This is a genomic window from Micromonospora sp. DT41, from assembly GCF_049841715.1.
Classification (GTDB): Bacteria; Actinomycetota; Actinomycetes; order Mycobacteriales; family Micromonosporaceae; genus Micromonospora; species Micromonospora profundi.
The window spans coordinates 395,585-452,238 of sequence record NZ_JBNCKU010000003.1; the positions used below are offsets into that span (position 1 = coordinate 395,585).

The window sequence follows — 56,654 nt, forward strand, 5'->3', positions numbered from 1 at the left end:
GTACGTCGGCGAGCCGGAGCGTCGGCGGCTCGGCGACGCGTTCTGGTCCCGTCGGATCCGACAGGTGGTGGACGGGCTCCGCCCCGTGTTCCGCTGGGACCGCCTCTATCTGGGAGGAGGCAACTCGCGGCTGATCCGGCCCGAACAGCTCACCCGGATGGGCGACGACGTGGTGGTGGTGCCGAACACCGCAGGCATCGTCGGCGGCGTCCGCGCGTGGGAGCTGTCCGCCGGCCGCCGGAACGCCCGCACCTGAGCCGGAAGTGGCCCGAATTCGACCTCGGGAACAGTCGCCAAACTCACAGCGTTGTGCCAGCGTCGGAGCAGGTGACGGGTACGACCCGAGGAGGTGGGCAGATGGATCTTCTGGCGGACTACCGGCGGGCGACCATGTTCTTCGAGACCGGTGACCCGAGCGGAGCGGCCCGACTGTTGGAGCCGATCGTGGACGCCGAGCCCGGCAACGCGGCGGTTCGGCAGTTGCTGGCCCGGGCGTACTTCCAGTCGGCCCAGCTCAACCGGGCCGAGGAGCACCTCCGGGAGCTGGTCGACCGGGACCCGAGCGACCACTACGCGCACCACGTGCTGGGCCGGACGCTGGAGCGGCTGAACCGGCACTCGGACGCGCTGCGGCACCTGCGGATCGCCGCCGCCATGTACGCGGCCAACGACGACTACCGGGTGGCGCTGGATCGGGTCGAGGCCCGTGTCGGCGGCACCCGCTGAACGTGAACCGGTGACGAGCAAGGGGCGGTCCTGCGGGGCCGCCCCTTCGTCGTACGGCGGGGTGCCCGCCGAGCATGCCTAGGATGGCGGCATGGGACCTGACCGGCCGAGGGCTGCGGCATGAAGCTCAAGCTGGACCTGCACGAGATCTTCAACAAGGGCCAGGACATCGACCGTGCGCTGCGCGGGATCATGGACGAGGCGGTGGCGAAGAAGGCCACCCTCGTCGAGATCATCCCCGGCAAGGGGTCCGGCCAGCTCAAGAAGCGGGTGCTGCGGTTCCTCGACCAGAAGGACGTCAAGCAGCTCTACCACCGGGTGGAGAAGGATTCGAAGAACTTCGGCCGCCTCTTCGTCCACTTCCGCTGGAAGTAGCACAGAGCGATCCGCTCCGAAGCTAGATCGGATCTAGCTTCGGAGGGCCGGTATCCGCCGGTCGGGGTCAGGGGCTCGCGGCGAGGACGCCGCACACGGCCAGCGGTAGCACCGCGCTCAGCGTGCCCACCAGGGCCGACGAACGGATCCGGGTACGAGACACGAGCGCCGCGAGCAGTGTGAGGCTGACCAGCAGCGCGAGGAAGAGCGCCGGCGTGGCCACGTAGAGCCCGAAGATCAGCATCCTGGACCGCTCGGAGTCGCACCCTTGGCCGCAGCCGGCGGGAACAGTTTCGGAGCGCGTGCCGAGGAACAGGCCGAACGCCACGACGACTGCCGCGTACCAGCCGGCCAGCACCAGGAGCGAGGTGCGGGGGTCGGCCCTGCCCGTCTCGGCGAGGGCGGGGCGTGTCGCCGACAGCGTCATCGCCGAAGTATCCGACATCGCGCGAGCGGCGTCAGCCCGCTGGCGTCGCCGGATCGACCGGGACCACGTCCCCGCGCCGTGGGCGGCTACTAGGTTTCGGAACATGTCATCTGGACCTTCGCGCCACCGCCCCGGAGTTGGTTGGCTGGTGCGCCGGCTGCCGACCCGGGCGGTCGAGGCGGCGTCGCACCTCCAGGCCTTCGTGCTCTCCGGTGTGGTCACGGTGCTTGCCGTGCGGGCGTACCTGGAGGCGACCGGCTATCCGCAGATCGGCGGCGGCGGGCTGCACATCGCCCATGTGCTCTGGGGCGGCCTGCTGCTCGCGGTCGGCCTGGGGATCCCGCTCGTCTTCCTGGGCGAAGGGGCACGCACAGCCGGGGCGATCGTCGGCGGCGTCGGGTTCGGTCTGTTCATCGACGAGGTGGGCAAGTTCGTCACCACCGGCACCGACTACTTCTATGCCCCGGCCGCCGCCATCATCTACGTCGCGTTCGCCCTGCTCGTCCTGCTCACCCAGGCGGTACGTGGGCGTACCGGCCGATCCCAGTTGACCCCGGCCGAGCGTACGGCCAACGCGCTGGACGTGGTGCTCAGCGGTCAGCCTGCCGGGCTGACCGACCGGCGCCGGGCGGAGGTGCGGCGTCTCGTGCGGGGCACCGGGCCTGCTGCCGAGGCTGCCATGGAGCAGTTGCTGGACACGATGCCCCGGCGCGAGCCGCCTCCGGTCCGGTTCTGGCAGCGGGCGGCGGAGGGGGCCCGGCGTCTCGCCGTCTGGGCGACCCGGCAGCGCTGGCTGGTCTGGCTGGTGGTGATCTACCTGGTGGTGGAGCCGGTGCTGGTCGTGGTGGCGGTGCTGCTGGACGGTGTGACCGGAGAGCTGGACCAGGAACGCGAGTGGGGCGCGGTGCTCGGTGTCACCGCCACCGCGCTGGTCACGGCGGTGCTCAGCCTGCGGGCGGCGTGGCTGCTGCGCCCGAACCGGCTCGATGCGTTCCGGCTGTTCAAGCTCGCCCTGCTCGTCGACCTGCTGTTCGGGCAGATCTTCAACTTCACTGTCAACCAGTTCAGTGCTGTCGCCGTGGTCGCGATCGACCTGGCCCTGCTGGGGGTGGTGACCGCCGAGCACCGCCGGTTGCGGCGCGCCGCCGACCAGGGTGCCCTTCCCGACGCTCCCTAGGATGATCACCGACCACGGTCCTAATGAGGGGGCTTTTCCATGGTGGACAGGAACGACATCGAGGCGGCCGCCGCGCTGGTCGCCGGGCGGGTCCGGGAAACCCCGGTCATCGCTGTCGACGGGGCAGACCTGGGTGTGGCCGGTCAGCTCAGCCTCAAGCTGGAACTGCACCAGCACACCGGGTCGTTCAAGCCGCGTGGCGCGTTCAACCGGATGCTCCAGGGGCCGCTGCCGCCGGCCGGGGTGATCGCCGCCTCGGGCGGAAACCACGGTCTCGCTGTCGCGTACGCGGCCCGGTCGCTTGGCGTACCGGCTGAGGTTTTCGTGCCGGTGACCTCCTCGCCGGTGAAGGTGCAGCGGCTCGCCGGGCTGGGTGCCCAGGTGCGGCAGGTGGGTCAGCACTACGCGGAGGCGTTGGCGGCGAGCACCCAACGGGCGGAGGAAACCGGCGCGCTCGTCGTGCACGCGTACGACCAGCCGGAGGTGGTGGCCGGTCAGGGCACCGTCGGGCGGGAGCTGGAACGGCAGGTGGACGGCGTCGACACGGTGCTGGTGGCTGTCGGCGGCGGTGGGTTGGTGTCCGGCATCGCCAGTTGGTTCGACGGGTCGGTACGTGTCGTCGCCGTCGAGCCCGAGCAGATCCCCACGCTGCACTCCGCTCTGAAGGCGGACGGACCGGTCGACATCGCTGTGGGCGGCGTCGCCACCGACTCGCTGGGTGCCCGACGGATCGGTGAGATCGCCTTCGACACCGCCCGTCGTACCGGAGTCGTTTCGGTGCTGGTCCGCGACGAGGATCTAATGCGGGCGCGCCGGCTGCTCTGGTCGGAGCTGCGGATCGCCGCCGAGTTCGGTGGTGCTGCCGCGTTGGCCGCCCTGGTCGGCGGGGCGTACGTGCCGCAGGCGGGGGAGCGGGTGGCGGTGATCGTTTGCGGCGGCAACACCGATCCGAGCGACCTGGGACCGGCAGCGCCGCACTGAGCTGGCCCGGCGGGAGCAACTCCCGCCGGACCAGCAGCGGGTCGGTCAGAGGGGATAGGTACGGGCGACCGCCAGCATGTCGGACCTGTGCGACCCGACGATGCCGACGTCCGGCGGTCGGGGGCGGAAGCCGGGCAGAGCGTCCAGGCCGTCGCTGGCGTCCATGGCCCGCACCACCACAGGCCCGCCCTTCGGGCTCACTGTCAGGGTGACCTCGAAGCCCTCCGGCGGCAGGGCGTGGAAGACCAGCCCGAAGCCCCACTTCCCCTTCCGGGGCTCCATCGGCACCGGTCGGCCGGCGACCTCGGCGCGCAGCACCGTGGCGGTCGACGTGTCGACGTGCAGGGTGGCCAGCCGGGCCGGCCGCTGCGGGGTGAGCCGCAGCCGCAGTGTGCGCTCGGCGCCGGAGGTGCTGTCGGCAAGTACGTCCACCTTCGGCGCCGGCAGGTTCGTCACCGGCGCCGGCCCGCTTCGCAGCTTGGCCTTGCCCAGCCCGGGGAACTCGTCCTCGACGCTTGTGAACTCACCCACGTAGCCGTCGGTCCACGGCTGCGGATCGGGCTCGCGGCTGAGCCAGCGGGCCTGGCCGGTGCCGGCGTCCATGGCGTACATCAGGTGGGTTGGCGCGGGGTGGTCGGCGTCCAACCGGTCCACGGCGAGCCCGACCCCGGCGAGCACCACGGCCGCCAGGGCGGCAGCCCCGGCCGGCAGGACGGCGAGCCGTCGGGCGCGCAGGGCCACCAGTCCCCGCTGGCCGCCGGCCTGCGGGTGCAGCAGGTCGACCACCGGCAGGGCGGTCAGGCCGAGCAGCACAGCGACAAGCGCGGCAACCCCGCCCTTCGCCATGCCCAGCGCGGGAAAGAGCAGAGTCACTGTGGGCAGCAGGATGATCACGCCGACCGCCGCGGCGGCGGTCGTCGCCACCACCGGCCACGGCCCGGTCTGCCGGGTCCGCAGCGCGACAAGCCCGGCGATGCCACCGGCCAGGGCCGGCAGTGTGGTGAGGTACGCCCCGCCGGGCACCGCCACGGCGAGCAGCACCCCGAGCACTGCCAGCCAGGCCAGCCCGCCGACGGCGAGCGCGGCCGGGCCGATCCGGCGGCGGGTCAGCGCGTACCAGGTGAACAGGATCGCGGCGGCGAGCGCCAGCACTGCCATCCGGTACCAGATCGGCCGGTACGGGTCGAGCAGTTGGGCGTACCCCGGTCGGATGGCGCTGATCGCCAGCCAGAGCAGTTGCGCGGCGGCCGGCGCGGCCACGATCGGCACGAGGGCGAGTCCGAAGCCGGCGGCCAGGCGGCCGGTGCTGGCCCGGCCCTGGCGGCGGGTCAGCCAGCCCAGCGCGGCCACCGCGAGCACCGCGAGCAGGGCCAGCGGCAGGGTGAGCCAGCCGGGATAGTGGACCAGCCCGCCGGGGACCGGGAAGTAGGTGGCGTCGTCGCCCGCACGCAGGGCGGTCAGGTCGGTGCGGCCGAACTCCCGGGCGAGGCCCAGCGCGTTGTCCCCGTGCTGCTGCAGGCTGCCCTGGTTCACCGCCGCAGGGGTGTCCAGCGGCGTGTGGTAGACCGCGCCGCCGTCGATGTAGGCCGAGTTCAACCCGGCGAACTTCTGGTCGAGGAAGGCGGTGAAGTCGGTGTCGTTCGGCAGCGCCCGGTAGATCTCCACAGCGAACGAGGTGCCGACCGGGTGCGGGGCGGCCCTGCTGAAGACGTCCACGAGCTTCGCGTTGTTCTGCGACGTCTCGAACATGATCACCGGGCCGGTGGACCCGCGCGCCTCCAGGTTGAGCACCACCCCGCCGTCGGCGGCCAGCGGATGGCTGGCGGAGAACGCCACCGCGCCGCAGAGGCACGCCTCCTCGGCGTCGGTGAGCACGAAGACGATGTCGTTGCGCGGCCGGGGCCCGACGCTGAGGGCGCGGGCCACCTCCAGGATGGCAGCGGTGCCGGCGGCGGCGTCGTTGCCACCCGGCCCGGTCTGCACCGAGTCGTAGTGGGACACCAGGAACACCCGGCCCGTCGGGTCGGTGCCGGGCAGCCGGGCCACCACGTTGCGGACCCGGGCCAGGGCCGTCCCGCCCGCCGCCCCGCTGAGTTCCCCTGCCTCCGGTGCCACGGTGTCCTGCACCTCGGTCTCCAGGCCCAGCCCGCGTAGCCGCTGCTCAAGGTGCGCCCGGACCTGGTCGTTGGCCGGGCTGCCGGCGGCGTGCGGCCGGGCCGCGATGACCTGCACGTCCTCGTAGGCGCGGGCGGCGCTGAACTCGCCCGTCGGAGCGTCCGCCGGCCGTGGCGTCGGCGTGCGCAGGTCGAGCAGGCTGCCGGCGCCGACGGCGACCAGCGCGACGAGCGCCGCAGCGGCAGCCAGGAGCCGCCGGCGCGGTCGCGCCAACGCACGGTCGGCAGCGGGTACGCCGCGTTTCGGGCGGGTCGGTGTGTCGGCCGTGGCGGGTGTGGAAGGTGCGCCCACGGGAACTCCTTGAGGATGGTGGGGCCTGAGGGGTGGCATCATCCTGCCTTCCGACTCCCCGGATGGCACGGCCGAATGTCCATCGATCTTCGGTCCGGCGGCGAGCAGTGACCCGGCCCATGCCCGCCCGTGCCGCGCCCATCGTGTTGTGTGCGACCGTTGTCTAATACAGGATCAGCGGGGCACCCGGAAGGAGAGCGACATCACCAGCGAACTCCCGCGTCTCGCGGCGGCGACCCGGCCGCAGCGGGGAGCCGGCATTGCCGGTTCCCCCGTGGTGCCGTACCCCCACGGTGGCCTGGGGCGACACGCCAGCCTGCCGCCCGGTGAGCGGTTGCGGGTGCTGCTGGTGGAGGACGACGAGGGCGACGCCTTCCTCGTCGGTGAGTTGCTCGCCGAGACGAACTCGATGATCGACCTGTTGGTCGCCACCAGCCTCAGCGAGGCGCGTCAGCGGATCACGAACGTCGACTGCGTACTGCTCGACCTCGGTCTGCCCGACGCGCAGGGCCTGGACGGGCTGCGCCAGGTGCTGGAGATGTCCAGCGGCGCCGCGGTGTGCGTCCTGACCGGCCGCTCGGACGAACACCTGGGCATCGTGGCGGTGGCCGAGGGCGCACAGGACTACCTGGTCAAGGGCCAGGTGGACGGCGTGCTGCTGACCCGGGCGTTGCGCTACGCGGTGGAGCGCAAGCGCGCCGATGTGAACGCCCGCCGGCTGCGCGAGGTCGAGTTGCGCCAGGCCGAGTCGGCCCGGCTCGAACGTGGCCTGCTGCCCCAGCCGCTGATGACGACCGACCAGGTGGCGGTGCACACCTTCTACCGGCCCGGCCGGCACGCCGCGCTGATCGGTGGGGACTTCTTCGACGTGGTGCAGACCCACCCGGACCGTCTCGACCTGATCGTCGGCGACGTCTGCGGGCACGGGGTCGACGAGGCCGCGCTCGGCGTGGAACTGCGGGTGGCCTGGCGGGCACTGGTGCTCGCCGGGGTGCCGGACGACGAGGTGCTGCCCGCGCTGGAGCAGGTGCTGATGAGTGAGCGCCGTCTTCAGGAGATTTTCGCGACGGTGGCCACCGTCCGCCTGGACCTGGATGCCAACAGGGCAACCGTCCGGCTCGCCGGGCATCCGCCACCGCTGCTGCTCTCCGGCGGCCGGGTCACCCCGGTGCCCGCGCCCGGCGGCCTGCTGCTGGGCGTACGACCCCGCCGGCCGATCGCCTACGACCTGGAGTTCGACACCGATGACTGGTCCCTGTTGATGTACACCGACGGCCTGATCGAGGGGCGGGTTGGCGCGAGCGACGACCGGCTCGACGTACCGGGCCTGAGCGGGCTGCTCGACGAGCCGGCCAACCGCCAGGTGCCGCTGCCCGAGCTGCCGGCCTGGCTGGTGGGTCGGGCCGAGCAGATCAACGGCGGCCCGCTCGCTGACGACGTGGCAATGCTGCTGGTCAGCCGGGGCGGTGGCCGGTGAAGTCGATGGTTGGCGGCTGGAATCTGCGCCGCCGGGTCATGACCATGCTCGTCGTCGTGGGTCTGCTGCTGATCGGCCTGGCCGGCGCGGAGGCGGCGGTGGCCGCCCGAAACCGCACGCAGATCGACGCGATCCTCAACAAGACCGCCCCACTGCGGGTGCAGTCGCAGGAGTTGCTCAACGCGCTGCTCGACCAGGAGACGGCGGTCCGCGGGTACGCGGTCAGCGGTGACCCGGCCGACCTCGGCCCGTACCAGGTCGGGCTCGACCAGGAGCGGGACACCATCGCCTCGATGCAGATGCTGCTCGACGACTACCCGCAGATCGGCCAGGAGCTGCGAATAGTCGAGGAGCGTACCGAGCAGTGGCGGCGGTCGGTCGCCGAGCCGGTGATCACGGCAACCAAGGAGAGGGGCACCAGGGCCGGCCAGGAACTGGTCACCGACGGCGCTCGGCAGCAGTTCGACGAGTTGCGAGCTGCGGTCGGCGATCTCCAGGATGAGATCCTGAGCGCTCGGGAGCAGTCCGCCACCGACGTACGTCGCAGCAGCAACCTGCTGGTCGTGTTGTTGATCGTCGCCGCGTTGGTGGTGGTCGTGGCCGGCTCGGCCCTGCTGCTGTCCCTGGACCGGATGGTGATCCGGCCACTGATCGGGCTGGCCACCCAGGTCCGTGAGGTCGCCGACGGTGACTACCAGCACCGCATCGCCACCACCGGCCCACCGGAGTTCGTCCGGCTCGGCGAGGACGTGGACGCGATGCGCCAGAAGATCGCCGCCGACCTGGCCGAGGTGCGGGAGGCCCGTGAGCGCATCGAGTGGGTGAACACCCAGCTCCAGAAGCAGGCCGAGGAGCTGACCCGCTCCAACCGTGACCTGGAGCAGTTCGCGTACGTCGCCTCGCACGATCTCCAGGAGCCGTTGCGCAAGGTGGCCAGCTTCTGCCAGCTGCTCCAGCGCCGCTACTCGGGGCAGCTCGACGAGCGGGCCGACCAGTACATCGCCTTCGCGGTCGACGGCGCGCAGCGGATGCAGCGCCTGATCAACGATCTGCTCGCGTTCTCCCGGATCGGTCGGCTCACCACCGGTTTCGTCGATGTCGACCTGAACAAGGTGATGGGGGACGTGGCCGGGCAGACCGAGGCAGCCCGGCAGTACGCCGACGCGGAGTTGACCTGGACCGAGATGCCGGTGATCCGGGGCGAGGAGCCCTTGCTCACCAACCTGCTGGCGAACCTGGTCAGCAACTCGATCAAGTTCCGTCGTCCGGACGTGCCGCCGAAGGTGCACATCTCGTCCCGCCTCGTCGACGGCGAGTGGGAGATCAGCTGTCAGGACAACGGCATCGGCATCGAGCCCGAATTCGCCGACAAGATCTTCGTCATCTTCCAGCGGCTGCACTCGAAGGACGCGTACCCGGGCACCGGCATCGGGTTGGCGATCGTCAAGAAGATCGTGGAATATCACGGCGGCCGGGTCTGGGTGGACACCGACGTGCCGGAGGGTACGGCGATCCGGTTCACCCTGCCGGTACGGCCGGAGGACCTGGAGACGACCGACGCCGCCGACCCGGCGGAGCAGTCGGACCAGTCGGACCAGCCGGAGTCGACCGCTAGCGACGAGACAAAAGCCGCAGACGAGTCGCCGGACGCCCTGCCGGAACAGTCCGCCGGGTCGGACCGGAAGGACCGGGCCGACGGGTCGCCGGAAGGCGGTAGAACGGGTGACATGAGGGAGACGGTGGGATGACCGCGCCGGCCGACGGCAAGAGCCCGATCGAGGTCCTGCTCGTGGAGGACGATCCGGGTGACGTGTTGATGACCCAGGAGGCGTTCGAGGAGCACAAGCTGCGCAACCGGCTGACCGTCGTCTCCGACGGCGCCGAGGCGCTCGCCTACCTGCGGCGGGAGGGTCCGTACGCGGACGTGGTGACGCCCGATCTGATCCTGCTCGACCTCAACCTGCCCCGGCGGGATGGTCGGGAGGTGCTCGAAGAGATCAAGAAGGACGAAGAGCTGCGCCGCATCCCGGTGGTCGTGCTCACCACCTCGCAGGCCGACGAGGACATCCTGCGCAGCTACCAGTTGCACGCCAACGCCTACGTGACAAAGCCTGTCGACTTCGAGCGCTTCATCTCGGTGGTCCGCCAGATCGACGAGTTCTTCGTCAGCGTGGTCAAGTTGCCGCCTCGTGGCTGACACCCTGCTCGACGACGTCGGCGACCTGCTCCTGGAGGCCGCCGACCAGGTCGTGCTGCCGCTGTTCCGCAAGCTCGACGATGCTGACGTGTCGGAGAAGGCACCAGGCGAGGTGGTGACGGTCGCCGACCGTCGCGCCGAAGAGTTGATCTCGGCAGGGCTGCGCCGGCTCCGGCCCGGCTCGGTGGTCGTCGGTGAGGAGGGCGTCGCCGACGACCCAGGGCTGTTGCGGCATCTGCGCGACAGCGGGGACGTCTGGCTGGTCGACCCGGTCGACGGCACCGCCAACTTCGCCGCCGGCCGCCGCCCGTTCGCCCTGATGGTGGCACTGCTCACCGACGGCCGCCCGACCGCCGGCTGGGTCCTCGACCCGCTGGCCGAGACGCTTGCCGTCGGGCGGGCCGAGGACGGCACCCTGCTCAACGGTCGGCCGGTGGGCACCGCCGCGACGGTGCCGCCCGTGGGCGAGCTGCGGGGTGCGGCGATGACCCGGTTCCTGCCGCCGGAGGCCCGGGAGCGGGTCCGTGCCGGTGGCCGGCGGCTCGGGGAGCTGCTGCCGGGCCAGCACTGCGCCGGCCGGGAATACCTGGACATCCTCACCGGTGAGCAACAGTTCACCCTCTTCTGGCGCACCCTGCCCTGGGACCACGCTCCGGGCACCCTGCTGGTCCGGGCGGCCGGTGGTGTCGCCCGCCGGTTCGACGGCGTCGACTACCACCCCGCCGACGAGGGTTGCGGGCTGCTCGTCGCCGCCAACGAGCAGGTCTGGGCCGACGTGCACGACGCCCTGCTCAGCGCCTGACCGTCGTACGGCGACGACTGCGACACGCTGCGTCGACATCGCAGCGGGCGGGCGGTCACAGGGCTGGCGACCCGGGCGTGTTCCGGTATCGTGACCGGCGGTCTCCGCCAGCAGGCCGCCGACCGGCGCCGGCGGGGACGCCGCCGCGCGAGGTTCACCGGGGGCCGGCGGTCGACGGAAGGACGCTTTCGTGCCCAGGAACAGGCTCGCCCAGTGGCGCGGTCGCCGCGTGCTGCTCCCGCTGCTCGCCGCGCTGCTGGTGCTCACCGGTACGGCCGTGCCCGCGCACGCCGAGCCCAACGAGGGTGGCAGCAAGAAGCTCCAGGACGCGCTGGAGTCGACTGCCAAGGGCCACATCGAGGCCAAGGCCAAGTTGGACACCTCCAAGCGCCGGCAGACCGCGCTGGCCGGCGAGCTGAAGGCCGTCGAGGGGCGGCTCGTCGGGCTCACCGCGCAGGTCGGCGAGGTGGCTGCGCAGTCGTACCGCGTTGGCCGGATCACCCCGACGGCGATGCTGCTCAACACCGCCACCCCGCAGGCGTTCCTGCAACGCGCCGCCGACCTGGACCTGATGGCCCAGCGCGACAGCAAGCGGTTGCGTGACCTCGCCGAGGCCCAGCAGCAGGCGCAGCAGGCCAAACTCGCTGTGGACGCCGAGGTCCGCGAGCAGCAGAAGCAGCTCGCCGTGATGGCGAAGAAGAAGAAGGAGGCCGAGGCGGCTCTCGCCGAGGTCAGCTCGGGCGGCAGCGGCGGCTTCAGCGGCGGCAGTTCCGCCTCGGCGAAGCCGGCGCCGCGCAACTCCGACGGGTCCTGGCCGTCGGAGTCCTGCTCGGTGAAGGACCCGACGACGTCCGGCTGCATCACCCCGCGCACCCTCAACGCGCTCAAGCAGACCCAGGCGGCCGGCTACAAGCGGCACGTCTCCTGCAAGCGCGAGGGCGGCAGCGGCGAGCACCCGAAGGGTCGGGCCTGCGACTTCTCGGCCGCCACGAACGGCTTCGAGGACCGCAACGCGACAGGCGGCGACAAGGCGTACGGGGACAGCCTGGCTGCCTGGCACGTGCGCAACGCCGACCGGCTGGGTGTGCTCTACGTGATTTGGTACCGGCAGATCTGGCATCCGGGGACGGGGTGGCGGTCGTACAGCGGCAGCGGCAGCCCCGCCGCGAGCCACACGAACCATGTTCATCTCTCGATGTACTGACCCGGAACGCCAGCTTCGCTGCGTACCATCGCGACGATGAGCTCCCCACCGTCCGACATTGCGACCCCGCCGGCCCCTGCGGCCCCGCCCGTGCCGGTCACCGGCCGGGCGTTGCCCAACGGCTTGGCCGCGTTCCTGGTCTTCTTCTCCAGCGGCGCCGTGCTGGTGCTGGAGACCGTCGCGTTGCGCCTGGTCGGTCCCTACGTCGGGGTGACCCTCCAGGTGACCAGCTCGGTGATCGGCATCGCCCTGGCCGCGATCGCGTACGGGGCGTGGTCCGGCGGCTGGTTGGCCGACCGGCGCGACCCGCGGGGTCTGCTGGCGCCAGCGCTGGTGCTGGCCGGCATCGCCACCGCGATCACCCTGCCGGTGGTCCGGTACGCAGGTGAGGTGCTGCGTGGCGGCGCGGCCAGCGCCATCCTGCTGCTTGTGGCGCTCGCCGTGTTCGTGCCGGCGGCGCTCCTGGCCGCTGTCACCCCGCTTGTGGTGAAACTCCAACTCGCCGACCTGCGCCGCACCGGCCAGGTGGTCGGCCGGCTGTCCGGCATCGGCACGCTCGGCGGCATCACCGCGACCCTGCTCACCGGCTTCGTGCTGGTCGCCGCACTGCGCAGCACCGTCATCCTGCTGGCGCTGGCGATATCGCTCGGGCTCGTCGGCGTCGGCCTCGGCTGGTATCTGCGCCGCCAGGCGCCCACCGAACTGCCCGGTCCGGCACGCACCCGGGCCGCGCTGGCAGTGCTCGGCCTGGTCGGGGCGGGACTGAGCACCGTCGCGCCGAACCCGTGCGACATCGAGACGGCCTACCACTGTGCCGAGGTGACAACGGACCCGGACCGGCCCAGCGGTCGGGTCCTGCTGCTCAACTCGGCCCAGCACTCGTACGTGGACCTGGCCGACCCGAAACACCTTCAGTACGCGTACACCAAGTGGATCGGCGCGGTCGCCGACGTGGCCGCGCCGGCCGGGCAGCGGTTGGACGCGCTGCACCTGGGCGGTGGCGGGTTCACGGTGCCGATGTACCTGGCCGCCACCCGACCGGGCACCGACAACGTCGTGTTCGAGATCGACGGCGGGCTCGTCGAACTGGGCAAGCGGGAGCTGGGCGTACGCCCGGGGCCGGGCCTGCGGGCCGAGGTGGGCGACGCCCGGATGCTTGTCGTCGGCGAGCCGGCGGACAGCCGGGACCTGGTCGTCGGTGACGCGTTCGGGCATCTCGTGGTGCCCTGGCACCTGGCCACCCGGGAGATGGCCGCCGAAGTCCGTCGGGTGACCCGCCCCGGCGGGGTGTACGTGCAGAACGTCATCGACTATCCGCCGCTGCGGTTCATCCGCGCCGAGCTGGCCACTGTCGCCGCCGAGTTTCCGCACGTCGCGTTGGTGGCCCCGCCGGAGGCGCTCGCCGAGGAACGCGGCAGCAACTTCCTCATCGTCGCCTCGGAAGCGCCGCTGCCGCTGGCCGCCATCAGCGCCCGGCTGGAGCAGGTGGACCGCACTGTCAGCCTGATCTCCGGCGCGGAGCTGACGGAATTCGTCGGCGGGGCGCTGGTGTTGACCGACGACTACGCCCCGGTGGACCAACTGTTGGCGACCGCCTGATCGGGTGAAACTCGTGACCGATTCCGATCGGTCAGGTGTAGTCCGGTGGCGTACGGGCAACAACGGCCACCATGGGTGGTGGGGATCGGAACGGTGCACAACTCCTCGATGAGCGGTACCGGCTGGTCGAGCAGCTCGGTGCGGGCGGCATGTCGGTGGTCTGGCGTGGCTACGACGAGGTGCTCGGCCGCCAGGTCGCGGTGAAGGTGCTGGCCTCCCGGCTGGCCAGCGACCGGGCCTTCCGGCACCGGATCCGGATCGAGGCGCAGGCCGCCGCGCGGCTGTGCCACCCCAACATCACAAACGTGTACGACTACGGCGAGTCCCAGCAGGTCGGCCTGACAGTGCCGTACGTGGTGATGGAGCTTGTCGACGGCGGTTCACTTGCCGGCCGGCTCAGCCGCGAGGGGCGGTTGCCGTGGCGGGAGGCGGTGGCCATCGGTGCCGAGGTCAGCTCGGCGCTGGCCACCGCGCACAGCCGTGGCGTCGTGCACCGCGACGTCACCCCGGGCAACGTGATGCTCACCCCGACCGGGGTGAAGGTCGTCGACTTCGGCATCTCCGCGCTGGTGGGGGAGAGCGAGAAGGGCCCGGACGGCGCGCTGCTCGGCACACCCGCGTACCTCGCACCGGAGCGGCTGGACAACGGCCAGGTCTCCCCGGCCACCGACGTGTACGCAGTCGGGCTGCTGCTCTACCGGATGCTCACCGGCCGGCTGCCGTGGGAGGCGACCACCACCACGCAGATGCTGCGGGCGCACATGTACAGCGACCCGGATCCGATGCCGTCGGTGCCGGGGCTCCCCGACGAGGTGACCGACCTGGTGCGCCGCTGCCTCGCCAAGCGACCCGGTGACCGGCCGGCCACCGCCGAGTTGGCCCGTACCCTCGCCGAGGCGGCCGGAATGCCGGCGGCCGTGCCGGTCTCACCGGCCGGCCCCCTGGACCCGGCCGCGTTGGCAAGTGCGGGCACCACGATCCTGCCCTGGTCGGCGGCGACCGACGCGCTGCCGCTGTCACGTACCCGTAACCGGGCCCGGCGGGTGAGCCGGCGTCGGCAGGTGGAGGCCGGGGTGGCCGCCGTCGGGCTGATCGCTGTCACCGGGGCGATGTGGGGGTTCACCTCCCGCAGCCCGGCCAGCGGCGAGGAGCGCCCCACCGAGGCGCGGATGGGTCTGCCGCAGGTCGCGCCGTGCGAGGTGTCGTACGCCCTGCGCACGGATTCCGGCAAGGACTTCACAGCCGAATTGACAGTTACCAACACCGGCGACCGCGAGCTGCGCGACTGGACGATGAGGTTCACCTTCCCCGGTCAGCAGAAGGTGACGAAGGCGGAGCCGGCCCCGGTGCGGCAGGACGGCGGCGAGGTGCAGGTCCGGCCGGCAGCGCAGCGTACGAGCCTGGCGCCGGGCGCGGCCGAGAAGGTCACCCTGACCGGTTCGTACACCGGGTCGAACCCGCTGCCTGTGGAGTTCCGCCTCGGCGACGCGCCCTGCGGGGTACGCGTCTCCGGTGTGGCAGGCACGGCCCCGGCCATCGTCCCGCCGAGCAAGGCACCGGCGCCCAAGGCGACGACGAAGACCCCCGCCAAGACGACGAAGACCGCGCCCAAGGCACCTAAGAAGGCCGCGCCGAAGCCCGAGAAGCCCGGCAAGGGGAAGGGGCCGGGTGGTGGCCCGGGAAAAGCGGAAAAGTGACGAAGGGTGAGACGAAGGGGGAACGGAAGGGGCCGGGCGGCGGGAAGAAGTGAACAGCCTCAGCGGAGCCTCGCGAACCGGTGCACCTGCTCGATCCCACCTTCCACGACCAGGACCCCGTCCCGGGGCAGTGGCGTGTCGTCCGATGCGGACCGGAAGTGTTCCCCCGGCACCTTGACGCCTACGACCCGGACTCCGAGGCGATCGTTCGGGCGTAGGTCGAGCAGGGTCCGCCCGGCCAGGGACTCCGGCACCCGGACGGCGGCGATCGCGAAGTCGTCGTCGAGTTCGACGAAGTCGAGCAGCTGACTGACGATCAGGTGTGCCACCCGTTCGCCGGTCTCCGCCTCCGGAAAGATCACATGGTGCGCGCCCACCGACGACAGGATCTTCGCGTGCTTCTGTGAGGTGGCCCGCGCCCAGACCTGCGGCACCCCCAGCTCGACAAGCGCCAGCACGGTGAGCACGCTGGCCTCCATCGAGGCACCGATGGCCACCACGGCCCGTCCGAAGCCTGCGACGCCGAGTTGCCTCAGCGCCCCCTCCTCGGTCGCGTCGGCCTGGACCACCCGGTCGAGCTGCGCGGACCAGCGCTGCACCCGCTCCGGGCTCCGGTCGATGGCCAGCACCTCGTGGTCCATCCGGGTCAGCGACCCGGCCAGGTGGCATCCGAACCGACCCAGCCCGATCACCACGATGCCGCCGCTGTCCGCACGCCTAGCCGACACCTCGACCCTCCTCGCTGCTAGCCGACAACGGGTTGCTCCTGGGGGTAGCGGTAGAGCCGATGCCGGGTGTTCAGGGCGATCGCCGAGCCGAGGGTGAGCGGCCCGACCCGACCGATGAACATGAGCACTGTCAGAGCCAGTTGGCCGCTGGCCGGCAGCGTGCCGGCCAGGCCGACGGTCAGACCGGTGGTGCTGAACGCGGACGTGACCTCGAACAGGGCCGAGACGAAGGGGGCGCCCTCGGTGAGCAGCAGAAGCGCCATCGTCCCGGCCGTGACCAGCGCGACGCTGAGCAGGGCCACTGTGACCGCCTGCCGCTGGCTGGCGGTGGCCACCCGCCGGTGCCCGACCGTCACGTCTGGCTCGCCGCGCAGCTCCGCCCAGATGGTGAACCCGAGCAGGAAGAACGTGGAGACCTTGATTCCGCCGGCCGTGCTGGCGCTGCCGCCCCCGATGAACATCAACACGATCAGCAGTGGATAGCTCTCCTCCTGCAGGGCGCTGATGTCCAGCACGCTGTAGCCGCCGGTGCGGCTCAGCGCGATCTGGGTGAACGAGGCGAGTGCCTTGCCCCGGGAGTCGTACGGGCCGATCGTCTCGGCGTTTGTCCACTCGGCGGCGAGCAGACCGGCGAAGCCGAGCAGCAGCAGCACGGCACTGCCCCAGATGGTCAGCTTGGTCGCCACCGCCCAGCGGGCCGGCTGACGCCATTCTCGGGCCGCCTCGAACAGGGCCGGAAACCCGAGCCCGCCGACGATCGCGCCGAGCGCCAACGGCAGCGACACCCACGGGTCGCGATTGAAGGCGAGCAGACCGTCGGAGTAGAGCGCGAAGCCACAGTTGTTGAACGCCTGCACGGAGTGGAAGACGCCCGACCAGAGCGCTCGCCCCGGCGGGTAGTCGTAGGTCAGCCAGAGCCGGCCGGCGACCACCGCGGTCATCACGGCCTCGCAGGCGAAGACGGTCACCGCGATCCGGCGCAGCAACCGACCCACGTCACCGAGCCCGAACTCCGCCGTTTCGGCCTGCACGAGCAGCCGATTGCGCAGCCCCAACTGGCGCGAGACCACAAGGATCACCAGCGCCGCCGCGGTGAGAATGCCGAGACCGCCGAGCTGGGTGAGCAGTGTGATCACCAGCAGTCCCCAGCCGGACCAGTAGTTGGGGGTGTCGGTGACGGCCATGCCGGTGACCGACACCGCCGACGTGGCGGTGAACAACGCGGTGGTCAGGGGTGGGCGCTGGTGCTGCACTGTCGCCCAGCGCGCCATCAGCAGTGCGGTGCCGAGCAGGATCGGCACCAGGAAGGCGAACGGCACCAGCCGCACGGGGTTGCGGAAGAACCGGCGCACCAGACAATCTTCCGTTTTCGGTCGACGTCCGGAGCGGGAACGCCCATTCCGAAGGCACTCCGTGCCCGCGCCCGTCGTCGTGCGACCACGGGCCGCCGTCGGATCTTGAATGAATGGCGTGGGGCGACACAGGCGCCGGGCGGGCCGTGGGGGTCGACGCCATCGAAAGGGCGGGTCCGAGGGCGGGGACGCGGCCCTTTGTAACCTCCGGCCACCTCATTCCTGTTACTTGTGTGTTTCTGCCACATAGCTCGTGGGTGACGTCACTTCTAGCGTGGGCCGTCACAAAGAAGTTCTCTCCCTCCGAGTCCTCATGTGGAGTCGCAATGACGGTCCGGACGACGCGGCGGGTGTTCCTCTCCGCCGCCACGATGATGGCCGCGGCGTTGGCCGCCACGGCCTGTGGCAGCCCGCAGGACACCGCCACCGGCGGCGGCGACAGCGCCGCGCCGGTAAAGGTCGGCCTGGTGTACTCCCAGTCGGGTGCGCTGGCCAGTTACGGAAAGCAGTACATAGAGGGGTTCAAGGCGGGGCTCGACTTCGCCACCAAGGGCACCGGCAAGGTCGGTGACCGCACGATCGAGGTGAGCGAGGTCGACGACGCGGGAGACCCCGCCAAGGCGGTGTCCGCCGCCAAGGACCTGATCGGCAAGGGTACGAAGATCATCGCCGGTTCCACCGCCTCCGGCGTGGCGCTCCAGGTCGCCCCGATCGCGGCGCAGAACAAGGTCCTGTTCATCTCCGGGCCGGCCGCCACCGACGCGGTGACCGGCGCCAACAAGTACACGTTCCGTTCCGGCCGGCAGTCCTACCAGGACGTGGTCACCGCCAGGTCGTTCATCGGCGACCCGGCCGGCAAGAAGGTAGTGGTCTTCGCCCAGGACGGCGCGTTCGGCGACGCCAACGAGGCAGCCGTCAAGGCCGTCATCGGCGGCGCGGGCGCCACCGTCAGCAGCGTACGGGCACCGGCCAGCGCCACCGAGTTCACGCCGTTCGCCAGCCAGATCAAGACCGCGAAGCCGGATCTGCTCTTCGTCGCCTGGGCCGGCACCACCGCCCCGGCCATGTGGCAGACCCTCGACCAACAGGGCGTGCTGTCGTCCACGACCGTCGTGACCGGCCTCGACATCCGCGCCTCCTGGCCGACGTTCGGCGCGGCCGGCACGAAGATCTCCTTCCTGTCGCACTACTTCGACGGCGCGTCCGACACCGAGGCCAGCAAGGCGCTGAAGGCCAAGGTCGGCACCGTCGACCTGTTCCACCCGGACGGCTTCGCCGCAGCCCAGATGGTGGTCCGTGCCGTGCAGGAGGGCGGGGAGGACGTCGACAAGATGGTCACCGCCCTGGAGGGCTGGAGCTTCGACGGGGTCAAGGGCAAGATGACCATCCGAGCCGAGGACCACGCGCTGCTCCAGCCGATGTACCAGGCCAAGCTCACCGGCAGCGGCACCGCCTTCACGGCCACCGCGCAGAAGAGCCTCACCGGTGACGAGTCGGCGCCGCCGGCCGTGGCCATGAAGGGCTGAGAAATGCTCGCCACCCGCGGTCTGACCTGGCGGATCGGTGAGGTCGCCATCGTCGACAGCGTCTACCTCGACCTCGCGCCCGGAGAGTTCCTGGGCGTGATCGGGCCGAACGGCGCAGGCAAGACCTCACTGTTCAACCTGATCACCGGCCTGCGCCGGGCCACGGAGGGCCGGATCACCCTGGACGGGCAGGACATCGGGGCGCTCCCGCCGCACCGGCGGGCCCGCCTCGGTCTGGGCCGTACCTTCCAGGCATCCTCGGTCTTCGGTTCGCTGAGCGTGCGGGAGAACGTCCGGCTCGCCGTGCAGGCGCACCGCGGGGGCTCGATGGCACTGTGGCGGCGGGCGGCGGCCGACCGGGAGGTGGCCGCCGCCGCCGACGCGGCGCTCGACCGGGTCGGCCTCGCCCACCGGGGTACGGCGCTGGCCGGCACCCTGGCCCACGGCGAGAAACGCAAGCTGGAGATCGCCCTGCTGCTCGCCGGTGAACCACGGGTGATGCTGCTGGACGAGCCGATGGCAGGGGTGAGCGCCGAGGACGTACCCGAACTGGTCGCGGTGATCAAGTCGTTGACCGGGGACAGCAGCCGGGCGGTGCTGATGGTCGAGCACCACATGGACGTCATCCTGGAACTGGCCGACCGGATCGCCGTCATGCACCACGGCGCGCTGCTGGCCTGCGACACCCCGGAGACGGTGATGGCCAACCCGACTGTGCAAGAGGCCTACCTGGGGGAGTCCCTGTGACCGAACCGATCCTCAGTGTGGAGGACCTGTCGGTCCGGATCTCCGGGCTGCACATCCTCCAGGGGGTGTCCTTCACTGTCGCCCCGAGCGGCGTGACGGTCCTGCTCGGCCGCAACGGCGTCGGCAAGACCACCACGTTGCGCGCCATCCTCGGCCTCACCCCGCCCGCGGGCGAGGTGCGCGGCGCCATCCGGATGGGCGCGCAGAGCCTGCTGGCCCGCCCCACCCACCGGCTGGTCCGCGGTGGGCTGGGCTACGTGCCCGAGGACCGGGACGTGTTCGCCGGCCTCACCGTCGCCGAGAACCTGCGGCTCGCCGAGCGGCGCGGCACTACTCCCGCGTACGACAAGGTTTTCGCGCTCTTTCCGGAGCTGGACCGGCGCGGACGGCAACGGGCGGGTTCGCTCTCGGGCGGGCAGCAGCAGATGCTCTCGATCGGGCGGGTGCTGCTCAACGACAACCGGCTGCTGCTGATCGACGAGCCGACCAAGGGGTTGGCGCCAAAGGTGGTGACCGAGGTGGCCGAGGTCCTGGAACGGGTCGCGGAGTCGGTGCCGGTGCTGCTCGTGGAGCAGAACCTGGCGGTGGTACGACGGTTGGCCCGCGACGCCGTGGTGCTCGCCGCCGGAAAGGTGGCCTGGACCGGCGACGCCCGCGAGCTGCTGCTGGAGACGGCGCTGACCAAGTCGCTGCTCGGCGTGGGCACCGGTGAGGCGCACCGCCCGACCGGCGCGGACCGGGCTGCCGTGGCCGGGAAGGACGCAGGCTGATGGGGACCGTGATCCTGTTGGCGTTGACCGGGCTCGGCCTGGCGGCGCTGTACTTCCTTGTCGCCTCCGGCCTGTCCCTGGTCTTCGGCCTGGCCGACGTGCTCAACTTCGCGCACGGGCTGTTCCTCGGGGTCGGCGCGTACGGCACCTGGTGGGCGGCGGGCAACCTGCCGGGCGCCAGCGGCGACGGCTGGGGCTTCGTGCTCGCTGTCGCCTTCGGGGTGGCCGCCGGCACGCTCGTGGCGATCCTTGTCGAGCTGGTGCTGATCCGTCCGCTCTACTCCCGCACCATCGAGCAGGTGCTCGTCACGGTCGGCCTGTCGCTGGCCGGGGTGGCGCTGTTGCAGGCCACCTGGGGTGCGGACGCACGCCCGTTCCCGCGTCCTGACTGGACCCGACAGGTCACCGGGATCCTCGGCGCGCAGGTGCCGAACGGCGGCCTGCTGCTGATCATCGCGGCGGTGCTGGTGCTCGGCGCGATCCTTGCCTTCCTGCGCTGGACCCGGTACGGCCTGGTGATCCGGGCCGGCGTGGAGAACCGGGAGATGGTGACAGCGCTCGGCATCGACGTCCGCAAGGCGTTCACGCTGGTCTTCGCGATCGGTGGGGCGGCAGCCGCGCTCGCCGGAGCGCTGGGCGGCGTCTACTTCGGCACCGTCTCGCCCGGTCAGGGCGGCTCGCTGCTGATCTTCGCGTTCATCGTGGTGGTGATCGGCGGGATGGGCTCGGTGGTCGGCTCCGCGTACGCGGCGGTCGTCGTCGGGCTGGTGCAGCAGTTCGTCAACTACTACGGCACGTCCGGGCTCGGCGACATCTGCGTGGTCGGGCTGCTGGCCGTGGTGCTGCTGCTGCGCCCGCAGGGCATCGCCGGAAAGGTGGCAACGGCATGACGGTGATCGACGCTCCTCCCGCGCAGGTGCCCGACGAGCTGACTCCGCAGCGGGGGCGGTGGCACGGGGTCCGCCCGTTCCTGCCGCTCGTGGCGTTGGCGGTGCTGGTGATCCTGCCGTACTCGACGATCTCCCTGCCGGGGATCTTCGAGGGGCCGCTCAACTCACCGGGCACCCTGCAACTGCTCGCCATCTGCCTGATCTTCGGAGGGCTGGCCGCCGGGTACGACCTGCTCTTCGGCCGGACCGGCATGCTCTCCTTCGGGCACGCGCTCTACTTCGCGGCAGGCGTGTACGGCACCGACATCCTCATCACCCGGGCCGGCCTGCCGCTGTGGCAGGCGGCGCTGCTGACCATCACCGGCGGCACCATCCTCGCCGCGCTGCTCGGTGCTGTGGCGCTGCGTACCGTGGGCATCGCGTTCGCCATGGTCACGCTGGCCTTCGCACAGGTCGGGGCGATCCTGGTGGCGCGCGACTTCGGTGGGCTCACCGGCGGCGAGGAAGGGCTGCCGCTGGACGTGTCAGGGCTGCCCGCCGGCCTGGTGGGGGTGACGAACACGGTGAACCTGTACTGGCTGGCGCTGGCGTACCTGACGCTCGTGGTCTTCGTGGTGCACCGGGTGAGCGGTTCACCCACCGGTCGGGTGCTCGCCGGCCTCCGCGACGACGAGCGGCGGATCGGTGTGCTCGGGCTGGACCCGTACCGCTACAAGCTTGTGGCGTTCACCCTGGCCGGCGGGCTGGCATCGGCGGGTGGGGTGGTCTACGTCCTGATCGTCGGCGGCGCGTCACCGCACATCACGTCGTCCGAGCTGACCCTGTCGCTGCTGGTCATGGTGGTGCTCGGCGGGCCGGGCACCCGGTGGGGGCCGGTGCTCGGTGGCGTCCTCTACATGTACCTGGACCACCGGCTCACCGCCTTCGGCACGAGCGACGCGGTGGACAACCTGCCGGCCTTCCTCAGCAACCCGCTGAGCCAGCCGCTGTTCGTCCTCGGCACGGTCTTCATCCTGGCCGTCTACTTCTTCCCCGGAGGCCTGACAAGCCTCGCCCCCCGCCTGTCCCACCTAACCAGAGCCCTACGCCCCCCCACCCGCCGCTAACCGCCCCACCCCCCAGAATCCCGTCGATCATGAGGTTGTCGGGCGACACGCCGTCGTTCGAGACAGGTAACTTCATGATCGACGGGATTCTGTGTGCGGGGAGGTCGGGGAGATGGGCGGGCGGCTTGCGGTTGTCAGTGGGGGCGGGACCGGGATCGGCGCCGCCGTCGCGGGGACGCTCGCTCGGGACGGGTACGACGTTCTGATCGTCGGCCGGCGGGCGGACGTGTTGACGGAAACCGCGGAGCGGATCTCTGTCGAATGTGGGCGTCCCGACGCCGTCATCGCCGTTACCGCTGACCTGACCGACCCGGCGCACCTCGACCGGGTTCTCGCGGCGGTCGGCGACCGGCCGGTCGACGTGGTGGTCAACAACGCCGGCGGGTACCTCAGCGGGGAGACGGGCACGCTCGCCGGAACCGCTGCGTACTGGCGGGCCAACCTGGACGCCAACGTGCTCACCGCCGTGCTGCTCACCGAGGCGCTGCGGCCGGCCCTTCGCCGACCTGGCGGCCGGGTGATCCTGATCAGCTCGATCTCCGCCCAGCGCGGCGGCGGTGGGCCGTACTCGGCGGCGAAGGCTGCCCTGCACGGCTGGGCGTACGACCTGGCCGCGCAGCTCGGCCCGGAGCAGATCACGGTGAACGTGGTGAGCCCCGGCTACGTCGCCGAGACCGAGTTCTTCGGCGACCGGATGACCGCCGAGGGGCACGCGAAGCGGGTGGCGGCGACGCTGGTCGGGCGTGCCGGAGTGCCGGACGACGTCGCCGAGGCCGTGCGCTATCTCGCCAGTCCGGCCGCCGGATACGTCACCGGGCAGGTCCTCGGAGTCAACGGGGGCTCGGTCCTCGGCCGCTGAGCACGCGCCAACGCACCGACGACGAAGGGGCGGCGGTCCCCCGTGCGACCGCCGCCCCCTACGTCGTGGCTCAGCCGTTAAGCAACTCGTACGCCAGGGCCGGTGCCTTGGTGGCGGCGGCACCGGTAGGCACGCCGATCTTCGGCGCGCTGCCGTAGTCGGTGTACTTGACGACGTAGTCGTACGCCTTCGCCTTGCCGGCGGCCGGGATCTTCAGGGTCAGCGAGGCCAGGTGCTTGTCCTCGCCGACCACGGCGGTGAACGGCACCTTCTTGGCGGCCTCGCCGAGCGCCGCCGCCTCGCCGTCCTCAAGCGAGTTCGCCGCCTCTCCCTCGCTCACGTCGATGAACCCGACGTACCGTCCGGGGCTCTGCTCCTTCACGGAGGTGGCCGCCTGGAGGAGCGGCCCGGCGTTGCCCTGGTCCGCGCCGTCGTAGGTGGGGATGGAGGCGGCGTCGGTCAGCTTCGCGGGGTCCAACTTCAACCACTTGTTCGGGAGCTTCGGCAGGCCCGGACGGCCGGTGAACTTCGCCTTCATCCAGGTCTCGTCCCCGATCACGAGGAACGACATCTTCACGGCGATACCGTCGGAGTCCGGCGGCAGCGTGGTGTGGAGCTCGAACGCCTTCGACTCGTGGTCGATCAAACCGGTGAGCGTGCTGGACGCGTCCTTGCCGCTGAACCGGAACGTCCCTTCGGTGCCGTCGGGTACGGCGTCGATCAGCGCCTCCTTGGGGCTGACGCTCGGGCTGGCGGCCGGGGTGTCCTGCGGCGCCGCTGCGGGCTCGTCCTTCGACCCGCAACCCGCGAGCAGGCTGGCCGTGGCCAGCACAGCGGCGACCGTGCCGAACGTCCGTCGGATGGTGCCGGCGGTGCCCGTTGCCTGTGTCATCACACTTCTCTTTCTCGATGCGTGGCTCTTGCCGACGACGATGCTGCCGGCCGCCGCGGCGGTCCGACTGCCGATATGCTGCCGTCCGGCTGCCGGGCACTGCCGTCCGGTGCCCCACGGGGGTATCAGGAGCGGAAACTCGCATGTCAGGAACGCTGCGTTTCGAGATCCTCGGGCCTCAGCGGGCCTGGTACGCCGACCGGGAGATCGATCTCGGCCCCGGTAAGCAGCGTGCCGTGCTTGCCGTTCTGCTGCTCTCCGTCGGCCGTTCGGTGCCCACGGGGCAGATCGTCGAGGCGGTCTGGCCGGAGGATCCACCCGCGAACGGCCCCAACGTGGTGCAGAAGCACGTCGCCGGGTTGCGCCGGGTGCTGGAGCCGGACCGGTCACCGCGTACGCCGGGGCAGGTGCTCAGCCTGACCGACGCCGGTTACCTGTTGCGGGTCGACCCCGATGGGGTGGACGCTGTCCGCTTCGAGCGGACGGTGCACCGCGCCCGGCAACGCCACGCGGAGGGCCGCGCCACCGAGGCGCTGAGCGAGCTGGCCGCAGCGCTGGAGCTGTGGCAGGGGGAGCCGTTCGTCGGTTTCACCGGGCCGATATTCGATGCCGCCCGGCAGCGGCTTGTGGAGTTGCGGGCGGTGGCGCTGGAGACCCGTGCCGAGCTGACACTTGACCTCGGCCGGCACCGGGAACTGATCGGCGAGCTGCGGGAGTTGGTGGCCGAGTTCCCCGTCCGGGAACGGCTGCGGCACCAGCTCATGCTCGCGCTGCACCGCAGCGGCCGGCAGGCCGAGGCGCTCGCCGCCTACCGGGAGTTCGGCAGCCTGCTCCGGGAGGAGTACGGCATCGAGCCGGGCGAAGCGCTCCAGGAACTGCACCGGCGCATCCTGCGCTCCGACCCGACGCTCACGGCACCTTCGGAGCCGCTGACGGCACCGGCGAAGCCGCTTACGGCACCGGCGAAGCCGCTTACGGCACCGGCGAAGCCGTCGGATGATCGGCAGCTGCCCGCGTTGGCGCCGTCCCCGACCGCCGGGCTCAGGTCCGGCGCCTGGGAGCCGCCGAGCGCGCCGGGTCGGTTCCCGAGCGACGTCGGCTATCCGCCGCCGGCCCTGCTCCCGCCGCCGATCCTGCTCCCGCCACCGGTGGCCGACAGCCGGCCTGCGAGACCCCAGTCGCCGCCCTGGGCGAGCAGGGCCGCCACCCTCGCCGGTACGGTGCTCGTCCTGTTCTCCTTCGGTTGTCTGACCTGGCTGGTGATCCTGGCCTACGCGGTCTGGCGGCGTAGCTGGCGTCTCGCCGTCGCCGGCATCGGCTACCTGGCGATAGTCGTCGTCGAGGTGGCACTGCTCGACACCGAGAACCCGGACGCCGAGGTGCCCGGCCTTGAGGCGGTTACGTTCCTCGGGCTGGCCGTCGTCACCTGGATCCTCGGAGCGGTGCACGTGATCCTGCTCAGCCGAGGGCTCTGGGCTGCGATCACCGGAAACCTGGGCGGCAGCGCGAAGCAACGCGCCCAGGAGGAGCGGCGCATCCGTCGTGAGCACGCCCGCTACCTGCTCTACCACCACCCGGCGGCCCGCGACGAGCTGCGCGTGGGGCGGCCCGACCTTCCCCGGACCTTCGACGACGGCGGTCTGATCGACGTCAACGCGGTCCCGGAGCAGGTGCTCACCGGCCTGCCCGGCCTGACGTCCGAGCAGTGCCGGCAGATCGCTGTGGACCGGTGGCTACGCGGCCCGTACACCTCGATGGAAGAACTCGCCGCGCGCTGCCTGCTGCCGCCGACGGCCACCGAGCCCCTGCGCGACCTGCTGCTGTTCCTCCCTCCAGCCGTCCTGGCCGACGAGGCGCGGGCGCCCGGATCGTGACCGCCACCTCCCGCGCGGGCCGGGGTTCTGACGCACGGCGCTGGTAGACATGTCGGGTGGAGACAGCAGAGCGGGCGGCGGTACGGGAGCGGGCCGAGGCGGTGCTGCGCCGGCTGGCCGGTGAGCACGCCCGGCTGCGTGAGGACCAGTGGCGGGCCATCGAGGCGCTTGTCGTCGACCGGCGGCGGGTGCTCTGCGTGCAACGCACCGGCTGGGGCAAGTCGGCTGTCTACTTCGTGGCCACCGCGTTGCTGCGCGACAGCGACCAGGGTGGCGCGCAGGGCGGCCAGCACGGCCCGACCGTCATCGTGTCGCCGCTGCTGGCGTTGATGCGTAACCAGGTCGAGGCGGCAGCGCGGGCCGGCATCCGGGCTCGCACGATCAACTCGGCGAACCTCGACGAGTGGGACGCCATCACCGCCGAGATCCAGGCCGGTGCTGTGGACGTGCTGCTGATCAGCCCGGAGCGGCTCAACAACCCCGATTTCCGCGACGGCGTGCTGCCGAAGCTTGCCGCGACCACCGGCCTGCTTGTCGTCGACGAGGCGCACTGTGTCTCCGACTGGGGGCACGACTTCCGGCCGGACTACCGACGGCTGCGCACGTTCCTCGCCGAGCTGCCGGAGCGCACCCCGGTGCTGGCCACCACCGCCACCGCGAACGCCCGGGTCACCCAGGACGTGGCCGAGCAGTTGGGCGACGCGCTCGTCCTGCGCGGCACCCTGGACCGCGAGTCGCTGCGCCTCGGTGTGCTCGACCTGCCCACACCGGCGCACCGGCTGGCCTGGCTCGCCGACCACCTGGACGAGCTGCCCGGCTCGGGCATCGTCTACACGCTCACCGTTGCGGCAGCGGGGGAGACGACCGAGTTCCTGCGCTCCCGGGGCTACCCGGTCGCCTCCTACACCGGGCAGGCCGAGGACGCCGACCGGCGAGCCGCCGAGCAGGACCTGCTGGACAACAAGATCAAGGCGTTGGTGGCGACCAGCGCGCTGGGCATGGGCTTCGACAAGCCCGACCTGGGCTTCGTCGTCCACCTCGGCGCTCCGCCCTCACCGATCGCGTACTACCAGCAGGTCGGCCGCGCCGGCCGTGCCGTCGAACACGCCGAGGTGCTGCTGCTGCCCGGCACCGAGGACGCCGCGATCTGGCGCTACTTCGCCTCGCTGGCGTTCCCGCCCGAGCAGCAGGTCCGGGCCGTGCTGGCAGCCCTGCACACCGACCGCCCGCTCTCCACCCAGGCCCTCGAACCCCTCGTCGACCTGCGCCGCGCCCGGTTGGAGCTGATGCTCAAGGTCCTCGACGTGGACGGCGCGGTCCGCCGGGTGCGCGGTGGCTGGCTCGCCACCGGCGAGCCCTGGGTCTACGACGAGGGCCGGTTGCGCCGCGTCGCCGAGGCGCGCACCGTCGAGCAACAGGCAATGCGGGAGTACGCGTCGACCCCCGACTGCCGGATGCGATATCTGCGGGAGCGCCTGGACGACACCGGGGCGACCGACTGCGGCCGGTGCGACAGGTGCGCCGAGCCCCTGTTCTCCGCCGACGTGTCCACCGCCGCGCTCACCGCCGCGCAGGCGTTCCTGGGCCGCCCCGGCGTGGAGATCGCGCCGAAGAAGCTCTGGCCGACCGGGTTGGAGGCTGTGGGCGTACCCCTGAAGGGCCGGATCGCCCCGACGGACCAGGCGCTGCCGGGGCGCGCCGTGGGGCGTCTCTCCGACCTGGGTTGGGGTGGCCGGCTGCGCGAGCTGGTCGGCCCGGAGGCAGTCGACACGGCGGTGCCCGACGACGTGGCCGGGGCCGTCGTGGAGGTACTGAAGGCGTGGGCGCACGGCGACGCCCCGTGGCCCCGCCGGCCGGTGGCGGTGGTCGCGGTCGGGTCCCGGCGACGGCCCCGGCTGGTGGGCTCGCTTGCCGAGCGGATCGCGGCCGTGGGCCGGCTGCCGCTGCTTGGCGAGATCGCGTCGACAGGTCCGGGCGGCCCCGGTGGGCCGCGCGGCAACAGCGCCCAGCGGGTACGCGCGCTGCACGACGCCTTCACGGTGCCAGCCGACCTGGCCGACGCGCTGGCCGGCCTGGACGGCCCGGTGCTGCTCGTCGACGATCTTGTCGACTCGGGCTGGACGATGACGATCGTGACCCGCGCTCTGCGCCGGGCCGGCGCACCGGACGTGCTGCCCCTCGCTCTCGCGGTGGCCGGCTGACCGGTCGCTCCCCGCCCGGAGCGGAAAAGTTCCCGGCGCGGGCGGATTGCGACGGTCGCCACGCCGTCGCGACGTCGACCAGGGCTGGCCAGCGGCGACGGTACCGTGGGCGACATGACCGATCCGCACCCCGTCCCCTGCGCGCGCCCGCTGGACGCCGGCGCCGCCGCGACGGGCCACGTGCTGGACGCCTGCAGTGTCTGACCAGGTCTCCTCCGTAGCGGACCGGAGCACGATCCGGCTTGCGCTTGTGGTCGGCGGCCTGGTGCTCGCCGTGCTGCTCGGGTTCGGCCTCGGCCGTCTCAACAGCGGAGGGACCGGCGGCACCGCCACCGCCGGTGTGTCGTCATCGACCGACGGGCACACCCACCCGCCGGGCACCGGAGTCCACGATCACGGTGCCGTGACGGGCACCGACGGGCAGGCGGGCGCCGAAGCCGGCGGCCTGTCGGTCAGCTCGTCCGGCTACACGTTCGCGCCGCTGGCCACCGAGTTCCCGGTCGGCCAGCAGGGGCAGTTGCGCTTCCAGGTGCGGGACGCGCAGAGCCGGCCGGTCACCCGCTTCGCGGTCGTGCACGACAAGCCGATGCACCTCATCGTGGTCCGCCGCGACCTCACCGGCTACCAGCACCTGCATCCGACAATGGCGTCCGACGGCACCTGGTCGGTGCCGCTGACCCTCGCCCAGCCGGGCGTCTGGCGGGCGTACGCCGATTTCACAGCGGTGGCCGACGACGGCGGCCAGACGGCCGTGACCGTCGGCGTGGACCTCGTCGCGCCAGGCGGCTACCAGCCGCGCCCACTGCCGAAGCCTGCCACGTCGACGACTGTGGACGGGTTCACCGTCAGCTACCAGGGCAGCCCGCAGGCCGGGGCGACTGTGCCGTTGACGTTCCGGGTCGAAGGCGCGGGCGGTGTCGCGGCGTTGGAGCGCTACCTCGGCGCGTACGGGCACCTGGTGGCGCTGCGGGAGGGCGACCTCGGCTACCTGCACGTGCACCCGGAACTGGAACTGGTGGACGGCCAGGTGAAGTTCTGGCTGACCATTCCCGACCCGGGGCGCTACCGCCTGTACCTCGACTTCCAGGTCGACACGATCGTGCACACCGCCGAGTTCACGCTGACGATCCCCTGACCCACACCTCGCGGTGGGGTCAGCCGGCTCGGCGGATGGGGCGGCGGGCCAGGTAGCGGAGGAGGTCGCGGATGTGGTGTTTTTCCTCGGCCGGGACGGTGGGATCGGCCAGCCGGTCCAGGATGACGCGGACGTCCGCCTCTACCGGACCGTCGTCGCCGCGCTTGCGGGGTGCCGGCCCCGCGTCGGGCAGCCCGAGTGCCCGGAACGCGGCTGCCACCGGCAGGTCCAGTGCGGCGCAGAAACCGCGAACCTTTGCCAGCTCGGGGTAATCCTGCCAGTCGCCAGCCAGCCAACGGAACACCGTGGAGCGACCCACGCCCGTGTGTTGGGCAAGATCGGTCACGGTCCAGCCGCGCTCGTCGCGCGCGTCGTCGATGGCGCGACGGACGAAGCGGGCGAAGGCCATCTGCGGTGTAACGTCTGCGGAACCCATCCGTGTGTGTTGATCCCTCCCGGCTGGGCACTGGGCGATGCATCACGAGAGTAGTACGCCCGCAGGCGGAAACCACTGACTGACCACACAAACCGTCCCATCGATGAGACTCCGTCTCCCGCTGTACCTGTGCCACCACCGAGCGATCATCGTCGTTCTTCTACTAAGCTCGGTGCCCGTCCCGGCAGGGCGTTTGTTCGCCTGTCGCCTCCGATCGGACCACCGCCGAGGAGCACCATGGCCGAATCGAGTCGTCCGCGACCGTACCAACCTGGTGCGGTGAGCCTCTTCTTCGTCGCCAAGGCTGGCGTGTTCGCCGCCGCGTTCTGGATCTGGTTGCTGTTGATGGCGTTCCGCACCCACGAGGCGACCGGTGTGGACGTGCTGGCCGCAACCGGCGCCATCACCACGACGCTTGTCGCCGTCGTGCTGGGCTCCCGGTTGGCGTTGCAGCGCAACGCCGCCATCCGGCATGCCGAGACGAAGAAGCTGCTCGTCGACATTTCGTGGAACGCCTTCGCGGCGGCCGGCAACGCCGAGGGCGCGGGCAAGGTGGTGCCCTTCCCGATCAGCCCGGTCGGGGGCGACCGCGTCAACCAATGGCCCGACGGGGACCGGGTGTCGGTGTTCGACCGTGGTCTCGGCGGTCGGGACCGGGGCAGCAGCGGCGGCCGGCGACGCTGAAGCCGGACCGGCTAGGCGACGGGTGGCTGGTCGGCGGTGGCCAGCAGGCTCTCCAGGCGGGGCGTGACCCGCCACTTGTCGACCAGTTCGCGGTACTCCGCACGCTGGGCCCCGGTTGCCTCGGCGCCGGTACGGCGGGCACGGATCAGCAGGTTGCGCGGGGTGTGCTGGGAGTCCACGAACTCCACCACCTCGGCCCGGTAGCCGTGCACCCGCAGCAGCCCGGCCCGCAGCGCGTCGGTGAGGACGTCGGCGAAGCGCTCGCGCAGGATGCCCTGCCGGGTCAGCAGGTCGTACGGGGTAGGTGGGGGCTGTGTGCGTAGCTGCTTGGCCAGGTCGTGGTGGCAGCAGGGCGCGGCAAGCACCCAGCGGGCCTCCCAGCGCACCGCGCGGGCCAGCGCCTCGTCGGTGGCGGTGTCGCAGGCGTGCAGCGCCAGCACCAGATCCGGCGCGGGGTCGACGACCGCGTCGGCGATAGTCCCGGCCACGAAGCTGACCTTGTCGGCCCAGCCCAGTCGCTGCGCCAGCTCGGTGTTGCGCCGCCGCTGGTCCTCACGGACGTCAACGCCGATCAGCTCGACGTCGAGCCCACGCCGGGACAGGTAGCGGTACGCGGCGAAGGTCAGGTAGGCGTTGCCGCAGCCCAGGTCGACAACCCGCAACGGGCCGGTCAACTCGTCGGGCAGTGTGGCGGCCAGGGCCCGCAGGAACGCGTCCACCTGGCGGCGTTTGGCCGCCGAGCCGCCGATCTCGGCGAAGATCTCGTCACCCGGGTCCAGCAGGTATTCCTTCGCCCGGTCATTTCCAGCGGGCGCTGCCGCCGGTCGGGCCGTCGCCGCCCGGTGCACCTGCGCCTCGCCGGACTTGGTGACCCGCAGTTGGAGCGTCGCGTCGGCCGTCTCGACGTGCCAGTTGCCGAACGGCTCGGCCAGCAGCTCGTCGACCGCCGCAGCCGACTCCGCGCCGAGGGCGACATTGCGGGTGTACGGGCGTACACCGTCGGAGGTGGCGATCTGGAGCCGGGGACCGGCCTTGATCGTCACCGGCCGCAGTTCGGCCCGGGCCACTGCGGGACGGCGACCCCGTCGGCGGCCGGCGGCGACGGCCCTGGTCAGAGTGGGGTCGAGGAGCAGGGTGCGGACCTCGGTGAGGGCGGCGTCCAGTGGTTCCGGCATCGTTCCATCTTCGGCAGGTGGGGCGGGAAGGGAACATCCCCCGTACCGCGCTCAGGCGGTCCGGGGGATGTCGGGTGGATCTGCGGGTCAGTCCGCGGTCGCCTCGGCCGGCGTACCCGCGCCGGAACCGCCAGAACGGCGGCGCCGGCGGCGACGCGGCTTGGACGGCTCGCCGTCGGCGGCGGCTGCGGCCGGTTCGGCCGGTGCCGCGTCGGCGGAGATCACCGCGGTGGCCTCGGCCGCGACCGGCTCGCCGGCCCGGCGGCGACGCCTGCGGCGCGGAGTACGGGTGGCCTCGTCGCCAGCGGCGTCGGCTGGTGCCTCGGCGGCCGGCGTATCGGCGTCGGTGCGGTCGCGGCGGCCGTCGCCCCGGCCACGGCGCTCGCCCCGGCCCTCGCTACGGCTCTCACCGCGACGCGGACCGCGACCACCGCTGTCGCCCCGGCGGGAACGGGTCGTCCCACCCAGGTCTTCCTCGATCTCGGCGGACAGGCCGGCCCGGGTGCGCTCCGCCGTGGGCAGCGTGCCGCTGACCTCGGTGGCGATGTGCAGGTCGGTGTAGAGGTGCGGCGACGTGTGGTACGTCTCCGGCGGCTCGGGCATGTCCAGACCGAGGGTCTTGTCGATGATCCGCCAGCGGGGCATGTCGTCCCAGTCGACGAAGGTCACCGCGACGCCCGTCGCTCCAGCCCGGCCGGTCCGGCCGATGCGGTGGGTGTAGGTGTCCTGGTCTTCCGGGCAGTCGTAGTTGATGACGTGGGTGACGCCTGTGACGTCCAGGCCCCGGGCCGCCACGTCGGTGGCGACCAGGATGTCGATCTTGCCAGCCCGGAAGGCCCGCAGGGCCCGCTCGCGGGCGCCCTGGCCCAGGTCACCGTGCACCGCTGCGACCGCGAACCCGCGGAAGTCCAGGTCCTCGGCGACCCGGTCGGCAGCCCGCTTGGTACGCGTGAAGATCATGGTCAGCCCGCGGCCCTCCGCCTGGAGGATGCGCGCCACCACCTCGACCTTGTTCATCGAGTGGGTGCGGTAGACAAGCTGCTGGGTCTGCGGCGACGGGCCGGTCTCGGCGGTGTGCCCGGCGTGGATCGTCATCGGCTGGCGCAGGAAGCGCCGGGACAGGGTGACGATCGGGTCCGGCATGGTGGCCGAGAACAGCATCGTCTGCCGGTCTTCCGGAAGCATCGCGAGGATCTTCTCGACGTCGTCGAGGAAGCCCAGGTCGAGCATCCGGTCAGCCTCGTCGAGGACGAGCGCGCGTACCCGGTCCAGCCGGAGGTGCTTCTGCTTCTGGAGGTCCATCAGACGGCCGGGGGTGCCGACCAGGATCTCGACGCCCTTGCGCAGCGCGTCGATCTGCGGCTCGTACGCCACGCCGCCGTAGATCGGCAGCACCCGGACGCCGCGTGTGCGGCCGGCGGCGGCGAGGTCCTTGGCGACCTGGATGCCCAGCTCACGGGTGGGGACGACGACAAGCGCCTGGGGAACGCCGTCACTGCCCTCGCTCGGAGCGAAGACCCGCTCCAGCAGCGGGACGCCGAAGCCGAGGGTCTTGCCGGTGCCGGTGGGGGCCTGGCCGATGAGGTCCACGCCGCGCAGGGCGATCGGGATCGCGTACTCCTGGATGGCGAACGCACGGGTGATGCCGGCCGCTGCCAGGGCCTCGACGGTCTCGTCGCGGGCGCCGAGCGCGGCGAAGGTGGGGGCCTCCGGCCGAACCGGGGCTGTGGGTGCCAGTTCCTGGCCGTCCATCAGATCTTCAATCAATTCGCTCATGTGGATGTGGGGGTGCCCTCTCGTGGGTGCGCCCGTCATGTCCTCAGGGCGCGTTCGGTATGACGCGGGCCACACGGTCGGGGGCAGACTGCCGAGCCGGACCGGGCCGCACGCGCGCCGCGGGCTGAGCTTCGATCAGATCGGCGCCCACGGCAACTGCTCCATGCTACCTGAACAGGCAAGCTCACGTCCCGATTCCCGGGCGGCCAGCCGCCACGCGGGGGCGCCATCGTGACCCGCGCCACAGCGGCTCTCGCGCGGCTCCGTGTGCCACGCACGGGCCACCCGGCGGGCCTCCGCGCGCGGTAGCCTGCGCTCGTGTCCGCGCCGACCACCCCCGGTCCTGCCGTCGCCGACCTGCTGGGGCTTGTCGCCTTCGGCGAGTTGCTCGCCTTCGAACGGATGGCCGGCGACGCCCGACTCGCCCCCGACCTGCACCGCCGCGCCGGTCTGGACGAGATGGCGGCGGCCGAGATCGCCAACTACCGCAGGCTCGCCGACTGGCTCACCACGCTCGGCGTACTTCCCGAGGTCGCGATGGCGCCCTACGTGGAACCGTTGCAGGCGTACCACGACTCGACCGAGCCACGGGACTGGGCGGAGGTCGTCACCAAGGCGTACGTCGGTGACGCGATCACCGACGACTTCATCCGGGAGATCGCCGACGCGCTCGACGAGCCCGACCGGGCGCTGGTGCTGGATGTGCTGCACGACTCGCGCTACGCGGAGTTCGCCGCCACCGAGATCAGAGCGGCTGTCGCGGCCGACCCCCGCGTGGCCGGCCGGCTCTCCATGTGGGCCCGGCGGCTGGTCGGCGAGGCGTTGTCCCAGGCTGGCCGGGTTGCTGTCGAGCGGCCCGCGCTCACCACGCTGATCGCGCAGGGCGAGCGGGTCGATGTGCCGGGGCTGTTCGGGCGGCTCACCGCGGCGCACACCAGGCGAATGGCGACAGTCGGGCTTAACAACTGACCTACGCGCCGACTGTGCGGTCCCGGCCCGCGGCAGGTGGCCGACGCCGACCTGCCGCGATGGCCGGACCGGTCAGCGGACTGTGAAGCCGACCGCTCGGGGGGACGCCTCGGCGATCTCGACGTAGGCGACCTTCTCGACCGGAACGATGACCCGCCGGCCCTTCTCATCGGTCAGGGAGAGCGTGCCGCCATTGCCGGCGAAGGCGTCGGTCACGATCTGCTCGATCTCGGCCGGCGACTGCGCGCTGTCCAGAACCAGCTCGCGCGGCGCGTACTGCACGCCGATCTTGACCTCCACTGTGCCTCCTCAACTGGGGCGAAAGAACCGCCCTGCGAAGGCTATCCGATCACGGGGGCGGTGGTCAGGCTGACTCACCTTGCAGCGGGAAGCTCGCGATACCCCGCCACGACAACGCCGCCACCAACGCCTCGGCCTCCGCCTTGGGCACCTGCCGGCCCCGGGCAAGCCAGAACTGCGCGGCAGTCTCCGCAGCGCCCACCAGCCCGGAGGCGAGCAACTCGGCGTGCGCCCTGCTCACGCCGGTGTCCGAGATGATCGTGTCGGTGATCGCCGCGATGCAGCCCTGCTCGACCCGCTCCACCCGCTGCCGTACGGCCGGGTCGTTGCGCAGATCCGACTCGAAGACGAGACGGAACGCCTCGCTCTCGTGGTCGACGAAGTCGAAGTACGCCCGCACCGACGCGCTGACCCGCTCCTTGTTGTCGCTCGTGCCGTGCATCGCATCCTGCACTTTGGCAACGATGGCATCACAGTGCGTGTCGAGCAGGGCCAGATAGAGCTCCATCTTCCCCGGGAAGTGTTGATAGAGCACCGGCTTGGAAACCCCGGCCCGCTCGGCGATGTCGTCCATCGCCGCAGCGTGGTAACCCTGCGCGACGAACACCTCCTGCGCCGCTGCGAGCAGCTGCTTACGGCGCGCCGAACGGGGCAGGCGGGTGGGCCTGCCGGCGGTCTGTGCACCGTTCCCCACAGCGGTCATGGGATCCTCCGAGTTCTCCGTACGAGCCGGCATTTTCCCCCCAAGACGGGGCGGCCCGCGATCGCGTCGTGGAAATGGCCCGCCGCTGTAACTTATCGCCACTCTCCCCACACGGTAGCCTCAGCGGGGGCGACCAAGGAGCGCGCGGTGAGTGAAACAGGGCAACCCGGAGCCGCCACCCCGGGAGAGCACGGTGACGGAACGGGTCAGCACGACGACCCGGGCCGTTCCGGCGACGGGTGGGCGCCCCCGGCGGGCGGGTGGTCCCGAGCCGCCGAGCGCGAGGCTGCCCGGGAGCAGGCGCCACGCTGGCAGCCCGACCCCGCGTCCGGTTGGCGGGCCGCATCCGCGAGGCACGGCGACCTGCCTGCCCCGCTGGGCGGCAGGCCCACGGAGCCCGAGCCTCAGGCGCGTGTAAACGGTCACCACACCAACGGTGTCCGTCGCCCCGATCCGGAGACCAACGGCGCGGGGCGCGCCGACGCCGAAACCCACGGTGTACGCCCTCCCGGCGCCGATCTTCCGTCGAGCCGTCCCGCGCCGGTGAGCGCGCCGCCCGGGCTGACCGCGGAGGCCCGGTCCGACGCCTCCGGTGCCCGTCTGGTGGTGCCGGCCCAGCGCCCCGCGCCATCGGGCGAGCAGACGTCTGGCGAGACCGACACCGTGCGGCATTCCACGGCCGATCCGACGGGCCCGCGCAGCGCCCGCTGGGCCGACCCCAAGTTGCCCACCTCGACGCCGTCACCAGTCCAGGTGCCGCCCGTCGGCACCGCCGCCTCCGGTTTCGAGGTGCCGCCCGGCCTCCACGCGCCGACCGGCGAGCGGCAAGCCGCCGACGCCGAGCGTGCGTTCGACGGTGAGCGCGGCTTCGACGGTGAGCGCGGGCTTGACGGTGAACGCGGGCTTGACGGTGAGCGTGGCTTCGACGACGAGCGCGGGTTCGAGGCTGAACGTGGTCTCGACGGGCCGCGAGGCTCCGACGGGCCGCGAGGCTCCGACGCTCCGCGCGGTTTCCGCGGGCCGGCCGGGGAGCGTTCGGCCACCGATACCCCGCGCGGCTGGCGCGAGCCGGAGGCATCGGCCGACCCTGAGCGGGGTGCCGGGCACACCGACGACTCCGCGCCCGATCGCCCTGCCGGGGACACGCACCGGGCGGGGGAGTCGGCGACCATCGAGCCGGACTGGTCCGGGCCGAGCTGGAACCACCCGAGCCGGGGCAGTGGCTGGGAGCCGCCCTGGTCACGCCAGGCCAATGAGCCTGCCGGCCGTCAGGCACGGGACGAGTCCGCGCCGGGTTGGGTCGCCGAGCCCAACCGGCCGTACGAGCCGGTGCGCGCCGAGTCACCCCGCCCGTACGAGCCGGTGCGCGCCGACCCGCCGCAGGCGTACGACACGACCCGGGATGACCCGGACGCCGAGCCCGGCGCAGCCGCACGCTCGCCCTGGGCAGACGGCCCCGCCCCCACAAGCGGCCCACCGGCCGACGGCCCGTCGTGGGCAGGTGGTTCGGATCGGGCACCGGTGAGTGCTCCGCCGTCCCGCCCGTCGTGGGCTGGTGCTTCCGATGCGGCGCCGGTCAGTCCGCCCCCTCGCCCGTCCTGGGCCGGCCCGGCGTCGACCATCCCATCCCCGCCCCGGCCGTCCTGGGCCGGCGGTTCGGATCCGGCGCCGACCAGTGGCCCGCCGTCGCGTCCGTCGTGGTCCGGTTCGGATCCGGCGCCGACCAGTGGCCCGCCGTCGCGTCCGTCGTGGTCCGGTTCGGACCCGGCGCCGACCAGCGGTCCCCCGTCCCGTCCGCCCTGGTCCGGTCCCGATCCGGCGCCGACCAGCGGTCCGCCGTCCCGTCCGTCGTGGCCCGGCGACCCGACCCCCGTCAGCCCGCCTGCCGGCATGCGGCCGTCCTGGGCCGGCCCGGCGCCGACCGACGGCCCGGTGCCAACCGACAGTGCAGTGCGGACCGACGGCCCGGTGCGGACCGGCGGCCCCGTACGGACCGGCAGCCGAACGCCGGCCGACCTGCCGCCTGCGCCTGCCGGTCCACCGCCGACGCTCACCGATGCGCCACCACCACCGATCGCGCCGCCGGCGACTCCGCCGCTGGGGGAACCCGTCCCACCGGCGGAGCGCCCCTCCTGGGCCGGCGGAGCGCCGCCGACCCCGGCGAGCGCGGGTGCCGACCGGCCCGACTGGTCCGAAGGGCGCATACCAACGACCTCGACCGATCGGCCGTCCTGGCCGGCTGCCCGCCTGCCCGGCACACCTCGCGCGAGCGACGCTGGCGAGTCGGCCGGCCCGCTCCGCCCGGAGGCGCGCCCGGTCGCACCGTTCCGGCTCCGGCCGGAGCCGCCCGAGCCGTCCGGTCCGCCCGCCGCCGAGTCGCCCCGCACCGCTTCCCCGGCGACCGGTCCGTCCGCTGGCCCGCAGCCCTCAGCCGGTGCCGTTCCGGCCTCTACCAACAGTGGGTCCGGGCGTCACGACCGGCCCTCATCCACGTCCGTCCCTCCCTACGCCGCTCGCCGATCGGCCCCCGACCTGGCGTCGCCGGCCGATTCCGGCGGCGGCCGATTGCCGGACACCGCGGTGCTGCCGCAGCGCGTCCCCGCGGAACCGGACGTGCCCGTCGTGCCGGAGCCGCCAGCCGTGGAACCACCCGCCGAAACTCCCGAACTCGCCCGTATCGCCACCCACCTGCGACGCGACGACGAGCCCGCACCGCTGCGGGAGCGTCCCGAAGGGTTCGACGTCAACGCCATCCTGGACGCCGTACGGGAGGTGGCAGGTGTCCGCGACGCCGCGTTGCGCCGCACCCCGGCGGGCGCGCACAGCCTGCGACTGGACCTGGCTGACGGAGCCGACCCGGCCGAGGTGAGTCGGCAGGTCGCACGGCTGCTCCAGGAGCGGATGGGGCTCGCTGCCGCCCCACAGAACGTGCCGGGCCTGCCAACCGCCCCGCCACCACCGGTCCGCCGCCGCGCGGCCGACCCGCGTGCCGCCGAACCCACTGGCGCCGAGCCGCGCGACACCCTCGCGCAGGCGCGATCGGCCAGCGAGGCGGCGGCCGGTCGCCCGACCGGGAGCAGGGTCGAGGCCACACCTGCGGCCCCGGAGCGGTGGTCCGGCCCGGACGCCGCGCGTCGACGGAGGGCGGCCGCCCCGCACCGGGGCCGCGCCACAGTCGAGGAGCCCGGCTCGGTCTCGGCCGCGCCCGCCGGTGCGGCCACCGGCAGTCCGGCGACCGTGGGTACGTCGTACTCCGGTGGTCAGGTGACCACGACGGAGTCGGCGCCGTCGCGCCCGCTGGACACCGGCGGCACGCCGGGGCCGCGGGTGGTCATCGACCATGTGCAGGTAAGCACCTTCGGCCTGGACGCCAATGTGGAGGTCCGGCTGCTGGCCGGCGCCGAGAGCGCCGCCGGGTACTCCACCGGGCCGGCTGTGGACGGCTACGTGCTGCGTCTCTGCGCTGTGGCTGCGGCCGCCGCCGTGGACGAGTTGTTGAGCGGCGCCGAGAACGCCGAGCGTGGGCGCTGTTTCGTCGAGCACGCGGCGGTGGTGCCGTTCGGCAACTGCGAGGTGGCCACCGTTGTGGTGCTGCTTGTCTGCGAGGGTTGGGTCGAGCAGCTCGCCGGCTCGGCCCTGGTGGCAGGCGACCCCCGGCAGGCGGTGGTACGGGCCACGCTCGCGGCGGTCAACCGTCGGCTGGAGGCGCTGCTGTCCTGAGCGGTCCGGGGCAGACTGGAGGTATGAAGCGCGCGACCCTCTGGCCGGACCACCTCCTTCCCGAGGCCGACCTTCCGCCGCCGTGGCCGGGCCGGGAGGTCCGCTTCGGCGGCTCGGCGTTGTACGTGCGGGACACCCCCGCCACGTCCGCCGGTGCGGAGCCGGCGCTGTACGTGCACGGGCTGGGCGGCTCGTCGCAGAACTGGACGGATCTGGCCGGGCTGCTGGCCGACCGGTTGGACGGTCAGGCCATCGACCTGCCGGGTTTCGGCCGTAGTGAGCCGGGTCGCCGCTACACGATTCCGGCCTTCGCCGACCTGGTCATCAGGTGGATCGAGCACTCCGGCCGAGGGCCGGTCCACCTGTTCGGCAATTCGCTTGGCGGGGCGATCTCGGTGCAGGTGGCCGGGCTCCGGCCCGACCTGGTCCGTACCCTCACCCTGATCTCTCCGGCGCTGCCGTTCCTGGACTTCCGGCGCTCGTTGCAGGGTCGGATGCTGCCGGTGCTGGCGATTCCCGGTGGCGAGCGGCTGGTCGCCCGGTACCTCACCCAGCTCGCGCCCGAGATCATGGCCCAGCAGGTGCTGGAGGCGTGTGTCGCCGACCTGAGCCGGATCGGTGAGCAGCGCCGCGCCGAGGCGTTGGAGGAGATCCGGGTGCGCTATCAGGCGGCGCACTACGCGGCCGCGTACGTCCGGACGTTCCGGGGTCTGGTGTCCAGCTTCCTGCGGTCGTACCTGCCGGGGCCGGGTTCGCTGTGGCGGCTCGCCGGGTCGGTACGCGCGCCGGCGCTCGTTGTGGGTGGCCGGGAGGATCGCCTTGTCGACGTACGCGTCGCGCCGCAGACCGCCCGTGTCATCCCGGACAGTCGGCTGCTGATGCTTGACGGGGTCGGTCACGTGGCGCAGTTGGAGGTGCCCCGGCTGGTCGCCCGCGCTGTGGTTGGTCTGCTCGCCGAAACGGAGGAGTCCGGGCGGAGGTCTGATCTGGCAGGCTGAGCCGGATGCCCAGGTCTGCTCGCCGTCACCGGCGCTTCGCGTTGATCGCCCAGCTGGTGGCGGTGGTGGTGGCTGTCGTCGCGGCGGTGACAGTCGTCGCCGAGGGACCGGGCCGCAAGCCCGACCGGTTGTCCGCCGAGGAGGTCGGCCCGCCGCCGATTGTGGCCGGGCCGTTGCCACCGTCTGTCGAGCCGTCCCCGTCCCCGTCCGTGCCGCCGGTGACGCCGTCGAGCCTGCCGCCGGTGCTGCGGATGCCCGGGGCGGTGCCGACCGCGGGCACCGGCCGGTTCGGTTACGACGATCGCACCGGTCCCGTGCTGGGCCGTGCGGGTGCGCTGCGCAACTACCGGGTGGCTGTCGAGGCGGGCAGCAACGAGGACGCCGCCGCGTTCGGGCAGGCGGTCGAGACGGCGCTGGCCGGGCCGGGCAGTTGGGTCGACAGTGGCCGGTTGCGGTTGCGGCAGGTGCCGGGGGACGCGCCCAGGGACTTCACCGTCTACCTGGCGACCGCCCGTACGGCGGGTCGGATGTGTGCCGCCGGTGGGGTGAACATCTCGGTCGGTGGGCGGCCGTACACGTCGTGCCGCGCGTCCGGTCAAGTGATCATCAACTTGGATCGGTGGCGGCTGTCCGTGCCGCATTTCGTGGCGGCTGGTGTGCCGCTCTCGGTCTACCGGACGTACGTGGTCAATCACGAGGTGGGTCACCAGCTCGGGCACCGGCATGAGCGCTGCCCGGGTGCGGGCCGGCAGGCGCCGGTGATGATGCAGCAGACACTTTTCCTCAAGGGGTGCCGGGCCAATCCGTGGCCGTACCTGAACGGTCGGCGCTACTCCGGCCCTCCGCTCTGAGCTGCTGCTCCGACACGCCGACCGGGTTCGCCGCCTTCAGGCCGTCTTGCGTAAATAGCGGCAAAAGCGGAGATATGCCCGAATAATCTGGCAGGCTGGCACCATGATGCCGTCTGCCCCTTACGGCTCGCCCGAGCCGCCCGCGGACCGACCGGCGTACGAGGGCGCGCGTCCCACGCTCGTCCGGATGCGTCGACGGCGACGCCGCAGCCTGCTGCTCGGCGTACTCCTTCTCGCCACCGCCATCGGCGTGACACTGAGCCGGAGCGGCGAAGCCCCGGTCGAAGCGCCGGCCACCACCCAGGGCGGGATGGGGCACGGCGGAGGGCTGGGCGCCCACCCGGAGCCCACCGGGTATCCGTCGGTCGGGGCGGGCCGGTTCACAGCGGCCGACGGCGAGACACCTGTGCACGGCGAGGACGGGCCGTTGCGCCGCTACCGGGTCGTCGTGGAGCGCGGCACCGGCCAGGACGCCGCCGCGTTCGCCGCCCGGGTGGACGCGGTGCTCACCGACCCGCGCAGCTGGATCGCCTCCGGTGAGCTGCGGATCCAGCGGGTGGCCGACGCCGGAGCCGCCGACTTCACCATCTACCTGGCCACGCCTGTCACCTCCGAGCGGATGTGCGCCGAGGGCGGGCTGACCACCGAGCGCTACACGTCCTGTCGGCTGCCAGGTCAGGTCATCATCAACCTCGCCCGCTGGCAGGAGGCGGTGCCTGACTACGGGGCGCCGCTGGAGACGTACCGCACATATGTGATCAATCATGAGGTCGGTCACGAGTTCGGCGAGGATCACGAGGCGTGCCCCGGCCCGGGGGAGCCCGCGCCGGTGATGCAGCAGCAGACGTACGGGCTGCGGGGCTGTGTGGCGAACGCCTGGCCGTACCTGGACGGCCGTCGCTATTCGGGCGACATCGTGCCCTGATCGACCCCGGTCGTCGTTATTCCCGCTCCCGCATCGCGGGCCAGTGTCCTCCCTCATGGCCGAGAGGGGCTCCGGCGAGCAACAATGGCGCGGTTCGCACCGCCGATCCCGGGGAGTCCACCGTGTCGTTGCCCCCGCTCGTCGAACCCGCCGCCGAGCTGACCGTTGACGAGATCCGCCGCTACTCACGCCATCTGATCATCCCGGACGTCGGGGTGACCGGGCAGAAGCGGCTGAAGAACGCCCGGGTGCTCTGTGTCGGCGCCGGTGGCCTCGGCTCGCCCGCCCTCATGTACCTCGCTGCCGCAGGTGTCGGTACCCTCGGCATCATCGACTTCGACACCGTCGACGAGTCGAACCTCCAGCGCCAGATCATCCACGGCGTGTCCGACATCGGCCGCTCCAAGGCCGAGTCCGCCGCCGCGTCGATCCGCGAGATCAACCCGCTGGTCAACGTGGAGATCCACAACACCGCCCTGGACCGGGAGAACGTCCGCGAGATCTTCGCCCAGTACGACCTGATCGTGGACGGCACCGACAACTTCGCCACCCGTTACATGGTCAACGACGCGGCGGTGCTGCTCGGCAAGCCGTACGTCTGGGGCTCGATCTACCGGTTCGACGGTCAGGCGTCGGTGTTCTGGGCCGAGCACGGCCCCTGCTACCGGTGCCTCTACCCGGAGCCCCCGCCGCCGGGCATGGTCCCGTCCTGCGCCGAGGGCGGCGTGCTCGGGGTGCTCTGCGCGTCGATCGGGTCGATCCAGGTCAACGAGGCGATCAAGCTGCTCGCCGGCGTCGGCGAGCCGCTTGTCGGCCGCCTGATGGTCTACGACGCCCTGGAGATGGAGTACCGCAAGATCAAGGTCCGCAAGGACCCGAACTGCGTGCTCTGCGGCGAGAACCCGACGGTCACCGACCTGCTGGAGGACTACGAGGACTTCTGCGGCGCGGTCTCCGAGGAGGCCCAGGAGGCGACCCTCGACTCGACGATCACCGCCTTGGAGCTCAAGGAGTGGCAGGACGCCGGCAAGGACATCTTCCTCGTCGACGTGCGCGAGCCGGCCGAGTACGAGATCGTCCGGATCCCCGGCTCCACCCTGATCCCCAAGGGCGACATCCTCTCCGGTGAGGCCCTCGCGAAGCTGCCGCAGGACCGGCAGGTAGTGCTGCACTGCAAGTCCGGTGTCCGCTCGGCGGAGGCTCTCGCCGCGCTCAAGGCGGCCGGGTTCCGTGACGCCGTGCACGTGCAGGGCGGCGTGCTGTCCTGGATCAAGCAGATCGACCCGTCGCTGCCCGCGTACTGACCGGTTGGCTCGGGGCTGCGGTGCACGCCGCGCCCCGAGCCGCCCCCGGTACGACGAGCGCCCCCACGGCAAGCCCGTCGACAGTGCGGCAAATCGACGCGTAAGCGCTCCGAGCAGCCCTGTGACCGGAGCGTCGCAGCCATACCGGCCTGGCCGATTCCCCGAGGCGGTATCACGTCTGCGCAGGTAGCGTCTCTGCCGTGGTCGACTTGAATGCCGCGATCGGGTTCGTCGTGGCGCATGGGGATGCGGTGGAGCGTGCCCGCCTCTCCTGGCTGCGCAACGGCACACCCCCGCCTCCGGAGGTGTTGGAGACCGCTGAGGTCGGCCAGTCGCCCGACGGTGGGTGGCCCGCTATGTGGGGCGGCGAGATCGCCTCGGTCGACGCCACCTGCTTCCGGCTCGCCGAGTTGGACGACCTGGGCGCGCTGGCCCGTCCCGCCGCACGCCGCGCCCTGGACTGGTTGGCGTCCCGGCAGCAGGCCGACGGCGGCTGGGACGAGGACGCCTCGCTCGCCGGTTCGGCTCCGGAGTGGGCCCGCCCCGGCGACCCGGAGGCCAAGCTCTTCCTCACCGGCAACGCCGGGTTCTGGCTCACTGTCGCCGGCCTGGACGCCCGAGCCTCCGGCCCGCTCGATCACCGCGTCGGCGGGGCGTACGCCGGGGTGGTGCAGGCGGCGGCCCATTCGATCGCCGCGCGACTGCGCCCGGACGGCAGTTGGCCGTCGTTCCTCGCCGCCGGGTGGCTGAGCGCTGCCGTCCTGCACCGGCAGGACATGTTCCAGGAGTCCGCGCGGATCCAGGTGGTGCTCGCCGAGCGGATGCCGAAGATGTCCCCGGGCGACGTCGCCTGGCTGGCGGCCACGCTGCGCCGGGTCGGCATCGACCTCCAGGACTGGATCATGGTGCGTGCCCTGCGGCGACTGACCGAGACCCAGCGCAGCGACGGCGGTTGGGAGAGCGAGGACGGCCACCAGTTCGACGTGCACTCCACGCTGTCGGCGATCCGCGCCTGCCGCCCGGCGACGGTGCCCGGTCAGAAGCGGCCCGCCCTCCAGGCCGGCGGGCCGCCCGTCCGCCCGGAGGACAGGCCGCCGGTCCGCCCGACTGCGGTGCCGCCTGTCCATCAGACGGCAGTGCCGCCCGCCCGTCCGGAGGCGGTGCCGCCGGCCCGCCAGGTTGCCGTGCCGCCCGTCGGCCAGACGGCCGTGCCGCCCGTTCGCCAGGCTGCAGTGCCGCCCGTTTGGCGGGAGACCGGGCCGTCGGGGCTGGCGGAGACCGCCGGTTGAGCCGCCGCGTCAGCGCAGGTGACCGTTGCCTGTGACGACGTACTTGGTGCTTGTCAGCTCGGGCAGGCCCATCGGGCCGCGGGCGTGCAGCTTCTGCGTCGAGATGCCGATCTCCGCGCCGAACCCGAACTCGCCCCCGTCGGTGAACCGGGTGGAGGCGTTCACCATCACCGCCGCCGCGTCGACACGGGCCACGAAGTCGCGGGCCGCGTTCGCCGAGTCGGTGAGGATCGCCTCGGTGTGCCCGGTGCCGTACTCGCGGATGTGCGCGACCGCCGCGTCAAGTGAGTCGACCACCGCCACGGAAATGTCAGCCGACAGGTATTCGGTGGCGTAGTCCTCCTCGGTGGCCGGGACCACCGCCGGGGAGTACGCGGCCACCTCGGGGGAGCCGTGCACTGTCACCCCGGCCTCGGCGAACGCGGCGAGCATCGGCGGCAGGAACGCGTCGGCGACGTCGGCGTGCACCAGCAGCGACTCGGCGGTGTTGCAGGTGGACAGCCGCTGGGTCTTGGCGTTCAGCGTCACGGCCACGGCCTGCGAGACGTCCGCTGCGGCGTCGACGTACACGTGGCAGTTGCCCACCCCGGTCTCGATCACCGGCACTGTGGACTCCTCCACCACGGTGCGGATCAGCGACGCGCCGCCGCGCGGAATCAGCACGTCGACGAGCCCTCGGGCGCGCATCAACTCCTTTACCGACTCGCGGGAGCTGGCGTCGAGCAACTGCACAGCGTCGGCGGGCAGCCCCGCCTCGGCGACCGCGTCCCGCAGCACCGCCACCAGAGCGGCGTTCGAGTGCGCGGCCGAGGACGACCCGCGCAGAAGGGCGGCGTTGCCGGACTTCAGGCAGATGCCGGCGGCGTCCACCGTGACGTTGGGGCGCGCCTCGTAGATGATGCCGACCACCCCGAACGGCACCCGGATCTGGCGCAGCTCAAGGCCGTTGGGCAGTGTCGAGCCCCGGACCACCTCGCCTACCGGGTCGGGCAGCGCGGCCATCTGGCGCAACGCGTCCGCGATGCCGGCCACCCGGCCCGCGTCGAGCGCGAGTCGGTCCAACACGGCCGCGCTGAGCCCGGCTTCCCGACCGGCCGCGAGGTCCGCCTCGTTCGCGGTCAGGATCTCCGGTGTACGCGTGACAAGCGCGTCGGCCATCGCGACAAGCGCGGCGTCCTTGACGGTACGGGTGGCCACTGCCAGAGTCGCGGCGGCGTCCCGCGCCCGTCGAGCCTGCTCGGCGACGCTCATTCTGCACTCCTTTGGTGTTAGGAAGGGCCCCCTATACAACGCCAGGCGTTAATAAGGTGCCCTTGCTTACAGCAGTACGAGGTCGTCGCGGTGGACGACCTCCCGTTCGTAGGCCGGGCCGAGCGCCGCGGCGAGTTCGGAGGTGGAGCGACCGAGCAGCCCGGGCAGCTCCACCGCGTCGTAGTTGACCAGCCCACGGGCGACCGGAGCGCCAGCGGTGTCGACGAGGTCGACCGGGTCGCCGGCGGTGAACGTGCCGTCCACGGCGGTGATGCCGGCGGGCAGCAGCGACTTGCGTCGCCCGACGACGGCGGCCACGGCGCCCGGGTCGAGGTGCAGCCGGCCGCGTGGCGAGGTGGCGTGGGCAAGCCAGAACAGCCGGGCCGTCGGGCGCTGGCGCTGCGGGTGGAACAGGGTGCCGACCGGGTCGCCGGCCAGCACCGGTGCGGCCAGGTCGGCGGAGGTGAGCACCACCGGAATGCCGAAGCCGGTGGCGATCCGGGCCGCCTCGACCTTCGTCACCATGCCGCCGGTGCCGACGCCAGACCGGCCGGCGCCGCCGATGGTGATGCCGGCGAGGTCCTCGTCGCCGCGGACCTCCGTGATCCGGGTCGACTGCGGGCGGGCCGGGTCGCCGGTCCAGAGCGCGTCCACGTCGGAGAGGAGCACCAGCAGGTCGGCGTGCACAAGTGCGGCCACCAGCGCGGCGAGCCGGTCGTTGTCGCCGAACCTGATCTCGTCGGTGGCGACCGTGTCGTTCTCGTTGACGATCGGCACCGCGTGCAGGTCGAGCAGCTTGCGCAGCGTGCGGTACGCGTTGCGGTAGTGCGCCCGCCGGGTCACGTCGTCGACGGTGAGCAGCACCTGCCCGACGGTCAGGCCGTGGCGGGCGAAGCTGGCGGCGTACCTGCCGATCAGCAGGCCCTGGCCGACGCTGGCGGCGGCCTGCTGGGTGGCCAGGTCGCGCGGGCGTCGGGTCAGCCCGAGCGGGACGAGACCGGCGGCGATCGCGCCCGAGGAGACAAGCACCACCTCGCGCCCCTGGGCGGCGAGCCGACCGAGGGTGTCGACAAGCGCGTCGACGCGCTCGTCGGCCAGTCCGCCCGTGGCGGTGGTCAACGAGGAGGATCCGATCTTGACGACGACCCGCCGGGCCGCCGTGACTGCGTCACGCACCCGCCCATTCTGCGTGGTCAGGACAGCGTCGCCCGGCGGCCTTCCCATATGGTGGCCGATTGTGACACCTGACGAGTACGTCGAGGCGGTGCTCGACCTTGTCGAGCGGATCCCGCAGGGTCGGGTGATGTCGTACGGGGCGGTCGCCGACGCACTGGCCGAGCGGTCGGGGCGAGCTTCGGCCCGGCTGGTGGGCAACATCATGGCCCGGCACGGTGGCTCGGTGCCCTGGCACCGCGTGGTGACCTCGTCCGGTCGGCTGCCGCCAGGGCACGAGCGGGAGGCGCGGGCGCGGCTGCGGGCCGAGGGGGCGCCGTTGCGCGGCGAGGGAGTGGACATCGCGGCGGCTGGCTGGTCGCCGGATGAGGGGATGTGACGCGTGCCATAACGTGAGTAACATTCGGCCCCATGAACCAGCCGCCGGGTGCCGCCGGCCCGTCCGCTGTCGGTCAGTCCGCCAGCTCGTCCGCTGTCGGCCCGCAGGATGCCGATCCGGGTGCCGCCGGCGCGCCAGCCCTCGGGCCACCGGACGCTGGTGTGGCAGCCGGTCCGCTTCCTCGTCCGGTGCACGCCGGATATGCGCTCGGATCGTTGGCCACCGGAGCGTTCGGCACAGTGCCCGGCCTGCTGCTGCTGCCGTACCTGACCGACACGCTTGGTGTGGCCGCCGGCCTGGCCGCCCTGCTGGTGCTGCTGCCCAAGGCGTGGGACGTCCTGGTCAACCCGGTCGCCGGACGGATCTCCGACCGCACCCGGTCGCGCTGGGGCGCCCGCCGGCCGTACCTGCTCGTCGCCGGCCTCGCGCTCGCCGTGCTGTTCGCGAGCATCTTCGCCGCACCGTTCGGCAACGGTCCGGCCGCCGTGGCGTACGTGGCGCTCGCCTTCCTGGCCACTGCCACCGCGTTCGCCTTCTTCCAGGTGCCGTACGTGGCGATGCCTGCCGAGATGACCGACGACTACACCGAGCGCACCAGGCTGATGACCTGGCGGATCGCCGTACTGGCGCTTGCCATCCTGGTCTCCGGCGCGGTGGCCCCGCTGGTGGTGACCGCCGGCGGCGACGGTGTGCCCGGGCACCGGTGGATGGGCCTGTTCGTGGCGGTGCTCATCGCCGTCGGTGCCGTCGGTGCGTTCATCGGCACCAGGTCCGCGCCGAGCGGCGTGGTGGGCGCGAGCGAGCCGACGCTGCGCGCCCAGCTGGCGGTGGCCGGCGCCAATCGACCGTTCCGGGCGTTGCTGATCTGCTTCGTGGTGCAGTCCGCCGGGGTGGCGACGATCCTCGCCGGGGTCAACTACTTCGCCGGGCAGATCCTGCGCGACGAGCGGAGCGGCCCGACCCTGCTGTTCGTCTGCTTCGTCGGGCCGGCGCTGCTGGTGATGCCGCTCTGGTCCCGCGTCGGTGCCCGGCTGGGCAAGCGGGCAGCGCTGGTCGTCGCCGCGCTGATCCTCGCCGCCGGGGCGCTCGGCCTGGTCGCCGCCCCGGTGCTGCCGGCGGTCGCCGTCTACCTTGTGGTCGCGGTGATCGGCGTCGGGTACGCCGGTCAGCAGGTGTTCGCGCTGGCAATGCTGCCGGACTGCATCGCGTACGACACGGCGCGCACCGGCCGGCGGCAGGCCGGCGTCTTCACCGGCCTCTGGACCGCCGGGGAGACCTTCGGTCTGGCCCTCGGCCCCGGCATCTACGGCCTGGTGCTCCAGATCTCCGGGTACGTCTCCTCCGACACCGGCACGGCGGCAACCCAGTCCGACACGGCGAGACTGGGCGTCCTGCTCGGCTTCACGGTCCTGCCAGCACTACTGATAGCCCCGCCCCTCCTGCTGCTACGCCGCTACAACCTGACCCCGGCGGTCCTAGCCGCAGCCACACCCCATGGGCGCGTCGATCATGGAGTTGTGGTGGGGGATGAAAGCCGCTGACCGGTACAAGAAAGGCACCACGACTCCATGATCGACGATGAGAGCAGGGTTTTGGGCGGGGCTTTGTCCCGGGACGGGGTGGCGGCTGAGGAGGTTCTGGCTGAGGTTCGCCGGTTGCGTTCCGGTGATCGGCCTACGCACGGGGGGCGGTTGTTCGCCTACGTCTACGACCCGGCTGTGCCCGGGTTGGACGACCTCGCCGCTGCTGCGCACCGGGAGAGCGCGCACGTCAACGGGCTCGACCCGACGGCGTTCCCGTCCCTGCTGGCCATGGAGAACGCGCTGGTCGGCGCGGCCGGCCGGGTGCTCGGCGGTGGGCCGGGAACGGCAGCGCCGGACGTGGTCGGCAGCGTCACCAGCGGCGGCACCGAGTCGCTGATCCTCGCCGTCAAGACCGCCCGGGACGCGCACCCGGAGATCACCGCACCGCGGATCGTGGTGCCGTCGACCGCGCACGCCGCGTTCGCCAAGGCGGCGCACTACCTGCGGGTGGCGCTTGACGTGGTGCCGGTCCCGGTGACCACGCTTCGCCCCGACCCGGCCGCGATGGCAGCGGCGATCCGCCCGGAGACGGTGCTTGTAGCCTGCTCCGCGCCGTCGTACGCGCACGGGGTGGTGGACCCGGTCGCCGAGATCGCCGCAGTGGCCGCCGACGCCGGGGTGCGCTGCCACGTCGACGCCTGCTTCGGCGGCTGGACCCTGCCGTACCTGCGCCGCCTCGGTGAGCCGGTGCCGGCGTTCGACTTCGCGGTGCCCGGGGTCACCTCGATCTCGGTGGACCTGCACAAGTACGCGTACGCGCCGAAGGGCGTGTCGGTGCTGCTGCACCGGGATGCCGCGCTACGCGCTCCGCAGTACTTCGCGTACGCGGACTGGCCCGGCTACACGATGATCAATCCGGTGATCGCGTCCACCCGTTCGGGCGGGCCGATCGCCGCCGCGTACGCGACCCTGCGGCATCTGGGCGACGCCGGCTATCTGCGGTTGGCCACCGTCACCCGGGACGCGGTCGCCGGCCTGGCCGACGCCGTTCGTGCCGTCGACGGCCTGCGGCTCATGGCCGAGCCGGAGTCCACAGTGGTCTGCTTCACCGCCACCGAGGGCGGGCCCGACCTGTTCGTCCTGGTCGACGAGTTGACCGCGCGTGGCTGGCACACCCAGCCCCAACTGTCGTACGCCGGCCTGCCGGCAAGCGTGCACCTCACGGTGACCGCGGCGGTCGCGCCTCGGGTGGCCGAGTTCGGCCCGGACCTCGTCGAGGCCGTGGCGGCGGCGCGTGCCGCCGGCCCGGTGCGGCTGCCGGCCGAGTTGGCCGCTCTTGTCGGTGCGCTGACCCCGGAGGCGCTGACCCCGGAACTGGTCGTCGGCCTGGCCGCCGGGCTGGGGCTCGGCGGCCAGGCCGACGGTGACGGATCGGGCGCGGGGCCGCTGCCGGAGCGGATGGCGCTTGTGAACACGTTGCTCGACGCCGCGCCCCCGGCGCTGCGCGAGCGGCTGCTTGTGGAGTTCGTCGGGTTGCTGCAACGTCCCACTTGGTAGAGCCGCCGGTGCCCCGCCCCTACGGGCAGGGCACCGGTAGCTCAGCCGAGATTCAGGGTCACCTTGTTGTCGTCCGGTTTGAGGTCGCGCCATCTGCGGTCCTGCCGGTCCCAGTGCGTGACGGCGATGTTCTGCGGAGCCATGTACTCCTGCCGCGCCCCACCGGGAATCAACTCCTCGAACGTGTACCGGCGAGTCTCGCCAGCCGGTATTCCGGGGAGCATGCACACGGAGTTGTCAGGCTCCGTCGTCGGCGGCTTCCCGCACTTCGACCAGTCGCCGCCGGTCGGCTCGCCCAGGCCCAATCCGCGGAAGCTGATCCGCTCCACGTCGCGGGGTCCGACATTCTTGACGGTCAGGACGGTGGTGAGATATTGCCGAGCGTCGTTCTCGACGAACGCACCCAGCTTGTACGTCATGGTCAACCGCAGGTCGGTGAGCCGTGGGTCCTTTCCGAACTTCGTCGGACCGTCGGTCTGGGTGAACCGGTCGCCCTCCCACCGGTAGGTGCGCTGCTGTTCCTGCGCCCAGTACGTCGGGATGTCACAGCACGGCTGGAGATCGGCCACCCGCACCTCGATCGAGCCGGCGGTGGTCACCTTCAGGCCGCGGATGTCCTCGATCCCGTCGGTCGTGCGGACGACGCGACCGAGTGGCACGATCTGCCCACTGTCGTTTCGGTCGAAGGCGACGACCTGCTTCGCCAACGCCTCGCCGTAGCGGCAGGCGACGACGGCGACTGTCTCGTCGGCGCCGTCTGCGTCCACGTCGGCGTGGCCCACGGGTATGTCGGTGAGCAGCGGCACGAAGTCCTTGTTCGAGCTGGTCGCCAGCCGCACCTTCGAGGTGGTGCAGCTCTCCGGCGCGACCGACGGCCAGGCCGGCAGGTCGAGGCGGGCGGCGAGCAGTTGCGCCCGGCTGATCCGGCCGTCCGGGGCGCCAGGAGCGGTCGAGGGTGTCGAGCTCGGCGACTCGCTTACGGACGGTGTCGGCAGCGTCCCCGTCGTCGGCGGGGCCGTCGGATCGACCGTCTGCGCCGGGACCGGTGCGCTCCGCTCGCCGTTGAGCGCGGCGTTCGCGACGACCGGTGCCAGCACCAGGACGACGGCCGCGGTGGCAACGGCCACCGCCCTCGTCTGCCGGCGTCGGCGCAGGGTGCGTCGGGCCAGGTCGGGACCTGGGCTGACCACCTGGGTGGTGACATCGGCGCGGTACGCGGTGAACCGCTCCCGCAGTCGGGGTTCGAGATCAGACATCGGACACCCCCTCGGTGTTGTCGTCGAGCAGTCCGGCCAGGGTTGTCCGGCCTCGGTGCAGCCAGGACTTGACGGTGCCCTCGGCCACCCCTTCCTGGAGAGCGATCTGGTTTACCGACAGGTCGGCCAGGTAGTGCAGGATGACGGCCCGCCGGTGGTTGGCGGGAAGTTTCGCGAGCGCCGCGTCGATGGCCACCCGGTCCGGTGTGGGGCCGTCCACCTCGGCTTCGACCCGTCGCTGCCGCAGGAGGTGGTTGCGTGCGGTACGCAACCGGCGCCAGCGGCTGCGGGCCAGGTTCCACGCGACCCGTCGTACCCAGGCCACCGGATCGTCGTAGCGGACGAGGCGGTCCCAGCGTGCCAGCGCCCGGCAGAAGGCCTCCTGAGCCAGGTCCTGCGCGTGGCCAAGATCCCCCGTGTACGCGCACAGCTGCGTGGTGACACTCCGGAAGTGCGCGTGGTAGAACTCGTCGAAGCTGATCGTCACCACGTTCAGCCCGCTGACGGTCAGCGCCGCAGGTGGTTCGTTGGCACGGGCTCCCATCGTTGCTGTCACTGCCCCTCCCCGTTGCTGTCGGGCCGGTTGCCCCAAGCGCGGGTAACACTCCACAGCAACGGGTGTGGTTGCAGACCGTCCTGCCGTGAACCCGACTATCCGCCGCTTTCGTCCGGGTCGCCACCGGCACCCGGAGTCGTCCTGGGAGCTGTGGTTGACTGTCGTGGGGACAGGAGGGAGGCGGTCGTGCAGCTACCGGCAGTGCTCGGCGAGCCGATCCGGTTCGTGCTGAACTGGGGGCGGCGCTACTCGCTCTGGGTGTTCAACTTCGGCCTGGCCTGCTGCGCGATCGAGTTCATCGCCACAAGCATGGGCCGGCACGACTTCATGCGGCTCGGGGTGATCCCGTTCGCCCACGGCCCCCGGCAGGCCGACCTGATGGTCGTCTCCGGCACGGTGACCGACAAGATGGCTCCGGCGATCAAGCGGCTCTACGACCAGATGCCCGAGCCGAAGTACGTCATCTCGTTCGGCGCCTGCTCCAACTGCGGCGGCCCCTACTGGGATTCGTACTCGGTGACGAAGGGCGTCGACCAGATCATCCCCGTCGACGTGTACGTGCCCGGCTGCCCGCCCCGGCCGGAGGCGCTGCTGCACGGCATCCTGCGCCTTCAGGAGAAGATCGCCGCCGAGCAGGCCGGCATCGGCGGGGTGTCCCGCCCGGACCTGCTCGCCGCGCCACTGGACACCGCACCCCGCGAGGCCGCTGCGCCACGCTCCGTCGACTCGCTCACCGCCCCGCCGGTACGCCCGCCATCGGCTGATTGACGCCCACGGTGGCCGGGCGGGGCTAGCCTGCGCAGCATGAGCAACTCCGTGGACAAGCGCTCCGCCCACATCATCGACGTGCTCACCGAGGAGTTCGGCGCGTCGATGGCGATGGACCCGGCCGCCTTCCGCCGCAAGTTCCGCAAAATGGCCGCGTCACCGTTCGCCTTCTACCGGGGCAGCGCCGCGCTGTTCTACGCCGACCAGCGCGGCGACTTCGCCGACGACCGGTTCCTCGACGAGCGGACCAGCCGGGTGTGGATCCACGGTGACCTGCACGCGGAGAACTTCGGCACCTACATGAACGCCTCCGGGCAGCTCGTGTTCAACGTCAACGACTTCGACGAGGCGTACGTGGGGCCGTTCACCTGGGACCTGCGACGGTTCGCGGCAAGCGTGGCGCTGCTTGGCTACAGCAAGGCGCTCTCGGATGCGGTGATCGGTGAGTTGGTGGCCGGCTTCGCCGGGTCGTACCTGACCGAGCTGCGGGCGATCGCCGCCGGCGGGGACGACGCGATCGGCTCGATCACCCTGGACAACGCCGACGGGGTGCTGCGTCGGGTGCTCCAGCAGGCCCGGCTCAACACGCGGGTCGACCTGCTCGCCGCGCAGACCACCGTCGACAACTACGAGCGGCGGTTCTCGATCGGCGACGGGGTCTTCGCTGTCGACGGCGACACCCGGGGCAATGTCGTCGCGGCCTTCCAGGAGTACCTGGGCACCCTGCCCGCCACGTCGACCCGGCCCCGCCCGCTCGCCGCACAGATCAAGGACGTGGTGCTGCGCAAGGGTGTCGGCATCGGATCGGCCGGGCTGCCGTCGTACAACCTGCTGCTGGAGGGGCACACCCAGGCGCTGGAGAACGACGTCGTGATCTACATGAAGCAGGCGCAGGTGCCGGCGGTGGCCCGGTACAGCACCGACGAGTCGGTGCGGAACTACTTCCGGCACCAGGGGCACCGGACCGCCGAGTCGCAGCGGGCGTTGCAGGCGCACGCCGACCCATGGTTGGGCTTCACCGAGCTGGACGGGGTGGGCCAGCTCGTCGCGGAGGTCTCCCCGTACGCCGCCGACCTGGACTGGGCGGACGTCAACGAGCCGGAGGACCTGACCGGAATCCTTGCCGACCTGGGCCGGGCGGTGGCCCGGATGCACTCGGTCGCCGACGACGAGTCCAGTCACGACCTGGTGGACTACTCCACCGAGGAGGCGATAGTGGCGGCGGTGGGCTCCGACGAGTCGGGCTTCGTCACCCACCTGGTGGACTTCGCGCACGCGTACGGGGTGCGTGCCCGGCAGGATCACCAGCTCTTCGTGGACCTGTTCCGCAACGGTCGGCTGCCCGGCATCTGAGCGGTGGCCCGCCGCTCAGGACGCGAAGTCCAGCACCACCTTGATGTCGTCCGGTCCGGCGGTGTACGCCTCGGCGTACCCCTCCACAGGCATCCGCCGGGTGATCAGCGAGCTGAGCCAGTTGTGGTCGGCCTGGGCGAGCGCCTGCGCGGCGAGGTCCCAGTGCCGGCGGTTGGCGTTCACCGAGCCGAACACCACGGTGTTGTCCAGCACCAACTCCCGGTTGAGGGCGCCCGCGTCGAAGTCGATGCGCCGACCGCCGCTGGACACCCCGGCAAGGCAGACGATGCCGGTCGGGGCCGCCTTGCACATCACGTCGAGGACCACCGTGGGCGCGCCGGTGCACTCGACCACGACGTCCGGCTCGATGGGAACGTCGTTCACCGACACCGTGTGGTAGGTGGCGCCGAGCGCGGCGACCAACTCGGGCTTCGGCCCGCCGCTCGCCCGGTCCAGCACGTGGACGGCGAACCCGCGTTGGGTGGCGAGCAGCGCGGCAAGCAACCCGATCGGCCCGGCCCCGGTCACCAGGACGGTTTGCGGCTGCCACTCGGCCCGGTGCCCGATGCGCTCGATGTGGTCCCACGCCTTTGCCACCACGCTCGTGGGCTCCAGCAGCACACCGACGCGTGACAACGCCGGATCGAGCTTGACGGCGAAGTGGGGTTGGATCCGCCACCGGTCGCGGGCGAAGCCGGCCAGCGCCTTGATCCCGTGCTCGGTGAACAGGCCGTTGCGGCACATGTCCCACTCGCCGACCGCGCAGTTGGAGCAGGGGACCGGGTCGGGGTGCCTGACGATCCCGGCCACCAGGTCGCCGGGTTGCAGGGTGCCCGTCGGGTCCTCCAGCACCCGGCCCAACGACTCGTGCCCGATGACCAGCCGGTCCGCGCCGGGCGGCGCCTCGCCGTACAGACCGGCGATGATCTCGTGGTCGGTGCCGCAGATGCCCACCGACAGCGCCTCGACAAGGATCGCGCCCTCTTCGGGTGCCGGCTCCGGCTGATCCTGGATCAGGCTCAGCGAGTTGGCGACTCCGGGTTCCACAGTCACAGCGCGCACACCCTCATCTTTCCCCGCCGGCCGTCGCGTCGCCCCGCAAAGCCGGCAGATCGCCGGACGCTTGTGGTCCGGCGCGGGCCGGGCCGGTGCCGGACCGACGCCCTAGGATCAGCGGCATGACTCCCGAAGAGGTCGGCGCTCGGCTGGTCGCGCTGCTCGCGCCGGTCGAGGCGACCCCGTCGGTCTCCGGCGGGCAGCAGTACGCCCGGGCCACCGTCGACGTACCCCCGTCGAGCTGGTCGGCCGCGGTGCGCGCAGCACGCGACGACACCGAGCTGGCCTGCGACTACTTCGACTGGCTGTCGGCGGTGGACGAGCTGGCCGAGGGCTTCGACGTGGTGGCTCATCTCTGGTCGACGCGGCTGCGGCACGGCGTGCTGCTGCGCACCCGGCTGCCGCGCGAGGCGCCGACGGTGGCCTCGGTGGTCGACGTCTACCCGGGTGCCGCCTGGCACGAGCGGGAGACCCACGAGATGTTCGGCATCGGCTTCGACGGCCACGGGGAACTGCGACCGCTGCTGCTGCCGCCGGAGTTCGAGGGCCATCCGCTGCGCAAGGAGTTCGTGCTCGCCTCCCGGGTGGCCAAGCCCTGGCCCGGAGCGAAGGAACCGGGCGAGTCGGAGGCCGGCGGTGGCCGTCGACCGATCCGCCCGCCGGGCGTGCCCGCCCCGGGTGAGTGGGGGACCGTCCCCACCCCTGCGGGTGCGGGCGGCGTGGGAGAGGGGCCGCGCGGCGGCACCCCGGCTCGACCAGCCGGTGAGCGGCCCGCCCGTCCGGCACCGGGGGCCCGTCCGGCGCGTACCCCCCGGGCCGCCGCCCCTGCCGACGGCCGGGCGCCGACCGGCAAGCCGGCGCCCGGCGCGGGCCCGGCCGCCGGCGAGCCTGCACCCGGCGCGGGCCCGGCCGCCGGCGAGCCCGGGGCCGACGCTGCCGCGCGTGACGGGGCCGGGCCGGGCGCGAGCGCGGCGGACCAGCCCGTGCCGGGCGGCGGGCCGGTAGCGGACCCGCCAGGACGCGACGACCGCACCGACCACGACGGGGGTACGCCCTGATGCCGCTCTGGGTGGAGTTGGTGCTCCGGATCGGCGGCGTGGTTGTCGCGTTCCTCACGCTGCCGCTGCTTGTCGGTCAGGCCGAGCACAAGGTGATGGCCCACATGCAGGGTCGCCTGGGCCCGATGTACGCGGGCGGCTTCCACGGCTGGGCGCAGCTCGTGGCCGACGGCGTCAAGTTCGTCCAGAAGGAGGACATCACACCGCGTGAGGCGGACCGGGCGGTGTTCCGGCTGGCGCCGGCGGTGGCGCTCGTGCCGTACCTGCTGGTGCTGCTCGTCATCCCGCTCGGCCCGAACGACCTGGTCGGGCAACCGTTGGACATCGGCCTGTTCTTCGTGCTGGCCGTTGTCGGCGTCGGTGTGGTGGCGGTGCTCATGTCGGCG

General features: G+C 72.1%; 50 protein-coding genes and 2 pseudogenes (2 of these 52 running past the window's edge). 36 read left to right on the top strand and 16 right to left on the bottom strand.

The genetic code is table 11. The features are described 5' to 3' along the window. The 3 genes from ACLQ23_RS08225 to ACLQ23_RS08235 form a co-directional block, all read left to right on the top strand. Positions 1-256 carry the final stretch of an ROK family protein gene (locus ACLQ23_RS08225; RefSeq protein WP_355628848.1) on the top strand. Its footprint begins 515 nt before the window's first position, so only the last 256 of its 771 coding nucleotides appear in the window; the start codon falls outside the window, past its left edge; its stop codon occupies positions 254-256. Positions 257-357: 101 nt separating this feature from the next. Then, complete coding sequence (locus ACLQ23_RS08230; protein ID WP_355589563.1) at positions 358-726, top strand: tetratricopeptide repeat protein; 369 nt, start codon at positions 358-360, stop codon at positions 724-726. A gap of 120 nt (positions 727-846) precedes the next feature. Beyond that, entirely contained in the window at positions 847-1,101 is a 255-nt protein-coding gene (locus ACLQ23_RS08235) for a Smr/MutS family protein (RefSeq protein ID WP_007465523.1), read from the top strand. A 67-nt stretch (positions 1,102-1,168) separates the two neighbouring features. On the opposite strand, the gene ACLQ23_RS08240 is transcribed toward ACLQ23_RS08235, so the two are convergent. Beyond that, a complete protein-coding gene (locus ACLQ23_RS08240; protein WP_355589561.1) occupies positions 1,169-1,528 on the bottom strand; it encodes a hypothetical protein in 360 nt (119 codons plus the stop codon). A 157-nt stretch (positions 1,529-1,685) separates the two neighbouring features. Here ACLQ23_RS08240 and ACLQ23_RS08245 point away from each other — a divergent pair, with 157 nt between their 5' ends. Then, positions 1,686-2,705 (top strand): hypothetical protein, encoded by a 1,020-nt coding sequence (locus ACLQ23_RS08245; RefSeq protein ID WP_355590353.1) that lies wholly within the window; start codon positions 1,686-1,688, stop codon positions 2,703-2,705. Positions 2,706-2,744: 39 nt separating this feature from the next. Further along, complete coding sequence (locus ACLQ23_RS08250; RefSeq protein ID WP_355589560.1) at positions 2,745-3,686, top strand: threonine/serine dehydratase; 942 nt, start codon at positions 2,745-2,747, stop codon at positions 3,684-3,686. Between the two features lie 45 nt (positions 3,687-3,731). Here the strand turns inward: ACLQ23_RS08250 and ACLQ23_RS08255 are convergent, their stop codons facing one another. After that, positions 3,732-6,152, bottom strand: coding sequence for a M28 family peptidase (locus ACLQ23_RS08255; RefSeq protein WP_355628845.1), 2,421 nt, complete (start codon positions 6,150-6,152; stop codon positions 3,732-3,734). 274 nt (positions 6,153-6,426) lie between these two features. Between ACLQ23_RS08255 and ACLQ23_RS08260 the strand changes: the two genes are divergently transcribed. From ACLQ23_RS08260 to ACLQ23_RS08290, 7 genes are all read left to right on the top strand, one after another. After that, entirely contained in the window at positions 6,427-7,629 is a 1,203-nt protein-coding gene (locus tag ACLQ23_RS08260) for a PP2C family protein-serine/threonine phosphatase (protein WP_355589556.1), read from the top strand. A 5-nt stretch (positions 7,630-7,634) separates the two neighbouring features. Beyond that, a complete protein-coding gene (locus ACLQ23_RS08265) occupies positions 7,635-9,377 on the top strand; it encodes a sensor histidine kinase (RefSeq protein WP_425880503.1) in 1,743 nt (580 codons plus the stop codon). Continuing rightward, the gene (locus ACLQ23_RS08270; protein WP_355589552.1) at positions 9,374-9,826 is read left to right on the top strand and encodes a response regulator; all 453 of its coding nucleotides are present in this window, start codon (positions 9,374-9,376) and stop codon (positions 9,824-9,826) included. Before ACLQ23_RS08265 ends, ACLQ23_RS08270 begins: the two co-directional genes overlap by 4 nt. After that, positions 9,819-10,628 carry an inositol monophosphatase family protein gene (locus tag ACLQ23_RS08275; protein WP_355628840.1) on the top strand — a complete coding sequence of 270 codons (810 nt, stop codon included), beginning with the start codon at positions 9,819-9,821 and terminating at the stop codon, positions 10,626-10,628. Before ACLQ23_RS08270 ends, ACLQ23_RS08275 begins: the two co-directional genes overlap by 8 nt. A gap of 190 nt (positions 10,629-10,818) precedes the next feature. Beyond that, positions 10,819-11,832 carry a coiled-coil domain-containing protein gene (locus tag ACLQ23_RS08280; protein ID WP_355589548.1) on the top strand — a complete coding sequence of 338 codons (1,014 nt, stop codon included), beginning with the start codon at positions 10,819-10,821 and terminating at the stop codon, positions 11,830-11,832. A 36-nt stretch (positions 11,833-11,868) separates the two neighbouring features. After that, positions 11,869-13,431: a fused MFS/spermidine synthase gene (locus ACLQ23_RS08285; RefSeq protein WP_355589546.1), complete on the top strand. Its 1,563-nt coding sequence runs from the start codon at positions 11,869-11,871 to the stop codon at positions 13,429-13,431. A 71-nt stretch (positions 13,432-13,502) separates the two neighbouring features. After that, positions 13,503-15,128, top strand: coding sequence for a serine/threonine-protein kinase (locus ACLQ23_RS08290; RefSeq protein ID WP_355589544.1), 1,626 nt, complete (start codon positions 13,503-13,505; stop codon positions 15,126-15,128). Between the two features lie 59 nt (positions 15,129-15,187). Here the strand turns inward: ACLQ23_RS08290 and ACLQ23_RS08295 are convergent, their stop codons facing one another. Further along, a complete protein-coding gene (locus ACLQ23_RS08295; protein WP_355589542.1) occupies positions 15,188-15,856 on the bottom strand; it encodes a potassium channel family protein in 669 nt (222 codons plus the stop codon). A gap of 17 nt (positions 15,857-15,873) precedes the next feature. Beyond that, positions 15,874-17,208, bottom strand: a complete 1,335-nt coding sequence (locus ACLQ23_RS08300; protein WP_355589540.1) for a TrkH family potassium uptake protein — start codon at positions 17,206-17,208, stop codon at positions 15,874-15,876. Between the two features lie 326 nt (positions 17,209-17,534). Here ACLQ23_RS08300 and ACLQ23_RS08305 point away from each other — a divergent pair, with 326 nt between their 5' ends. The 6 genes from ACLQ23_RS08305 (at position 17,535) to ACLQ23_RS08330 (ending at position 23,106) form a co-directional block, all read left to right on the top strand. Then, entirely contained in the window at positions 17,535-18,734 is a 1,200-nt protein-coding gene (locus ACLQ23_RS08305) for a substrate-binding domain-containing protein (protein ID WP_355589538.1), read from the top strand. A gap of 3 nt (positions 18,735-18,737) precedes the next feature. Continuing rightward, a complete protein-coding gene (locus ACLQ23_RS08310) occupies positions 18,738-19,481 on the top strand; it encodes an ABC transporter ATP-binding protein (RefSeq protein ID WP_355589536.1) in 744 nt (247 codons plus the stop codon). After that, the gene (locus tag ACLQ23_RS08315; RefSeq protein WP_355589534.1) at positions 19,478-20,251 is read left to right on the top strand and encodes an ABC transporter ATP-binding protein; all 774 of its coding nucleotides are present in this window, start codon (positions 19,478-19,480) and stop codon (positions 20,249-20,251) included. The genes ACLQ23_RS08310 and ACLQ23_RS08315 overlap by 4 nt, the downstream gene beginning before the upstream one ends. After that, a complete protein-coding gene (locus ACLQ23_RS08320; RefSeq protein WP_053654083.1) occupies positions 20,251-21,141 on the top strand; it encodes a branched-chain amino acid ABC transporter permease in 891 nt (296 codons plus the stop codon). Before ACLQ23_RS08315 ends, ACLQ23_RS08320 begins: the two co-directional genes overlap by 1 nt. Beyond that, positions 21,138-22,247 (top strand): branched-chain amino acid ABC transporter permease, encoded by a 1,110-nt coding sequence (locus ACLQ23_RS08325; RefSeq protein ID WP_355589532.1) that lies wholly within the window; start codon positions 21,138-21,140, stop codon positions 22,245-22,247. Before ACLQ23_RS08320 ends, ACLQ23_RS08325 begins: the two co-directional genes overlap by 4 nt. A 112-nt stretch (positions 22,248-22,359) precedes the next feature. Then, a complete protein-coding gene (locus ACLQ23_RS08330) occupies positions 22,360-23,106 on the top strand; it encodes an SDR family NAD(P)-dependent oxidoreductase (RefSeq protein ID WP_355589531.1) in 747 nt (248 codons plus the stop codon). Between the two features lie 70 nt (positions 23,107-23,176). Here ACLQ23_RS08330 and ACLQ23_RS08335 read toward each other — a convergent pair whose 3' ends face one another. Next, positions 23,177-23,998 (bottom strand): hypothetical protein, encoded by an 822-nt coding sequence (locus ACLQ23_RS08335; protein ID WP_355589529.1) that lies wholly within the window; start codon positions 23,996-23,998, stop codon positions 23,177-23,179. Positions 23,999-24,141: 143 nt separating this feature from the next. Between ACLQ23_RS08335 and ACLQ23_RS08340 the strand changes: the two genes are divergently transcribed. The 3 genes from ACLQ23_RS08340 (at position 24,142) to ACLQ23_RS08350 (ending at position 29,208) form a co-directional block, all read left to right on the top strand. Further along, a complete protein-coding gene (locus ACLQ23_RS08340) occupies positions 24,142-25,872 on the top strand; it encodes a BTAD domain-containing putative transcriptional regulator (RefSeq protein ID WP_425880488.1) in 1,731 nt (576 codons plus the stop codon). 56 nt (positions 25,873-25,928) lie between these two features. Beyond that, complete coding sequence (locus ACLQ23_RS08345) at positions 25,929-28,073, top strand: DEAD/DEAH box helicase (protein ID WP_425880489.1); 2,145 nt, start codon at positions 25,929-25,931, stop codon at positions 28,071-28,073. A gap of 196 nt (positions 28,074-28,269) precedes the next feature. After that, positions 28,270-29,208 (top strand): hypothetical protein, encoded by a 939-nt coding sequence (locus ACLQ23_RS08350; protein WP_425880490.1) that lies wholly within the window; start codon positions 28,270-28,272, stop codon positions 29,206-29,208. A gap of 19 nt (positions 29,209-29,227) precedes the next feature. On the opposite strand, the gene ACLQ23_RS08355 is transcribed toward ACLQ23_RS08350, so the two are convergent. Next, positions 29,228-29,644: a helix-turn-helix domain-containing protein gene (locus ACLQ23_RS08355; protein ID WP_355589521.1), complete on the bottom strand. Its 417-nt coding sequence runs from the start codon at positions 29,642-29,644 to the stop codon at positions 29,228-29,230. Positions 29,645-29,923: 279 nt separating this feature from the next. On the opposite strand from ACLQ23_RS08355, the gene ACLQ23_RS08360 reads away from it, so the two are divergent. Further along, positions 29,924-30,328, top strand: coding sequence for a hypothetical protein (locus ACLQ23_RS08360; RefSeq protein WP_355589519.1), 405 nt, complete (start codon positions 29,924-29,926; stop codon positions 30,326-30,328). A gap of 11 nt (positions 30,329-30,339) precedes the next feature. Here the strand turns inward: ACLQ23_RS08360 and ACLQ23_RS08365 are convergent, their stop codons facing one another. Continuing rightward, complete coding sequence (locus ACLQ23_RS08365; protein ID WP_355589517.1) at positions 30,340-31,503, bottom strand: class I SAM-dependent methyltransferase; 1,164 nt, start codon at positions 31,501-31,503, stop codon at positions 30,340-30,342. Between the two features lie 87 nt (positions 31,504-31,590). Next, on the bottom strand, positions 31,591-33,279 hold the full coding sequence (locus ACLQ23_RS08370; RefSeq protein ID WP_425735137.1) for a DEAD/DEAH box helicase: 1,689 nt from the start codon (positions 33,277-33,279) through the stop codon (positions 31,591-31,593). Positions 33,280-33,597: 318 nt separating this feature from the next. On the opposite strand from ACLQ23_RS08370, the gene ACLQ23_RS08375 reads away from it, so the two are divergent. After that, positions 33,598-34,248, top strand: coding sequence for a ferritin-like fold-containing protein (locus tag ACLQ23_RS08375; protein WP_425880491.1), 651 nt, complete (start codon positions 33,598-33,600; stop codon positions 34,246-34,248). Positions 34,249-34,320: 72 nt separating this feature from the next. On the opposite strand, the gene ACLQ23_RS08380 is transcribed toward ACLQ23_RS08375, so the two are convergent. From ACLQ23_RS08380 to ACLQ23_RS08390, 3 genes are all read right to left on the bottom strand, one after another. Continuing rightward, a complete protein-coding gene (locus ACLQ23_RS08380; RefSeq protein WP_030329796.1) occupies positions 34,321-34,548 on the bottom strand; it encodes a DUF3107 domain-containing protein in 228 nt (75 codons plus the stop codon). Positions 34,549-34,612: 64 nt separating this feature from the next. Next, positions 34,613-35,251, bottom strand: coding sequence for a TetR/AcrR family transcriptional regulator (locus ACLQ23_RS08385; RefSeq protein ID WP_355589511.1), 639 nt, complete (start codon positions 35,249-35,251; stop codon positions 34,613-34,615). A gap of 741 nt (positions 35,252-35,992) precedes the next feature. Further along, positions 35,993-36,358: a hypothetical protein gene (locus ACLQ23_RS08390; RefSeq protein WP_425880504.1), complete on the bottom strand. Its 366-nt coding sequence runs from the start codon at positions 36,356-36,358 to the stop codon at positions 35,993-35,995. Positions 36,359-37,270: 912 nt separating this feature from the next. On the opposite strand from ACLQ23_RS08390, the pseudogene ACLQ23_RS08395 reads away from it, so the two are divergent. From ACLQ23_RS08395 to ACLQ23_RS08420, 6 genes and pseudogenes are all read left to right on the top strand, one after another. Continuing rightward, a pseudogene (locus ACLQ23_RS08395) lies at positions 37,271-38,971 on the top strand (hypothetical protein); the annotation flags it as partial. Between the two features lie 23 nt (positions 38,972-38,994). Next, positions 38,995-39,969 carry an alpha/beta fold hydrolase gene (locus ACLQ23_RS08400; protein ID WP_355589509.1) on the top strand — a complete coding sequence of 325 codons (975 nt, stop codon included), beginning with the start codon at positions 38,995-38,997 and terminating at the stop codon, positions 39,967-39,969. 5 nt (positions 39,970-39,974) lie between these two features. Then, entirely contained in the window at positions 39,975-40,820 is an 846-nt protein-coding gene (locus ACLQ23_RS08405) for a DUF3152 domain-containing protein (RefSeq protein WP_355589507.1), read from the top strand. Positions 40,821-41,007: 187 nt separating this feature from the next. Next, positions 41,008-41,745: a DUF3152 domain-containing protein gene (locus ACLQ23_RS08410; protein ID WP_425735138.1), complete on the top strand. Its 738-nt coding sequence runs from the start codon at positions 41,008-41,010 to the stop codon at positions 41,743-41,745. Between the two features lie 122 nt (positions 41,746-41,867). Then, a complete protein-coding gene (moeZ, locus tag ACLQ23_RS08415; protein WP_377667041.1) occupies positions 41,868-43,049 on the top strand; it encodes an adenylyltransferase/sulfurtransferase MoeZ in 1,182 nt (393 codons plus the stop codon). Positions 43,050-43,249: 200 nt separating this feature from the next. Then, complete coding sequence (locus ACLQ23_RS08420; RefSeq protein ID WP_425880492.1) at positions 43,250-44,338, top strand: squalene--hopene cyclase; 1,089 nt, start codon at positions 43,250-43,252, stop codon at positions 44,336-44,338. A gap of 9 nt (positions 44,339-44,347) precedes the next feature. Here ACLQ23_RS08420 and ACLQ23_RS08425 read toward each other — a convergent pair whose 3' ends face one another. Together ACLQ23_RS08425 and proB are read right to left on the bottom strand one after the other, a co-directional pair. After that, complete coding sequence (locus ACLQ23_RS08425) at positions 44,348-45,589, bottom strand: glutamate-5-semialdehyde dehydrogenase (RefSeq protein WP_355589503.1); 1,242 nt, start codon at positions 45,587-45,589, stop codon at positions 44,348-44,350. 66 nt (positions 45,590-45,655) lie between these two features. After that, on the bottom strand, positions 45,656-46,765 hold the full coding sequence (proB, locus tag ACLQ23_RS08430; protein ID WP_355589501.1) for a glutamate 5-kinase: 1,110 nt from the start codon (positions 46,763-46,765) through the stop codon (positions 45,656-45,658). Between the two features lie 61 nt (positions 46,766-46,826). On the opposite strand from proB, the gene ACLQ23_RS08435 reads away from it, so the two are divergent. From ACLQ23_RS08435 to ACLQ23_RS08445, 3 genes are read left to right on the top strand one after another with little or no spacing between them, the layout of a single operon-like run. Then, the gene (locus ACLQ23_RS08435; protein ID WP_167946957.1) at positions 46,827-47,141 is read left to right on the top strand and encodes an MGMT family protein; all 315 of its coding nucleotides are present in this window, start codon (positions 46,827-46,829) and stop codon (positions 47,139-47,141) included. A 32-nt stretch (positions 47,142-47,173) separates the two neighbouring features. Further along, on the top strand, positions 47,174-48,682 hold the full coding sequence (locus ACLQ23_RS08440) for an MFS transporter (protein WP_355589499.1): 1,509 nt from the start codon (positions 47,174-47,176) through the stop codon (positions 48,680-48,682). A gap of 27 nt (positions 48,683-48,709) precedes the next feature. Then, positions 48,710-50,221 carry a pyridoxal phosphate-dependent decarboxylase family protein gene (locus tag ACLQ23_RS08445; RefSeq protein ID WP_425880493.1) on the top strand — a complete coding sequence of 504 codons (1,512 nt, stop codon included), beginning with the start codon at positions 48,710-48,712 and terminating at the stop codon, positions 50,219-50,221. Positions 50,222-50,262: 41 nt separating this feature from the next. Here the strand turns inward: ACLQ23_RS08445 and ACLQ23_RS08450 are convergent, their stop codons facing one another. After that, a complete protein-coding gene (locus ACLQ23_RS08450; protein WP_425880494.1) occupies positions 50,263-51,477 on the bottom strand; it encodes a hypothetical protein in 1,215 nt (404 codons plus the stop codon). Next, a complete protein-coding gene (locus ACLQ23_RS08455; RefSeq protein WP_355589493.1) occupies positions 51,470-52,033 on the bottom strand; it encodes a SigE family RNA polymerase sigma factor in 564 nt (187 codons plus the stop codon). The genes ACLQ23_RS08450 and ACLQ23_RS08455 overlap by 8 nt, the downstream gene beginning before the upstream one ends. Before the next feature lie 186 nt (positions 52,034-52,219). Here ACLQ23_RS08455 and ACLQ23_RS08460 point away from each other — a divergent pair, with 186 nt between their 5' ends. Next, the gene (locus ACLQ23_RS08460) at positions 52,220-52,801 is read left to right on the top strand and encodes an NADH-quinone oxidoreductase subunit B (protein WP_355589491.1); all 582 of its coding nucleotides are present in this window, start codon (positions 52,220-52,222) and stop codon (positions 52,799-52,801) included. 36 nt (positions 52,802-52,837) lie between these two features. Beyond that, positions 52,838-54,154 (top strand): DUF2252 domain-containing protein, encoded by a 1,317-nt coding sequence (locus ACLQ23_RS08465; RefSeq protein ID WP_355631921.1) that lies wholly within the window; start codon positions 52,838-52,840, stop codon positions 54,152-54,154. A 15-nt stretch (positions 54,155-54,169) separates the two neighbouring features. Here ACLQ23_RS08465 and ACLQ23_RS08470 read toward each other — a convergent pair whose 3' ends face one another. Further along, positions 54,170-55,216 carry a glucose 1-dehydrogenase gene (locus tag ACLQ23_RS08470; RefSeq protein WP_355589488.1) on the bottom strand — a complete coding sequence of 349 codons (1,047 nt, stop codon included), beginning with the start codon at positions 55,214-55,216 and terminating at the stop codon, positions 54,170-54,172. Between the two features lie 116 nt (positions 55,217-55,332). Between ACLQ23_RS08470 and ACLQ23_RS08475 the strand changes: the two are divergent. Together ACLQ23_RS08475 and nuoH are read left to right on the top strand one after the other, a co-directional pair. Continuing rightward, positions 55,333-55,929: pseudogene (locus tag ACLQ23_RS08475) on the top strand (NADH-quinone oxidoreductase subunit C); the annotation flags it as partial. Positions 55,930-56,267: 338 nt separating this feature from the next. After that, positions 56,268-56,654, top strand: the 5' end (the start) of a protein-coding gene (gene nuoH / locus ACLQ23_RS08480) for an NADH-quinone oxidoreductase subunit NuoH (RefSeq protein ID WP_053654030.1). 576 nt of this gene lie beyond the right edge of the window; 387 of the gene's 963 nt are visible here — the first part of the coding sequence; its start codon is at positions 56,268-56,270; its stop codon lies off the right edge, out of view.

Excerpts from the sequence above, each read along its gene's own strand:
- ACLQ23_RS08365 (WP_355589517.1), bottom strand. The coding sequence starts at position 31,503 with ATGCCGGAACCACTGGACGCCGCCCTCACCGAGGTCCGCACCCTGCTC.
- ACLQ23_RS08285 (WP_355589546.1), top strand. The coding sequence starts at position 11,869 with ATGAGCTCCCCACCGTCCGACATTGCGACCCCGCCGGCCCCTGCGGCC.
- ACLQ23_RS08355 (WP_355589521.1), bottom strand. The coding sequence starts at position 29,644 with ATGGGTTCCGCAGACGTTACACCGCAGATGGCCTTCGCCCGCTTCGTC.
- ACLQ23_RS08265 (WP_425880503.1), top strand. The coding sequence starts at position 7,635 with ATGGTTGGCGGCTGGAATCTGCGCCGCCGGGTCATGACCATGCTCGTC.
- ACLQ23_RS08340 (WP_425880488.1), top strand. The coding sequence starts at position 24,142 with ATGTCAGGAACGCTGCGTTTCGAGATCCTCGGGCCTCAGCGGGCCTGG.
- ACLQ23_RS08325 (WP_355589532.1), top strand. The coding sequence starts at position 21,138 with ATGACGGTGATCGACGCTCCTCCCGCGCAGGTGCCCGACGAGCTGACT.
- ACLQ23_RS08370 (WP_425735137.1), bottom strand. The coding sequence starts at position 33,279 with ATGAGCGAATTGATTGAAGATCTGATGGACGGCCAGGAACTGGCACCC.
- ACLQ23_RS08400 (WP_355589509.1), top strand. The coding sequence starts at position 38,995 with ATGAAGCGCGCGACCCTCTGGCCGGACCACCTCCTTCCCGAGGCCGAC.
- ACLQ23_RS08305 (WP_355589538.1), top strand. The coding sequence starts at position 17,535 with ATGACGGTCCGGACGACGCGGCGGGTGTTCCTCTCCGCCGCCACGATG.
- ACLQ23_RS08425 (WP_355589503.1), bottom strand. The coding sequence starts at position 45,589 with ATGAGCGTCGCCGAGCAGGCTCGACGGGCGCGGGACGCCGCCGCGACT.
- ACLQ23_RS08270 (WP_355589552.1), top strand. The coding sequence starts at position 9,374 with ATGACCGCGCCGGCCGACGGCAAGAGCCCGATCGAGGTCCTGCTCGTG.
- ACLQ23_RS08440 (WP_355589499.1), top strand. The coding sequence starts at position 47,174 with ATGAACCAGCCGCCGGGTGCCGCCGGCCCGTCCGCTGTCGGTCAGTCC.
- ACLQ23_RS08230 (WP_355589563.1), top strand. The coding sequence starts at position 358 with ATGGATCTTCTGGCGGACTACCGGCGGGCGACCATGTTCTTCGAGACC.
- ACLQ23_RS08465 (WP_355631921.1), top strand. The coding sequence starts at position 52,838 with ATGAGCAACTCCGTGGACAAGCGCTCCGCCCACATCATCGACGTGCTC.
- ACLQ23_RS08240 (WP_355589561.1), bottom strand. The coding sequence starts at position 1,528 with ATGACGCTGTCGGCGACACGCCCCGCCCTCGCCGAGACGGGCAGGGCC.
- ACLQ23_RS08290 (WP_355589544.1), top strand. The coding sequence starts at position 13,503 with ATGGGTGGTGGGGATCGGAACGGTGCACAACTCCTCGATGAGCGGTAC.
- ACLQ23_RS08330 (WP_355589531.1), top strand. The coding sequence starts at position 22,360 with ATGGGCGGGCGGCTTGCGGTTGTCAGTGGGGGCGGGACCGGGATCGGC.
- ACLQ23_RS08405 (WP_355589507.1), top strand. The coding sequence starts at position 39,975 with ATGCCCAGGTCTGCTCGCCGTCACCGGCGCTTCGCGTTGATCGCCCAG.
- ACLQ23_RS08235 (WP_007465523.1), top strand. The coding sequence starts at position 847 with ATGAAGCTCAAGCTGGACCTGCACGAGATCTTCAACAAGGGCCAGGAC.
- ACLQ23_RS08410 (WP_425735138.1), top strand. The coding sequence starts at position 41,008 with ATGCGTCGACGGCGACGCCGCAGCCTGCTGCTCGGCGTACTCCTTCTC.
- ACLQ23_RS08320 (WP_053654083.1), top strand. The coding sequence starts at position 20,251 with ATGGGGACCGTGATCCTGTTGGCGTTGACCGGGCTCGGCCTGGCGGCG.
- ACLQ23_RS08310 (WP_355589536.1), top strand. The coding sequence starts at position 18,738 with ATGCTCGCCACCCGCGGTCTGACCTGGCGGATCGGTGAGGTCGCCATC.
- ACLQ23_RS08450 (WP_425880494.1), bottom strand. The coding sequence starts at position 51,477 with ATGTCTGATCTCGAACCCCGACTGCGGGAGCGGTTCACCGCGTACCGC.
- ACLQ23_RS08385 (WP_355589511.1), bottom strand. The coding sequence starts at position 35,251 with ATGACCGCTGTGGGGAACGGTGCACAGACCGCCGGCAGGCCCACCCGC.
- ACLQ23_RS08335 (WP_355589529.1), bottom strand. The coding sequence starts at position 23,998 with ATGACACAGGCAACGGGCACCGCCGGCACCATCCGACGGACGTTCGGC.
- ACLQ23_RS08250 (WP_355589560.1), top strand. The coding sequence starts at position 2,745 with ATGGTGGACAGGAACGACATCGAGGCGGCCGCCGCGCTGGTCGCCGGG.
- ACLQ23_RS08445 (WP_425880493.1), top strand. The coding sequence starts at position 48,710 with ATGATCGACGATGAGAGCAGGGTTTTGGGCGGGGCTTTGTCCCGGGAC.